The organism is Pseudomonas sp. RGM 3321 (assembly GCF_022836805.1).
In the GTDB taxonomy this organism is placed as follows: Bacteria; Pseudomonadota; Gammaproteobacteria; order Pseudomonadales; family Pseudomonadaceae; genus Aquipseudomonas.
Genome location: NZ_JALHBH010000097.1, coordinates 57,672 through 102,587, shown reverse-complemented (window position 1 = coordinate 102,587; position 44,916 = coordinate 57,672). Strand labels below are relative to the sequence as shown.

At 57.4% G+C, this 44,916-nt stretch carries 19 protein-coding genes and 4 pseudogenes (1 of these 23 cut by a window edge); 4 read left to right on the top strand and 19 right to left on the bottom strand.

Annotated elements, in window-relative coordinates:
- A partial coding sequence (locus RGM3321_RS06910) for a hypothetical protein (protein ID WP_244392258.1) occupies positions 1–379 on the top strand: 379 nt, incomplete at its 5' end.
- A 9-nt stretch (positions 380–388) separates the two neighbouring features.
- On the opposite strand, the gene RGM3321_RS06905 is transcribed toward RGM3321_RS06910, so the two are convergent.
- The 18 genes and pseudogenes from RGM3321_RS06905 to RGM3321_RS06815 all read right to left on the bottom strand — a co-directional run bounded on the left by RGM3321_RS06905 (position 389) and on the right by RGM3321_RS06815 (position 40,866).
- Positions 389–862 (bottom strand): hypothetical protein, encoded by a 474-nt coding sequence (locus tag RGM3321_RS06905; protein ID WP_244392257.1) that lies wholly within the window; start codon positions 860–862, stop codon positions 389–391.
- Positions 863–1,213: 351 nt separating this feature from the next.
- Positions 1,214–1,918: pseudogene (locus RGM3321_RS06900) on the bottom strand (filamentous hemagglutinin family protein); the annotation flags it as partial.
- A 370-nt stretch (positions 1,919–2,288) separates the two neighbouring features.
- A complete protein-coding gene (locus RGM3321_RS06895) occupies positions 2,289–2,537 on the bottom strand; it encodes a hypothetical protein (protein WP_244392256.1) in 249 nt (82 codons plus the stop codon).
- 15 nt (positions 2,538–2,552) lie between these two features.
- The gene (locus RGM3321_RS06890; RefSeq protein ID WP_244392255.1) at positions 2,553–2,792 is read right to left on the bottom strand and encodes a hypothetical protein; all 240 of its coding nucleotides are present in this window, start codon (positions 2,790–2,792) and stop codon (positions 2,553–2,555) included.
- An 88-nt stretch (positions 2,793–2,880) separates the two neighbouring features.
- A complete protein-coding gene (locus RGM3321_RS06885) occupies positions 2,881–3,351 on the bottom strand; it encodes a hypothetical protein (RefSeq protein WP_244392254.1) in 471 nt (156 codons plus the stop codon).
- A complete protein-coding gene (locus tag RGM3321_RS06880; protein WP_244392253.1) occupies positions 3,348–4,949 on the bottom strand; it encodes an adhesin in 1,602 nt (533 codons plus the stop codon). The genes RGM3321_RS06885 and RGM3321_RS06880 overlap by 4 nt, the downstream gene beginning before the upstream one ends.
- Before the next feature lie 221 nt (positions 4,950–5,170).
- Positions 5,171–10,252 (bottom strand): annotated as a pseudogene (locus RGM3321_RS06875) (hemagglutinin repeat-containing protein); the annotation flags it as partial.
- Positions 10,253–10,438: 186 nt separating this feature from the next.
- Positions 10,439–11,074: a hypothetical protein gene (locus tag RGM3321_RS06870; protein WP_239985121.1), complete on the bottom strand. Its 636-nt coding sequence runs from the start codon at positions 11,072–11,074 to the stop codon at positions 10,439–10,441.
- Positions 11,064–14,558 (bottom strand): annotated as a pseudogene (locus RGM3321_RS06860) (DUF637 domain-containing protein); the annotation flags it as partial. The pseudogene RGM3321_RS06860 and the gene RGM3321_RS06870, both read right to left, overlap by 11 nt.
- Positions 14,549–15,160, bottom strand: a pseudogene (locus RGM3321_RS06855) (IS5 family transposase); the annotation flags it as partial. The pseudogenes RGM3321_RS06855 and RGM3321_RS06860, both read right to left, overlap by 10 nt.
- A gap of 65 nt (positions 15,161–15,225) precedes the next feature.
- Positions 15,226–15,582, bottom strand: a complete 357-nt coding sequence (locus tag RGM3321_RS06850; RefSeq protein ID WP_244392252.1) for a hypothetical protein — start codon at positions 15,580–15,582, stop codon at positions 15,226–15,228.
- A 10-nt stretch (positions 15,583–15,592) separates the two neighbouring features.
- The gene (locus tag RGM3321_RS06845) at positions 15,593–30,559 is read right to left on the bottom strand and encodes a filamentous hemagglutinin N-terminal domain-containing protein (RefSeq protein ID WP_244392251.1); all 14,967 of its coding nucleotides are present in this window, start codon (positions 30,557–30,559) and stop codon (positions 15,593–15,595) included.
- Between the two features lie 39 nt (positions 30,560–30,598).
- Positions 30,599–32,308, bottom strand: coding sequence for a ShlB/FhaC/HecB family hemolysin secretion/activation protein (locus RGM3321_RS06840; RefSeq protein ID WP_347880967.1), 1,710 nt, complete (start codon positions 32,306–32,308; stop codon positions 30,599–30,601).
- Between the two features lie 699 nt (positions 32,309–33,007).
- A complete protein-coding gene (locus tag RGM3321_RS06835; RefSeq protein ID WP_244392250.1) occupies positions 33,008–34,249 on the bottom strand; it encodes a M20/M25/M40 family metallo-hydrolase in 1,242 nt (413 codons plus the stop codon).
- A gap of 73 nt (positions 34,250–34,322) precedes the next feature.
- Positions 34,323–37,376 carry an efflux RND transporter permease subunit gene (locus tag RGM3321_RS06830; protein WP_244392249.1) on the bottom strand — a complete coding sequence of 1,018 codons (3,054 nt, stop codon included), beginning with the start codon at positions 37,374–37,376 and terminating at the stop codon, positions 34,323–34,325.
- On the bottom strand, positions 37,373–38,440 hold the full coding sequence (locus tag RGM3321_RS06825) for an efflux RND transporter periplasmic adaptor subunit (protein ID WP_244392248.1): 1,068 nt from the start codon (positions 38,438–38,440) through the stop codon (positions 37,373–37,375). Before RGM3321_RS06825 ends, RGM3321_RS06830 begins: the two co-directional genes overlap by 4 nt.
- Before the next feature lie 82 nt (positions 38,441–38,522).
- Positions 38,523–39,374: a MipA/OmpV family protein gene (locus tag RGM3321_RS06820; RefSeq protein ID WP_244392247.1), complete on the bottom strand. Its 852-nt coding sequence runs from the start codon at positions 39,372–39,374 to the stop codon at positions 38,523–38,525.
- A gap of 19 nt (positions 39,375–39,393) precedes the next feature.
- On the bottom strand, positions 39,394–40,866 hold the full coding sequence (locus tag RGM3321_RS06815; RefSeq protein WP_244392246.1) for an efflux transporter outer membrane subunit: 1,473 nt from the start codon (positions 40,864–40,866) through the stop codon (positions 39,394–39,396).
- Positions 40,867–40,964: 98 nt separating this feature from the next.
- On the opposite strand from RGM3321_RS06815, the gene RGM3321_RS06810 reads away from it, so the two are divergent.
- Positions 40,965–41,654 carry a response regulator gene (locus RGM3321_RS06810; RefSeq protein WP_244392245.1) on the top strand — a complete coding sequence of 230 codons (690 nt, stop codon included), beginning with the start codon at positions 40,965–40,967 and terminating at the stop codon, positions 41,652–41,654.
- A 5-nt stretch (positions 41,655–41,659) separates the two neighbouring features.
- Entirely contained in the window at positions 41,660–42,835 is a 1,176-nt protein-coding gene (locus RGM3321_RS06805; protein ID WP_244392244.1) for an ATP-binding protein, read from the top strand.
- Positions 42,836–42,858: 23 nt separating this feature from the next.
- On the opposite strand, the gene RGM3321_RS06800 is transcribed toward RGM3321_RS06805, so the two are convergent.
- Entirely contained in the window at positions 42,859–44,019 is a 1,161-nt protein-coding gene (locus RGM3321_RS06800) for a SulP family inorganic anion transporter (protein WP_244392243.1), read from the bottom strand.
- 390 nt (positions 44,020–44,409) lie between these two features.
- Here RGM3321_RS06800 and mapR point away from each other — a divergent pair, with 390 nt between their 5' ends.
- Positions 44,410–44,916 carry the 5' portion of a GntR family transcriptional regulator MpaR gene (gene mapR / locus RGM3321_RS06795; protein WP_244392242.1) on the top strand. The gene runs 903 nt beyond the window's last position, so the window shows 507 of its 1,410 coding nt (coding positions 1–507); it begins with the start codon at positions 44,410–44,412; its stop codon lies off the right edge, out of view.

Genomic DNA, 44,916 nt, shown 5'->3' with positions numbered 1-44,916 from the left:
CCACTACAACGGTCGCGCTGAGATCGAATTCCTTACCTTGTGCCTTGCCGGTATCTGGCAGGGAAGTGACATTGAGGTCGCGGCCTACGCGTCCGACCACGTCGTTGCCGCGCAGTGTTGCACCGGCAATGTTGGTGTCCTGGCCGCTGGTGAAACCGAGGTGATTACCGGCGTACAGGTACGCTTCCTGCTGCTGTTTGCCTTCGCGCTCCAGGTCGCCTTTGCCAATGTTGACGCTGGCGTAAACACCGAAACCTCTTGGGCCGATGGCGATCCCGGCCTCACCGCCGGCATTTTTTCGGGTGTTCTCGATGGAGCTATTGTTCTGGGCGGCCTTGCAAACCTTAACAGGCTCTCGCCAACTACACCTGATGCGTAATCATCAAACTTAAGACAATTGATAAAAAGTAACTATCGGCCCATAATCTTGGTCTGTAATTGAAATTTCTACAGAAAATCTTCTTTCTGGAAACTTATCTTTCAGGACAAGCCTCCAAGACAGTGCAAGCACGCTTGCCAATTGTTCAAATATACGGTCATCAATATCACCCGAACATGAATCGAACACATCGTATAAATGAGTGTGATTTAACATTTTCTCTGTTGCTTGAAGATCACCATTAAAGTGCGTCAACCAAGAAACAAAAATATCAGCATCATATTTCCCCTCTAAGAAAACTCCCTCTTGAACAACAACAAAATCAGGAAATAGAAGTTTGCATGACAATAATAAATCCTCAGGATTGCATACATTGCTTATGTATGAGAATTCGTCAACCTTATCTTTATCAACCCACCCATCCTTCCAAGCCTCATATCGCGCCAACCCAACGAAAGGAGAAAGTGTATTAACTTTTATCATGATATCTCATCCAAATTGGCGGGACGTGGTGCGAATTTAGTCGAAGGCGATTGAACTCTAACAGTTCCATCGGGCAATGTATTTCTTCCGTACTCTATTACATGTGGAGTAGGCACATTTGCATGGGCTGCGCCAGTTACATCTACTCGTTTAACGATCAGCCCCTCTGAATCATATACGGCGTAGCTTGTGATATTACCTTGATTATCTGCCTGCAGATACATAGGAAAACCTTGGCATATACGCTGCATCCCTAGGATGCGATTACAATGAACAACGGAGCCATCAGGCTTCTGAAAAAATATAGTTTTTATGCTCTGAGCACTAGGCTTACCCCACGTTCTAGTAGCTGCTGCTGGCGATCACGTTGATGTCGCGACCGGCCTGGGCCGTCAGGTCGCGTCCGGCGCTGACTGTGGAGCTCAGTTGCGTGATGCTGGAGTTGCTGGAGTTCGCACCGCGTGTCTGGCCTTTCTCGGCCTGGGCCGAGTCGATAGCCACATCGCGGCCCGCAGAGCTGCTCAAGTCACGACCGGCCTGCAACACGCTGCCGGTGTTTTTCACGTCACGACCCGCTTGCAGGGACATGTCGTTAGCCGCTTCGATACGTGCCGCGCTGTCAGCGAAGTCCTTACGCCAAGTCGCATCATCCGCAGCACTCTGATGGCTGGTCACCGTGCGCTCGTTAATGACATCGCCGCGCAGGGCGGTCAATGTCACATCACGTCCGGCGATAATGCCCCCCGACTTGTTGATCAGGTCATTACCTGCCAGCAGGTCCAGACGGTTGCCAGCTTCTATCAGGCCGCTGTTGACCAGATCATTTCCAGCAGCAGCCGACAGGTTATTGGCCGCTCGCAAGGTGCCGACGTTGTCGAGATTTTGCCCCGCGATCAGCGAGACGTCGTTACCGGCAATCAATGCACCGGTCGGGCCAAGGCGATTGCCGGCCTGAGCCATATACAGCACCGGCATCAGCACTTTTTCGCCATTCACTTCATGCTCTTCGAGCCAGACGATGTCATGGGTCAGCGCTGCGACTTGTTGTGAGTTCAGCGATACGCCGACCGCCAGATTCAGCTGCTGCTTGCTGGCGATTGCGTTGTTCATCAGGTACTTGAACTGCGCCTCGTTGGACGATGGTTCAGGCCGCGAGATTCCAGATAGGCCAACGCTTCGGGCGATTTCTTGAAATTAGCGTGGTAGAACTCGACCATCGAACGCAGAAGCGCTGCGCTTAGAAATCAGAAGCGCCTGCGGCTGAAGGGAGGTGCCGAGCATGTTTTCCAGTAGCGCGGCGTTACGCAGCTGTTGCACCCGTGCGGGAACGACCAAGACGAGCAGCTAAGGAAGGGAGATTTTGCAGTAAGCAGATAAAACAATACCGTCGCGAGGCCGGTATTGGGAGAATGTAATCACTGTACAGTCAACTTAACTCAATTGATTTCAGCTGCCCCTCTGCATCGCACAAAATAACAACCGTACCGTAAGGGCAATCTAGAGTTATCACTTTATCCTTGTACTCTTCATCAATAACTCCAGATGCCCTTCGAATAGAGCTATCGAATCTAATCTCTAGAAAGTAGCCTTCCCCATTATCTTGATTTGGCAAGGCATCTTTATTACATAGTGCAGACAATATTTTTTGAATTTCCTCAATATGGATTGAAGCCATAAGCCCTCCGCAAACTCAAGGTAACGGGACAAAATCGCCCTTGCCTAACAAATCCTTAACTTGGTTAGGTCTAATTGGACCAACGGAAATAATCTTCACCTCATCTCTTGGCACAGCAATTAGAATCAGCTTTCCTTCAACTTCTTGAATTACATTGATATGCCCTGTCCTTGCGTCCATGAACCGAGTAGCGCTGGGATTATTAGCAAGCTTCTGTAATGCATCGGCATCAAGCTTTCCTGCAAGTTGCCCCATCCGAAGGTCATTGAGCTTACCAAATACGCGGTCGGCAATTGAGAAGTCTTTTGTGGACCCTGAAACCTCGCCTATTCCTTTTGCACCATTAACTCACAGAGACAAGGCGCACCCCCTCACTGATCACTATTTCCTCTGGGATATCATCATAGACAAAAAGCTCATCACCTAAGTTTAAAATGGATAGGCAAAAACCGTTATCAAACGAGAGAACGACACCTACAACTGCATCTTCCGCTAAGGACTGCACAAGCGATGCTGACACTAACCTCCTTCCTACGACATCGGAGAAATAAGGCTCACCAGAGACACAAAAAACATCTTGCCTACCGTATTCACCTAGATCACAGCTTGAGATCGAATTAAAAGAAAAACAGATAGACGCGCCATCAGAACCACCGTAGATTCTCCCAATTTCAGAATTTTCAAATAGAAGACCAACCTCTTGAGGGGCAGAATCCCTTTCGGAAGAAAAAACATGGAATAGAGCATTTACTGACATTAGTGTTTTCCCTAGCGCTGTTAAAAGCCAGGCATTCATAAGCCCAAGAGAATTCATTGCCTGATGCCTCCCTTCAATGCGCTCTGTACAGATGAATTCTGAGTTACCCCATCCTTCAGGATAGTAACGAACGTTCCATCGGGCTTGGTAACAACCACATCATTACCCTTGACTCTGAAAAACACATCACCTCGTGCGCCATTTGCTCCTTGCCCGGCAAAAGTCCCAGGGATTATTTTTTCAGGATTACTCCCAATGTCATGAATTTTGTCGAGTACCATTTTACGATCTGCTGGGTTAGCAGCGTTGCCACCGAAATCTTCAACGTGCTTACCGAGTTTTTTACCTAGCTGATTCGAATTTACTTTAAATGCTGCACCAGCGCCTTTCGCCTCACCACCACCTTTAACAACATCCGCTCCAACACCCCTGTCAGTCCCGGTATAGTTCTTCCAATCCGGGTGATAAGGATCAGCCTTCATCTCGGCTGAGATAGTCCTAGACTTGGCTACAGACTTACCGCTTGCCAGCATACCAGTCAAGATGCCCGCTGTAAGCACTCCGCCACCGATCAGGTAGGCACCGGTGTTGTCATCCTTGTTAATCTTCTCGCCTTCCATGGCGTTGGCAACCTGCTCTCCCAGTACCTCACCGTACTCAGCCAGCCTTTGTCCAATATTCTGACCCAACGGCGTCTCGGAAACTGCGTTGAAAACCGCCAGTTGCACAAGACCTTTAGGCCCCTGCGCCACTGCCACCAACACACTCACAGCCTCCTGCTGATCTGGATGCTCCTGGATGTATTGGTTAATCGAAGCCATTGATCGCAGTGTGTCTTGAGCAGCAGTAAGTTTTTCTGCATCACTCGCATTCACAGGAGTCGCAGGTAACTCGATTGATCCTGGGCTATTAGGCTTGTTGTCCGTCTGAAGTGTCTGATCAAGAGCTCCGACCGATGTCAGGTCGATCCCTGCGAGGCGTGCAATTTCGGCCACAACCTTTTCCTGAAACGCAGGGTCGGCCATCGTATTCATCGCCTGGCTGCGCGTCATCCCACCCTGAAGCAACGAGTCCATGGTGTTTTCAGCAAAATCAGCACCCATCAGACTGGCAGCACCCGCATCCATCTTGCGGCCCAGAGTGCTCTCGATCTTGTTGACAGCACGGGTCAGACCACGGGAAGCCTCTTCATAGTTTTGCCTGGCAGTTTCGTTGTAAGTCAGGAGTTGGTTTGACCACTGCTTGGCAGTGTCTACCGGCTGGCTAACCGCCTCCACCGAACTCTTCGTCACATACACATCAGTCCGGTGCTCGTCATCACGCGTGATCTCGTAAGCCTTGTCGACATCACGATTCAAGCCCGCTGTTGAGTCCTTGCCCGCCGTGTCACTGCGCACCACCACATCGCCCGCACCGACCGTGCCCCGGACGATCTGCTCACGATCCTTGTTGTAGTTCCAGCCCTCGACGCTCCAGCCGTTTTTCTGGTTGTCGCCCTTGCCTACCTGACTTGAGTCCTGCGTAGTGCTGCTGCCAGTGCCGTACGAGCCGCCGACGTTCAGGTAGTAACCGTGCTCCTTGTCCTTGCCCGCGATGTCGCTGTAGCCCAGCGTGTTGGTGTCCAGCTTGAGGTTGCCGCTATCGGAAGCGATCAATGCGCCGTCGAGCTGGGTGTGGTTCTCGGTGCGGATGTCGACCTTGTCTTTGGCCGTGATGCGGGTCTGTTCCTCGATCCAGTTCTTGGAGCCGTTGGTCTGACCGTACCCGACCGAGCCGCTGACGCTGCCGCCAAAGCCACTACAACGGTCGCGCTGAGATCGAATTCCTTACCTTGTGCCTTGCCGGTATCTGGCAGGGAAGTGACATTGAGGTCGCGGCCTACGCGTCCGACCACGTCGTTGCCGCGCAGTGTTGCACCGGCAATGTTGGTGTCCTGGCCGCTGGTGAAACCGAGGTGATTACCGGCGTACAGGTACGCTTCCTGCTGCTGTTTGCCTTCGCGCTCCAGGTCGCCTTTGCCAATGTTGACGCTTGCGTAAACGCCGATGCCTCCCGGACCGATGGCGATACCGGCTTCCCCTCCGCCATTTTTACGGGTGTTCTCGGTGGAGCTGTCGTTCTGGGCTGCCTTGATGTTGAGGGTGTTGCCGGCATTCAGATTGATGTTTCGCTCTGCCTGAGCCTGCGTGCCGATCAGGTTGAGGTCATTGCTGGCCTTGATGGTGACGTCACGACCTGCCTGCAACGTAGTAACGGTCGAGGCCTCCTGACTCTGATCACCTTTGGCGATGCCGCTGCTGCCACCCACGCCAAGTTTGAACCCGCCACTGCTGCTGCCGTGGATACCACTCCAGCTTTTCTGCTCGCTGGTTTCCTGGCTGTAGCTGCCTTTGGCGGCATCAAGCGTGACATCCCGGCCTTTGATGTTGATGTCGCGGCCAGCCTGCAATTGGCCGCCGCTGATCTGAACGTCGTTGCTCGCGGAGATGTTCAGGTTGTTGCCAGCGTCCAGCGTCGAGGCGCGGTTGGTCGTTTCGACCACTTGCTGGCTGGTGCCCTGCTTGCTGTTACCGAACTTTCCATCGCCCGTCGGGCCAGACAGGAACTGCGTGGTGCTGTCTACTGCCTTGAGCGTGCTCGATCCCTTGCTCGTGGCGTCCTCACCCTTGCCTGCGCCGCTGATGGCGTCCTTGGTGCTGCCATAGTTGTGATCAATGCTCGCACTCAGACCATTATGCGAATTTTCGCGCTGTTGCTCGACCGCTTGAGATTCACGCGCAGTATCAATCTTGATATTGCGCCCGGCGGTCAGATTGATGTCATTGAGCTCCTGAAGGTCAGAACCTACCTGATTGATGTCGCGCTTGGCATTGACTGTAAGGTCTTCGCCTGCGCGTACCTGGCTGGCGGCAGCGCTCTGCTGTTCAAGGCGGTTCTTCTCCTTGGTGCGATCAACGCCTGCAAAGAAGGTCACGCCGTTGGCGTTAGAGGACACGCCGATACCCGACTGCCTGTTCTTCTCCCAGTCCTGATTGGACTGGGTGCTCTGAGCGGCAAGAATGTTGACGTCCTGACCCGCGTTCAGACTGACATTCGCGCCTGCGTTGACGCCGCTGCCGACAATGTTGATGTCGCGCTCGGTCTGCAGACTTACATTGCCTGCAGCGTTGATCTGGCTGCCTACACTGGTGCTGCTCTGCGCTTGGCCACCAGCTTCTTTAGCCGACGAGATGGACAGGAATCCGCCAGACACTGAAAGACCGGTTTTCTTCTTGTACTCGTCGCTGTGGCTGGAAGCTTCGTCGTTGGCCGAGAGTAGATTGATGTCGCCGGTTTTATCCACCAGACCGGCTCTGAGGTCCACATCATTGCCTGCATCAATGTTGCTGGCGCGCAGCGTGATGTCCTTGCCTGAAGCCACTACCACATCGTTGCCGGCACTCAGCTCACTGGTGACTTGAGTAGCGCTGGTCTTCAGCTCGCTTTTTCCGCTTTTGGACACGCCAAAAGAGCCGGATTTACTTTTCTGGCTGTAAGCACCCTGCTCATCGACACCCGAGAGTACGGTCACATCATTAGTGGCGCCGAGAATCAGGTCATTACCTGCCGAAAGACGGCTGCCAATGACACTGACATCATGCCCACCGTTGATGCTGATGCTGCCGTCAGCAGCTTTGGTGGTATTGATGGTGAGGTCTTGCCCTGCATTGATGACCGACGCTACGTTGCTGCTGTCGTAGCTTTCCTGCTGTTTGCTGCTACTGCGTCCGAACGAACCTTTGCTCTTTTTGGCATAGAAATACGAGCTTTCGTCCTGAGCTGATGCAATGGTCAAGTCGTGCGCTGCATCAAGCGCAATGTTGCTCCCTGCATTGATGCGGCTGGCGATAATGTCGAGATTCTGCCCAGCCTGCAAAGCCACACTGCCGCCCGCCTTCAGGTCCGCAGACACCTGGCTGACATGGTCTTCCTGCTCGGTCACCTTCTTGCTTTTGCCGTAGGAATGCTGCTCGTCAGCCGCCGAGGACAGGGTCAGGTTTTCCGTCGCGGCCATCGCGATGTCGCGTTTGGCGTCGATGCTGCTGGCGATCACGTTGATGTCGCGGCCTGCCTGGGCCGTCAGGTCGCGACCGGCGCTGACCGTGGAGCTCAGTTGCGTGATGCTGGAGTTGCTGGAGTTCGCACCGCGTGTCTGGCCGTTCTCGGTCTGGGCCGAGTCGATAGCGACGTCACGGCCCGCAGCGATGCTCAAATCACGACCGGCCTGCAACACGCCACCAGTGTTTTTCGCGTCACGACCCGCTTGCAGGGACAAGTCGTTAGCCGCTTCAATACGCGCCGCGCTGTCAGCGAAATCCTTACGCCAGGTCGCATCATCCGCAGCGCTCTGATGGCTGGTCACCGTGCGTTCGTTAATGACATCGCCGCGCAGGGCGGTCAATGTCACATCACGTCCGGCGATAATGCCCCCGGACTTGTTGATCAGGTCGTTACCTGCCAGCAGGTCCAGACGGTTGCCAGCTTCTATCAGGCCGCTGTTGACCAGATCATTTCCAGCAGCAGCCGACAGGTTATTGGCCGCTCGCAAGGTGCCGACGTTGTCGAGGTTTTGCCCCGCGATCAGCGAGACGTCGTTACCCGCGATCAATGCCCCGGTCGGGCCAAGGCGATTGTCGGCCTGAGCCATATACAGCACCGGCACCAGCACTTTCTCACCATTCACTTCATGCTCTTCGAGCCAGACAATGTCGTGGGTCAGCGCTGCGACTTGTTGTGAACTCAGCGATACGCCCACAGCCAGGTTCAACTGTTGCTTGCTGGCGATGGCGTTGTTCATCAGGTACTTGAATTGAGCCTCATTGGAGGTTTGCCCATTGATGAAGGCCTGACCGGTGCGAGCCACGACTGCTTGCTGGACGAGGCGTTGTTCATACAGACCATCGCCCAGACGCTTGGCGCTGACTTCCGGGTCGTAGCCCAGACCTGCAAGCAGGTAATCCGAACTCATGAACTGCTTGAGTTCGGTGAGGACCGGGTTGGTTTCGATCAGGTATTTTTGCGGTTTGGAAACGAAGTTGCTGCTGGGCAGGCCTTCTACTCGGGTAACGGTCTGTGCTTCTGCGGCAGCGACCGGGCTACTAACCGTTGTAGTTACCGGACGACCCTGAGCGTCGGTTACAACCTGGCCGGCATTGTTGATCCGCGTGCCCTGCACCATCCCGATATTCTGGGCCGCTGAACTGCCGGATCCTGTGGCGGTGATAACCGGCATGCCTGTCGAACCTGCATTTTGCACAGGTAGCAAAGCACCACTTCCCTGATTACCCGTCGCGATACCGGTGACACTGTCGACACTGGTGACACCTGCGGAATCAGAGGTATGACCCGGTAGTACAAATCCGCCTATGGATGCGGCACCTGGCGCGCTGGCGTCGAAGGAGGATGCATTGGCGCTAACGCCGGCACCTTGTCGTGTCACCGACGCAAGCTGGCGGGTGGCGTTGGATATCTGTCCGACCGAGCCAATCTGGATGGTGCTTGCCTGTGCGTCTGAAACGATGTGCTCGCGTTGCGCGACGGACACCGCCACGCTGCCCATGGTCCAGCTCTGCGGCAGGCCGACGGGTTGGGCGACAGTGGCTGCGGTGCCCGTCTGGCCGCTCAGACGGAACAGTCCGTTCTGGCCGGTGGGCAGGCTGAAGCCTGGCAGGCTTAACGGGTTGACTTGTTGTTGGGCCAGGTCTGGCGGCAATTGCTGATTGACGGTAATGCGCGTTGAGAATTGGCTGCCCGGAGCGCTGGTGTCAGTGCGCGAACCGCCGCTCACGTAGGTGTAACCCGCCCGTACGACGCTGTTATTGATGTTGTTCTGAGCATTGACGTTGACCGCACCGGCAGCCTGGATAATGGCTGCATAGCTCTGATCACCGCCGCTTAGCCGTGTGACCGTGTAAAGCTCGGGCATGTCGGTTTCGACGATGCGAACGAAGTCGGCCAATGCTGCCTGAAGCCCCGTAAGGCTGGCGTCATAACCACTGCTGCCAAGCCAGTACTTATCAGTGAAGTCCCGAGCGGCTTTGGTCCACATGCTGGCGTTGTCGGTGCGCATGCTGCGGTACACAGTCACCGTTTCTGTATCGCTGGTCTCTACGCCAGTATTGGTCAGGTTGTTAAGCGTAGCGGTGAGATTGCCGCTGGTGGCAATGGTGCTGCTCTGGTTAACCAGATCGCCGCCGTTGATGTTCAGGTTACCGCCAGCGGTGATGCTTGACGCTGCACTGGCCGCGGTTACTTCCAGTTTTTCACGCTGAGTAAGGTCCCAGGTATGGGTTTGCGTGCTAGTTTTGCAATCATTGTTGTAGAACTTACGATTGCACGCCCCCTCTACAATCTTGGCGCTATAAATACCGCCGTTGCTGGTAGTCAGAATCGCACGGATGTTCTGTATCGTGCTCGCCGCCAGGCTCATGCTGCCGTCGCTTTGTATCGACGCCGAACTGTTGACGATACTGTCCGCAAGGGCACCTTGCCCGTTACGGTCAATCGTGAGGTTGCCCAGGCTGTAGATGTTGGCATAGCTGTTGTTCAGCGAACTGACCCGCAGGCTCATGTTGCTGCCACTGAAGATCAGCCCACGGTCATTGACCAGCGAGCCGGTGGTCACGGTCAACGCCTGACCGCTGCCCAGCGTGCCCTGGTTGTTGATACTCCCGGCATTGACGGTCAGATTGGTCGCCGAGGTCAGGCGACCGACATTGCTTAATCGCCCATTCACAGAAACCGAAGTGTCTCCACCGCCAGCAATGGTCGAAGCGGCGTTGAGGTTCACCTGTGCAGCGCTCAGCCCGAGCGTTCCGACGCTGCTAAGACGACCATTGCCCCCATAGGTGCCACCAAGGTTGAGGCTTAGCGAGCCATCACTCGCAATCAGCCCATCATTGTTCCAATTGCCGCCGGTGCGGGTATCGATCAAACCACCGACTGCAGTAGGAGTAGCAGTTACCTATCACCTGCACAGATCCGCACGTACGGAGTTACAGCATACGGCCCCTATTTTATGTTTTGACGCCGAATCGGGCTGTGGGACAAAAGCGTATCGGTGAAGAACAGGGCAAACTGTTCATCCGCCCTAACGACAACCAATTCAGACCAATAGTTTTTTAATAATCTTGGGTAGCGCGATTGCCGTAAACCCTCTCTCATCATCATCAAACTCACCGACACGCTTAAAAACAATACCCTTTTTTTTGCTTACGCAATGAAGACGCTCAAAGTCTTTAGACATCTCACCAGACCATCCCATATCGAGAGCATTCAGAACATCAAATTTTTCGGGCAGCGCGACGATATATGAGCAGCGCTCATCTATAACTACATCTGCAACTGTTTCTATAGACAATTCCGAAAGAAGCACTGCACCAAAAAATTTCAAGCCCCCACCAACTTCGACCATAGCTTCAAGAAACTCATTACTACCAGATATATCAAACCCTCTTGATCTCAAAGCCCCCCATAATCTTTTATATCGAACAATTCGCGTATCTGGCTGCGTCGCTGAATTACCCAAGAACAACCACACATCATAATGAGGAAATTTCCCGACTATCGCTTTATAGATAAAATTCAAAACGAAGGCTAGTGGCTTTTTTACCTCCGTCGAAACAGAATAACTTGCGGCCGATAATACAACTCCGCCAGCGTTAAATTCGCGCGCAATATTAAGCACCTCATTTTCTTTTGAAACATCAAAAGTGCTAGCGATTCGAATATCAGTAGTCATAATGATTCCCAGATTCGTCATTGAAGTGAGAGCCTCGATTTTGTGGATTTCCCACACCAAAATCATGCCCACCCTCGTCGTCTCGAATCCTTATCGTTCGAGTACCTCCACCTGACGCAGGCACCTCAAACTCATAAATTTTTCCGGGCTGAGGATTACCCCTTTTATCCACATTGGATAGGACGCGACTAGGCTGCTGACTTGTCGGTATGCCTGATTGACGCTTGGCTTCATTAAATGCACCATTTCGCCCAGCACCAACCGGACTCATATTTTCTGGAACTGTGACCTTTGCAGCAACTGTACCAGATGTTGCAGGAGTCCGACCCAGCAACGCCATCCCACCAGCAGCCACGAGCTCCGTAATTAAGGTAGCACGTTCTTTTATATCAAGCTGCCGACCCTTCTGAGCATCGAGCCAGCTCGTATCTTTGACCCACTGATCAAGCCCGGCCGTTTCCTCCGGTGTCAACCAGCCTTCCCTCACGTTTTTGGCGTAAGCCATCTGCTTATCAGAAACGAATAGCGCGCCCCAACCATCCACGCCTTGTGAAGGAACAGCAATCGCCCCGGGATTGCCGGTAAGCAAACCAGCCATATCATACGAAACGCTGCGCTTCAGGAAATTGAGCAAGTCCTTGGCGACAGGCTCTGTGAGCGTGACCGCGCTTTTCTGAATGTCCTCGACGCACGCTCGGCTTGTGCAAGCATTGATGGCCGTTGAGCGTTCGCTCGATAGCTTCTCGTAGTCAGCAATGATCGAGCGGATGTTTTGCTCTGAGCACCCGTTCGAAGCCCGACAGCCTTGCAGCTCATTGAGTAACCGCTCCGCTGAAGGGTGGTCAAGATTGTTATACTGCGTACTGTTAGCCGTCACCGCCGCTGCTGCCGATGCGTCCCCGCCCGTTGCGGCAGCAGTCAGCGCACCGATCAACTCCGAGGCAGTCATCAGCTTGCTGACACCTGCCTGATAGGCTTGGGAATCTCTGTCAACGCCTGCTGGCAGAAGCCTTTCAGCCAGATAATCGACAACCATTTCATTCGCGCCGGCGGCCAAGGCACCCGTTCGGAAATCTCCGCCCATGGCCTCGGACATCAAACCGCCAAGCACGGCATGCATGCCGACTTTGGTGAGTTTGCCCTCATCGAACAGAGTGAAATCACCGATCTTGCCTGCGGCAATGGCGCCACCCGTAGCGATTCCCGTACTGACGATGGAAGAGCCAAGGTTATCCTTGAAACTCCCGCCCATGATCGCGGTCTTGACCACCGACTCAGTGATTACCTTAGTCGCAACGGTCTGAACACTCGCAAGGTCCAAGCCCAGATTTTTCGGGTTGATGGTCGGTACGAACCCTGCCATGACGCCCGCCATGGCGTATCCCTTGATGGCGTTGGAAGACGTCACGTCTTTGAACACGGCGCCAAGATCACCCTTGTTGTTGATCGTGCTCGTCACCGCCGTCGTCGCAACGCTGGTTGCTACAGCGCCGCCAATACCAGCGCTTAAACCAAAGCCTGCTGGGCCCATCACCGCCGCCATCAGGATGGCGACAACAATCTGCGCAGCAGGGCCAAGGCCCGAGTTGTCGTACTTGAAGCTTTCGTGGATTTCCTTGACCTGACGCCAGTCGATGTCACCTCGTTTCTCGGCATCCTTGATCCAGGCCAGTTGCGGATCGGCCTTGACCATTGCATCGATGCTCTGGCTTACGCTTTGCTGATCGACCTGTTTCACATCAATGCGCAGACCGTTGACGGCCTGAATGGCAACTTCGCCTTTGGCCACCAGTTCGCTCTGGCGAAAGGTCTCGTCGGTTGTCCCTTTGCCTTTTGTCGAGAACCACGCTGCACTGCTTTTGTTCTTGGTGTGGCTTTCGTCGTGTAGGTCTTTCACGCCCTCGAAATCGATTGCGCCGCCACTGTTGATCAACAGGTCGTTGCCACTGTTCAGTTTGGCAACCTGATAACGCTGGTCGCCGCCACTTGCCAGCGTCAGGTTACCGCCTGTAGTGATTTCACTGCTGATATTGCGCGTGTCGGTCACTTCATCGCGCTTGAAGTTTTTCGCCCCAAAACTCCCCTTCTTCTTTTTGTCATACAGCGAATAATCACTGTCCTGCGCAGCCAGAATGTCCAGGTTCTCACCGGCTACCAGATACGCCTCTTTACCAGCCGTGATGCGGCTGGAGATCACCGCAAGGTTCTGCCCAGCCTGCAAGGCAACGCTGCCGCCTGCATCAAGGTCCGCTGCGATCTGGCTGACGTGGTCTTCCTGGCGGGTCAGCTTTTTGCTTTTCGACAGGGAGTGTTCTTCGTCCGCCGCCGAGCTGATGGTGAGGTTTTCGGTCGCGGCCATGGCGATGTTGCGTTTGGCGTCGATCTGGCTGGCGATGACGGAGATGTCGCGCCCGGCCTGAACGGTCAGGTCGCGACCGGCACTGGCGGTGGAGCCCAGTTGGGTGATGTCGCTGCTGTTGTGTTTGCTGTCCGAGAACAGGCTGTTGGTGACTTCGGTCGGGGCAATGGTGACGTCGCGTCCGGCCTGGATGCTCATGTCGCGGCCGCTTTCCAGCACGCTGCCTTTGTTGATGACATCGCGGCCCGCCGAGATGCTCATGTCGTTGGCGGCTTCGATGCGCGCTGCGCTGTCGGCGAACTCGTTGTGGCGCTGACCGCGCGCACTGTTGTCCATCGAAGTGATGCTGCGCTCGTTGATCACGTCGCCGTTGATGGCGGTCAGTGAGACATCACGCCCTTTGATGATGCCGCCAGCGGTGTTGATCAGGTCGTTACCCGCCAACAAGTCCAGACGGTTGCCAGCCTCTATCAGCCCTGTGTTGACCAGGTTGTTGCCCGCCACTGCCGACAGATTATTGGCTGCACGCAAGGTGCCGACGTTATCGAGGTTTTGCCCGGCAATCAGCGAGACGTCGTTACCCGCAATCAACGCACCGGTCGGGCCAAGGCGATTGTCGGCCTGAGCCAGGTACAGCACCGGCACCAGCACTGTCTCGCCATTCACTTCGTGCTCTTCGAGCCAGACGATGTCGTGGGTCAGTGCAGCAACTTGTTGTGAACTGAGCGATACGCCGACCGCCAGGTTCAGCTGCTGTTTGCTGGCGATGGCGTTGTTCATCAGGTACTTGAACTGGGCCTCATTGGAGGTCTGGCCGTCGATAAACGCCTGGCCGGTTCGGGCCACGACGGCCTGCTGGACAAGGCGTTGCTCATACAAACCATCGCCCAGGCGCTTGGCGCTGACTTCCGGGTCGTAACCCAGACCTGCGAGCAGGTAATCCGAGCTCATGAACTGTTTTAGTTCGGTGAGGACCGGGTTGGTTTCGATCAGGTATTTCTGGGGTTTGGAAACGAATGAGCTGCTGGGCAGGCCTTCTACTCGGGTAACCGTTTGCGCTGCTGCCGAAACAACCGGGGTAATGACACTGGCTTGCGCCACGGTGACGGGCTGATTACTCGTATCACGTCCGCCACATTTGCCGCAGTACCCACCAGGCTATGGACTAAACCCGACTCGGCATCGACGCCGATATGCGCTTTCATGCCGAAGAAATACTGGTTTCCTTTCTTCGTCTGATGCATTTCGGGATCGCGTTTGCCGTCCTTGTTCTTGATCGAGCTCGGCGCATGAATGATCGTCGCATCGACCACCGTACCTTGGCGCAGCATCAAACCTCGATCACCCAGATAGCTATTGATGACCTGCAAAATCCCGCCTGCCAACTCATGCTTTTCCAGCAGGCGCCGGTAATTGAGAATCGTGGTTTCATCGGCGATTCGATCCAGACTCAAGCCTGCGAACTGGCGCAGGATCGTTGTCTCGTAAAGTGCTTCCTCCATCGCCGGATCGCTGTAACCAAACCAGTTCTGCATCAGGTGAATCCGCAGCATCGCCATCAGCGCATAGACCGGACGGCCACCTTCGCCCTTCGGATAATGAGGCTAAATCAGTGCGATCAAGCCTTCCCAGGGTACAACCTGATCCATCTCGATGAGAAAGCGTTCGCGGCGAGTCTGCTTACGTTTACCCGCGTACTCGGCATCGGCGAAGGTCATCTGTTTCATCAGGGAGGCTCGGTGAAGGGTGTTGGGGTATTTTGCCAAATCAGGAAACCTTTTTCAGAGTTTCCTTAAATTAATGCAACAGGACAAATACCAAGGCAAGTAGAGATCACATAAGATTCAAGCCCGTTACACTCAGGGATAACCCTCAATGACTTTCCCCCCTCAAACTTCAACACCAGAATCGCCCCCTCTTCAAGCGAAGCACTTGTCACCTGGCAATTCAGATAATCAAAAAGTAACTCGCTGGTGTTCACATCCTCACCGTGCCCCTGTTGTTTCCGTCCTTGTGTTTCACTTGTAAAGGGACACTGTATTAGCACGGTCGCACCACTCCCGAATATCAAAATTTGCGAGCCAACCCCAACTGTTACACCTGTAAGCACTGTTGAATCCAGCTCTGCCAAATCGGCTTCATTAATCATAAATACACTCTCATCGCTTAGGCGGCACAGTATTTGGCGGCAATGGCACATGTGTATCTCCCCTTGTGCCAGTACCACCGGTTGCTGGGTTTATCGGCTGTCCATTTTTCACAGAAATCCAATAACCATTTTCTAACCCGGGAACTGGGGTCGAACCTGAAGGCATCAATCGAATATAAGTACTTCCAGAAGCACTTGGATCTGTGCCCGGCGGGTAATAAATTGTGCTGCCAGAGGCCCTACCAGGACGGCTTACCCAACCCAATGGAATTACTGGCCCTTGAGGCGGATTGGTGAATGGCTGCAACTTTGGCGGCACCTTCGGCCCCGTACTCGCCACCTCTGTCGCTTTTGCACCTTGCAGATAATCTACAGCCTTTTGCACTCTAGTCAACGCCAGTGCTTCTGCTGGCTGTAGAGCCGCATTTGTAGTTGGCTTGCCCCCCACTGCCGCGCCCGCCATCAACCCAAGTCGCTGATCGACGGAAGCCCAGTCATTGATGACTTGGTTCATGTTTTCTAGCGTGCTCAGCGAGCGCTTCACCAAGAGCTGCTTGTAACCTTCGCAAGCACTCGTAGGACAATTCATGTCCAGGATTGAACCCAGCGAATCCAGAACCCGATCTCTAGTCTCTCTTGCACGCTGGGATCCAGCTATGTCGTCGGCGTACTGAATGTTTGCTTGGCTGTCCTCATCAAACTTACCCTGCTCCCATTTTTCTCTCGCACACTTGTCAGTATCGCAGCCAAGCATTTCTTTTATAAACGCTTCTTTTTCACTGTGCTCAAGGTAATTGAAGGTCGTGGCCTGCTGAGCAACCCAACCGGCGACGGCTTGGTCTTTATCAGTTCCACCCGCGGCGGCCGCAACCGTTAAGCCAACTAGCTGTGAGGTCATTGCCAATAGTTTATCGTGGGATTCCCCTACAAAAATCTTGTCGCCCACCAAATTTACAAATGCCTCATTCGCTCCAGCAGCCAAGGCTCCAGAACGGAAATCACCGCCAGCAAGCTCAGCGATCAATCCGCCAACAAGAGCGTGCGCAGCCAGCTTTGAGGGAAGCCCTGAAAACTCCAATTTTGTTCCCAGCTTGTTGTAGATACCTGCTGACATAGCATCTGCGGCAGAACTGATTGCAGCTTGGGCAAGATTATCCGTCAGGCTTCCCCCATTTATTGTAGTATTTGCTGCAGCGCTGAACCCTCCTTGCGCAAGCGTATAACCTGCATAGTTTGTAAAACCATCGAAACTTCCCAGATCAAAGCCATGAGTTGCTTTCGCTGTGTTTTCTGGAGAAACACCATATGCCGGGTCAAGAATTCCCGCGGCAAACCCAGCCGCCAGCCCACTTACCAAGTAGCCTTTCATGCTTTCAGCAGATGTCACATCTTTCAGCGCTGCGCCAAGGTTGCCTTTATTATTAACTGTGCTTATCACTGCCTGAGAGGTGGCGGACGTTACCCCTGCTACAACTGCAGCGTTTACAGCAGTACCTATCGTTGCAGCCGTTGTCACGGAAATGCCAGCAGCGGTAGCCGCTCCGCTAGCAGCAGAACCTGCAGCCAGCCCTGTAGACGCGAATGTGCCAGCACCCGCCGTCAACACTGTAACGACAATAATGATCGCCAGCATTGCACCCTGGCCCAAGCTTGAGTTGTCGTACTTGAACGAATCATGTACTTCTTTGACCTGCCGCCAATCCACGTCACCGCGCAGCTCTGCCTCCTTGAGCCACGCCAGTTGCGGATCCGCTTTGACCATTGCATCAATGGTCTGGCTAACGCTTTGCTGGTCGATCTGTTTGATATCGATTTTCAAGCCTTGAACAGCGCGGATCGCCACTTCCCCCTTGGCCACCAGTTCGCTCTGGCGCAGGGTTTCGTCGGTGTTGCCCTTGCCTTTACTCGAGTTCCAGGCGAGGTCACTTTTGCTCTTCTCGTGACTTTCCTGATGCAGGTCTTTCACGCCCTCGAACGTAACCGCACCACCGCTCTCAATCGTCAGGTCCTTACCGCTCTCAAGCTTCGCAGCTTGATATTTCTGATCTCCCCCACTCGACAGCAACAAGTCACCACCGGTGGTGATCTCACTGCCGATGTTTTTCACATCAGTGATTTCGTCACGCTTGGTTTTCTTGGCACCGAAGCTGCCTTTCTTCTTCATGTCGTACAGCGAATAATCACTGTCCTGCGCAGCCAGAATGTCCAGGTTCTCACCGGCTACCAGATACGCCTCTTTACCAGCCGTGATGCGGCTGGAGATCACCGCAAGGTTCTGCCCAGCCTGCAAGGCAACGCTGCCGCCTGCATTAAGGTCCGCGGCTATCTGGCTGACGTGGTCTTCCTGGCGGGTCAGTTTTTTGCTTTTCGACAGGGAGTGTTCTTCGTCCGCCGCCGAGCTGATGGTGAGGTTTTCGGTCGCGGCCATGGCAATGTCGCGTTTGGCGTCGATCTGGCTGGCGATGACGGAGATGTCGCGCCCGGCCTGTACGGTCAGGTCGCGACCGGCACTGGCGGTGGAGCCCAGTTGGGTGATGTCGCTGCTGTTGTGTTTGCTGTCCGAGAATAGGCTGTTGGTGACTTCGGTCGGGGCGATGGTGACGTCGCGTCCGGCCTGAATGCTCATGTCGCGGCCGCTTTCCAGCACGCTGCCTTTGTTGATGACGTCGCGACCCGCCGAAATGCTCATATCATTGGCGGCTTCGATGCGCGCGGCGCTGTCGGCGAACTCGTTGTGGCGCTGACCGCGCACGCTGTTGTCCATCGAGGTGACGCTGCGTTCGTTGATCACGTCGCCGTTGATCGCGGTCAGTGAAACATCGCGACCTTTGATGATGCCGCCAGCGGTGTTGATCAGGTCATTGCCCGCGAGCAGATCGAGCCGGTTACCAGCTTCTATCAGGCCGGCGTTGACCAGATTGCTACCGGCAACCGCTGACAGGTTATTGGCCGCACGCAAGGTGCCAACGTTGTCGAGGTTCTGGCCGGCGATCAGTGAGACGTCGTTACCCGCAATCAATGCCCCGGTCGGACCAAGGCGATTGTCGGCCTGTGCCAGATACAACACCGGCACCAGCACTTTCTCGCCATTCACCTCGTGCTCTTCGAGCCAGACGATGTCGTGGGTCAGCGCTGCGACTTGTTGTGAACTCAGCGACACGCCCACAGCCAGGTTCAGTTTCTCTTTGCTGGCGATGGCGTTGTTCATCAGGTACTTGAACTGCGCCTCGTTGGAGGTCTGCCCGTCGATGAACGCCTGACCGGTTCTGGCCACTACTGCCTGCTGAACGAGGCGTTGTTCGTACAAGCCGTCACCCAGACGCTTAGCGCTGACTTCGGGGTCGTAGCCCAGACCTGCAAGCAGGTAATCCGAACTCATGAACTGCTTAAGCTCGGTGAGGACCGGGTTGGTTTCGATCAGGTATTTTTGCGGTTTGGAAACGAAGTTGCTGCTGGGCAGGCCGTCCACTCGGGTAACGGTCTGTGCTGCTGCGGCAGCGACCGGGCTACTAACCGTTGTAGTTACCGGACGACCCTGAGCGTCGGTTACAACCTGGCCGGCATTGTTGATCCGTGTGCCCTGCACCATCCCGATATTCTGGGCCGCCGAACTGCCGGATCCTGTGGCGGTGATAACCGGCATGCCTGTCGAACCTGCATTTTGCACAGGTAGCAAAGCACCACTTCCCTGATTACCCGTCGCGATACCGGTGACACTATCGACGCTGGTTAAACCTGCGGAATCAGAGGTATGACCGGGTAGTACAAATCCGCCTATGGACGCGGCGCTTGGGGTGCTGGCGTCGAAGGAGGATGCATTCGCGCTTACGCCAGCGCTTTGCCGTGTTGTCAGGCCAAGCTGGCGAGTAGCGTTGGATATCTGGCCTACCGAACCGATCTGGATGGTGCTTGCCTGCGCGTCTGAAACGGTATGCTCGCGTTGAGCGACGGATACCGCCGCGCTGCCCATGGTCCAGCTTTGAGGCAGGCCGACGGGTTTAGCGACAGCGGCTGCGGTGCCGGTCTGGCCGCTCAGACGGAACAGTCCGTTCTGGCCGGTGGGCAGGCTGAAGCCTGGCAGGCTTAACGGGTTGACTTGTTGTTGGGCCAGGTCGGGGGGAAGCTGAGCATTGATCCTGATAACTGTGGCGCCAGTGCCGGACGTACGCGTGTCCTGAACCTTGCTGGTGCCTGCGCTGCCTGCATAGTCTTGGTGAATGACACTGTTTTGCAGATCCTGCTTGGCATTAATGGATACATTTCCACCCGCTTGAATGACTGCACTGCGTCCGCCGTTACCGCTGCCATCTTTTGCGACTTCAACGTCACTGATAAGTGCGTAGCTTTCCAAACCAGCAGGCAGTTGCACCAGATTGTTACGATCATATTGAGACTGCGGGCTGGTCCCACCGTAGCCATAACCGGTGAGCGTATTGGTAACTGCCTTTCCGGTCGACTTATCCTTGACCACCACCGTTTTAATCGTGCCACCATCACGCCCTGGCTCACGTGTCGTCACGGATGAGGCAATGCCCAGGCTCAAGCCACCAGCAGCATCAACATAATAAACATAGGGGAAATCAGGATTGTTGCGCTGATTGTAAGCAACTACCTGAGGCATGAATCGGTTTACCGTACCGTCCGTTACCCTACCGGAATTATAGGTACGTGTGCGCTCGATACTGCCACTGACAGCACCCAGGTTTTTGACACTATTGGCCTGAATGTCGATGTTTCCCGTCGCGCTGATGGTGCTTTTGCTGTTGAGGAAATCACCGCCTCTGAAAACGAAATCGCCTCCAGCGGTCAGCAGAGAGGAGGCAGAGGTGTCGTTATCTTGCCCACCTTCGTAAAACTCTCTAGCGATGTAATCAACATTGTAATGATCGCCACTGCAATCATTACAAAGTACGGCGATAAATCCTGAAACCAGCGTGCGACCGACAGCAAACCCTTGAGCGCCGCCTGCGTCAGAGGTACGGTTAGTAAAGCTCCCCGAATTAATGGTGAGGGTCCCGCCGCTTTCTATTGACCCGGATATATTTGAAACATCATTAGCCTGAGCTCCGCCACCGTAGCCTTTTATAAGTAGCGCTCGCTGACTGTAAAGGTCACCATTCTGGTTGGTAAAGCTATTGACATTCAGCGTTGTATCGCCGCCGCTAAACATCAGACCTCGATCATTGATGAGAGACGGCGTTGCAAGCGTCAGGTTTTGCGCGGCGCCCAAGGTTCCGTAGTTGGCAATGCCGCCAGCATTCACGACTAAATCGCCTGCTGAGGTCAGGCGCCCGCTATTTGTAAGTTGGCCACCAATATTGATTTCGCTGTTACCACCACTCGTGATGCTTGAGGCGCCGTTCAGATTCAGTTGCCCGGCGGACAGATACATGCCACCGACACTAGAAGTCCTACCATTACCGGTAAACGTCCCGCCAATACGTATATCTACCCCGCCATCACTCGCAATCAACCCATCATTCGTCCAGTTCCCGCCACTCCCACTGAACGAATTCGACGCCAGCAATTGCCCGCCCGCCGTCTGATTCAAGGTTCCGACATTCACCGTCAATCGCCCGGCCTGAATAACGCTGCTGTTGGTCCAGCTATCAGCACTTAGTGTCAAACCACCGCGGGTGACGATGCTGCCGCCAGCATTGGTCAGGTTGGCCGTAGAAATATCAAACGTGCCATTACCTGTATGCAACAGCGACCCGCCCCCATTCAGAAAGCTGCCCGCATTGAGAATCAGGTCGCTGTTGGCGCTTTCCAGGGTGCCGTTGCGGTTGTCGAACAGGTTGCCGATCTGGAAGTTTGTTGCGCCACCACCGCCCAGCGCGCGCAGTTGCCCGGTCTGGTTGTCCAGACTGGCAGCGGTCACGGCCAGTGTGCTGTCACTTTCAATGATGCCGAAGCGGTTGTTCAGTGCGCCGCTCAGGTTCAGTTCGACCTGGCCGCCGGCGATCTGGCCGTCGTTGTCGCCACTGTTGTCGAAGTTGCCACCGTTGACCCGCACCAGGCCTTTGGCGTAAAGGCCGCCGTTGCGGTTGTCGAAGCCCGGGGTAGTGATCAGCGCTTCGCCGCCGCGCGCGGAGACTCGCCCGCCGTAGTTGTCGAAGCCGCCCAACGCGGTCAGGTTGAGGCGCTGCGCCTGGATGACGCCGCCCTGGCGGTTGGCGTCATAGCCGTTTTTAAGCACGCCACTCACGTTCGCGGTGAACAGACCTTGCAGGCTGGACAGCACTCCGCCCTGACTGTAGAGGTTGGCGCCGCTCAGGTTCAGGTCACCGTTCTGCGCGATGATCCGACCATTCTGGTTGTCGACGGTGCCAGCGACATCGACGCGTAGTGCGCCTGCGCTCTGTACTGTGCCACGCACGTTGGACAGGCTCGCTGCCTGTACTTGTGCATCGGCGCTCTGGCTATAGATCAAGCCATCGGCATCGTTGAGGACACTGCCACCCGCGACGACAGTCAGTGTGTTGTTGGCTGCGATTGTGCCGCGGTTACGGTTGTCCAGTTGCCCGGACGTGTTGAGGGTCATCAGGCTCTGGCTGATCAGTTGCCCGGCCTGGTTGTTGATTGCCGTGCTACGCCGCAACAGCAGGTTACCGCCGCTGGCCAGCTTGCCGCTGGTATTGGTCAGGCTGCCCAGCAGGTCGAGTGTCATCTCGCCCTTGCTGCTCAGATTACCGGCGCTGTTGTCGAGGCTGCTACCTTCGAAGCTGAAACTCTGCTGGGCCGTCAGATTACCGGCCGCGTTGTTCAGGGCATTGGCTTTGATGGTCAGCCCGGCACCACTGTCGATCAGGCCGTTTTGGCTGTTGTTCATCAGGCCGGCGACGGTCAGGGTCTGACCGGTTCCGCTGGACAGGATGCCGCCGCTGTTGTCGAGACTGTCAGCGATAACGCTCAGTGTGTTCTGGCTGACCAACGCACCGTTGCCGCCGTTGAGCAATTCACCGGTCAGGGTTGTAACGAGGTTACCGCTGCGGCTGGACAAGGTGCCGTCGTTGCGGTTGTCGAGGCGGTTACCGGAGACGTTCAGACCCTGCCAGCCAGAGATCAGACCGTTCTGGTTGAGCAGGTTGGTCGCGTTGACCGTCAGCACGTTGCTGCTGATCAGCTTGCCGCTGCTGTTGTCGAGGGTGCGGCCGTCGACTCTGAAACTCTGCGCGCTGGAGACCTCGCCAGACTGGTTATTCAGGTCGCGAATGCGGTTAAGGGTCAGCGAACCGTCTGCCGTGATCAAACCGCCGAGGTTGTTGAGGTCGTTGCCTTGCATGTCGATGGACAGACCGGCATTACCCATCACGCGTCCGCCGTTGAGCGACAGTGCATTGAGTACCAGGGTCATGTCACGTGTGGCCGACACTTCGCCGCCGTTGCCGGAATCCAGACTGCCAGCAGCCAGGTTCAGGGTGCCGGTGCTGTTGACCAGGCCCTTCGCGGTGTTGTTGATCGATGTAGCGTTGAGGACCAGGCTGGTGCCGCCCAACACCTGACCGCTCTGGTTATCGAGGCTGGCCGCGCCTACCTTGAGTGCCTGAGCAGCGTTGATCAGGCCTTTGTCGCGGTTGGTAAGCAGACCGGTAACCGTCAGGTCCAGGTTGTTGCGGCTGGTCAGCGTACCGCCCGTGTTATCGAGGGTATTGGCGGTGGCGTCGACACCGGCTGCGGCGATCATGCCTTTGACGTTGGTCAGCGCACGGGCGATGCGCAGGGTCAGCAATTGGTTGCTGAGCAGTTTGCCGCCGCTGTTATCGAGTTGTTGAGCGTTGACGGTGAACGCCTGAGCGCTGGAGATTTCGCCGTTCTGGTTCAGAACCTCGTTGACGTTTTTCAGCAGCAGTGCGCCTGGCGCGTTGATCAAACCGCCCTGGTTGTCCAGCTGGCCGTTGTTCAGGTCCAGGCTCAAGGAGGTGTTGCTGAACAGGCTACCGCCCTGCTGACTCAGGCGGCTGACACTGGCGGTCAGTGCCTGGCTGCTGCCGATGCTGCCGCCATCGCTGTTGGTCAGTTGTGCGCTCGTCAGGTCCAGACGATCACTGCTGCTGACGCGACCGTTGTGGCTGTTGTCGAAATTCCCGGTCTTGAGGGTCAGCAGGCCTTTGCCGCTGATATTGCCTTTCTGGCTGTTATCAAGACTGGCACTTTTCAGGTCCAGCGCACCATCGGTCAACAGTTTGCCGCCCTGGTTGCTGATTGCTCCGGTGCTGTCGAGGGTCAGGGTTCCGGCGCTGGAAATGCTGCCTGCGGTATTGGTCAGACTGCTGGTCTTAACCGTCAGGACATCTTCGTTGCTGATCAGGCCTTGAGTGTTGTCGAGCGTCGCAGACAGGTCGATACCCAGAGCTTTGAGGGCACTGATCGCGCCACCGGTGTTGTCCAGCGTACTGCCCACCAGCGTCAGACCGGCTTTACTGGAGAGCAGACCATTCGTTCGGTTGGTGATCTGCGCAACGTTCAGCGTCAGGGCTTTCTGCGCCAGCACCTGACCGCTGTCGCTGTTGTTGAGTTGCTGGCCGGTCAGGGTAATCACGTCCTGACTGGACAGTTCACCGCCACGGTTATCGATGTCGGTGACATTGATATCGAGGGCTTGGGTTGCGCCGATGAAACCGTTCTGACGGTTGTCCAGCGCGTCGCCGCGCACGGTCAATGTGCCTTGGGCAAGCATCTGACCGCCCAGTTGCCGAAGGCTGCCGATCTGTGCGTTGAGGTTCTGTTTGCTGGCGATCTGGCCGAGACCATTGTCTGCTGTCGCGGCACTCAGCGTCACATCGCCGTCGCCAATCAGCGTGCCCTTGACGTTGGTCAGGGCGGTATCAACCGTCACCTCCAGGCCTGCGCGGCTGCTGATCAAGCCTTCGGTGTTGTCCAGGCTCTCGCTGCGAGTGTTGAGCGCCGCAGCGGAAATCGTACCTTTGATGTTGCTCAGGGCCTTGTTCACGATCAGTGTCAGGGCCTGACTGCTGAGCAGTTTGCCGCCACTGTTATCGAGACTGTCGGCGTTCAGGGTAAAGGCCTTTGCGCTGGAGATTTCGCCGTTCTGGTTGGCCACGCCGTTGAGATTCTTCAGCAGCAACACGCCGGGGGCGTTGATCAAACCGCCCTGATTGTTCAACTGGCCGTTGTTCAGGTCGAGGCTCAGCGAGGTGTTGCTGAACAGCTCACCACCTTGCTGATCGAGGCTGGTCACGCTGGCCGTCAACGCCAGCGCACTGGCAATACGTCCGGCGTTCTGGTTGATGACTTTACCGGCCGTCAACTGCAGGGTGTCGCTGCTGGTCAGGCGACCGCCCTGGCTGTTGTCGAAGGTGCCGGTGGTGACCTGCGTGGCACCCTTGCCAGCCAGTTTGCCCGCCTGACTGTTGTCCAGGCTGGCGCTGGTCAGTGTCAGCGTTGCGTCGGTAGTAACGGAGCCCGCCTGGTTCTCCAGAGCGCCGGTGGTGGTGACGCTCAAGGCATCGGCACTGGACAGGCTGCCTGCTGCGTTTTGCAACGAAGCGGCATTGACCGTCAACCCCGCTTCGCTGCTGAGCAGACCACCGCTGTTGTCCAGCGCACCGGACACATCAATGCTCATGTCCTTCTGGCTCGCCAGCGTACCGCCTGCGTTATCCAGGCGTGCACCGTCGAGACGCAGGGTGTTACCGAACAACAGGCCTTTATTCAGGTTGATCAAGCGCGCCACGGTCAGTCCAAGCGCCGTGCCCGCCAGGACCTTGCCGCCGTTGCTGTTGTCGAGCGTCTGACCAATGATGTCCACACCGATCTGGCTGGACAGTTCACCGGCCTTGTTGTCGATGTCGGTAACATCGATTTTCAGCGCTTTTGTGGAGCCCACCAGGCCGCCTGCCTGGTTGTCGAGGGTTTTGCCGGTCAGGGTCAGATTGCCCTGCGCAACCAGCTCGCCGCCCTGCTGGGTCAGACTGCCGATATTGGCGACCATGTCTGCCTGACTGGCGATACGACCGCTGCCGTTGAGAGCGCTGTCGACCTGCAACTGCATCAGGCCAGCGGCGTTGAGCAGACCGTTCTGGTTATCCAGACGCGTGCCGACCAGTTCAAGACCGGCATTGCTGTTGATCAGGCCTTTTTGCGTGGTGCTCAGGCCGGTCTGGCTATTGTCGAGGGCATCGACGAACAGCTGCAGGCCTTTCTCGGCACGAATCGAACCGCCACGGTTGTCCACGCTGTCGCTATGCACGATCAACAGGTTCTGCGCGGCAATACGGCCACCGCGGTTGTCCAGCGTCTTGCTTGTCAGGTCCATCAAGCCTTTGGCTTGCAGGCTGCCACCCGCGCGATTGTCCAGTGCGCCGCTCAGTTTCAGAGTCAGTTGGCCATCTGTGACCAGTACACCTGACTGGCGGTTGTCCAGACTCGCGGCACCGATGTCGATACCCTGCCCTGCGCCCAGTGTTCCGGCCTGATTGTCGATGGTTTCAGTGATCACCAGTTTCAGGAACCGGTCAGCCATGACCTGGCCAGCGGCGTTATCGAGGCTCAGCGCATTCAGGGTCGTGTTACCAGCGCTGGTCAGCTCGCCGCTGCGACTCGACAGCTTGCCAGTGACGTTTACCAGCAGGTCGGCATCGCTGCTCAGGCTGCCGCTGTTGTTATTCAGCTCATTGGCCGTCAGATCGATACCGTTGCCGGACACCAGACCGCGCAGGTTGGTCAGCAACTGGTCAACACGCACAATGAGCGCTTTGTCGCTGAGCACCGAGCCCGCGGTGTTGTCCAGCGACGTAGCGGCCAGGGTGAAGCCGTTGGCGCTGGAAATTTCACCGCTGCGGTTGCTGACTGCATTGAGATTTTTCAGCAGCAACTGGCCCGGCGCGGTAATCAGACCGCCGTCGTTGTTCAGCACGCCGTTGCTTAAATCGAGGCTGACATCGCTGTTGCTGTACAGACGGCCATCGTTGGTCTGATTCAGACCGGTGACCACAGCGGTCAGGGCCATGGCGCTGGCGATACGACCGGCGTCACTGTTATTGACCAGCCCGGCATCAAGCTGAAGGGTTCCGGTACTGGTCAGGCGGCCGCCTTGCTGGTTGTCAAAAGCACCGGTGACAAGCTTCACACCCTTGCCGGCGATACGACCGTTCTGGCTGTTGTCGAGACTGCCACTGGTCAGCGTCAGGGTTGCATCACTTAGAATCTGCCCGCCGCGGTTCACCACAGCGCCATCGACCGTCAGGGACGAGGTGCCGGAGCTGGTGACGCTACCGGCGGTATTGCCCAGAGAGGCGGCGCTCAACACCAGCGAGCCATCGCTGCGCAATGTCCCCTGATCGTTGTTGAGGACGCCGGTAACTTTCAGGCCCAGACTGTTTTTGGCGTAGACGCTGCCACCGCCCGTGTTGATCAGTTGCCCGACGTTCAACTGCATACTCTGCTGGCCGGAAACGGCGCCTGCGCTCTGGTTGTTCAGGCTGTCGGCGTTGAGCAGCAACGCACCATTGGCCAGTAAACGGCCCTTGCCACTGTTATCGAACTGGCCGACGGTTGCGGTCAGCTCTCCAAGGCTGGAGAGCTCCGCGTTGCGGTTGTCCAGCGTCGCGGCACTCAGCTCGACACCGGTGGCGGAAATAAGGCCGCGCAGGTTGGTCAGCAACTGGGCGACACGCACGATCAAGGCTTTGTCGCTGATCACCGAACCTTCGGTGTTATCCAGCGTGGTAGCGGCCAGCGTGAAGCCATTGGCACTGGAGATTTCACCGCTCTGGTTGTTGACCACGCTCAGGTTTTTCAGCAGTAAATGGCCCGGCGCGTTGATCAGGCCGCCCTGGTTGGTCAGCACGCCGTTACTCAGGTCCAGGCTGACGTCGCTGTTGCCGTACAACCGGCCATCGTTGGTCTGGTTCAGACCTGTTACTACGGCGGTCAGCGCCATGGCGCTGGCAATACGACCGGCGTCGCTGTTGTTGACCAGACCGGCATTCAACTGGAGTGAGCCGGTACTGGTCAGGCGGCCATCCTGATGGTTGTCGAAAGCGCCAGTGGTGAGGACCACACCATTGCCCGCAATGCGACCACTCTGGCTGTTGTCCAGGCTGCCACTGGAAAGCGTCAGGCCGGCATCGCTGATGATCTGCCCACCCTGGTTGACGACCGCTGCATCGGCTTTCAGCGTGGCAACACCGGCACTGGTGACCCGACCGCCAGTGTTGGCCAGAGAAGCTGCTTTCAGGTCCAGCGTGCCGTCACTGCGCAGTACGCCCTGATTGTTATTCACTGCACCGGTCAGCGTCAGACCCAGCGTGTTTTTTGCATAAACGCTGCCGCCGGAGTTGGTCAGTTGTCCCAGAGTCAACTGGACGCCCTGCTGTCCGGAGACCACGCCGTTCTGGTTATTCAGGTTATCGGCGGTCAGCAGCATTGTGCCGTTGGCCAGAAGACGCCCTTTCGCACTGTTATCGAACTGGTCGATGGTGGCAGTCAGGGTGCTCAGGCTGGAAATTTCCGCGCTGCGGTTGTCCAGCGTTGCAGCACTCAGATTGACGCCATTGGCGGAAATCTTGCCGCGCAGGTTGGTCAGCAACTGATTGATGCGCACAACAAGCGCTTTATCGCTGAGCAGCGAGCCGTCCGTGTTATCCAGCGAGTTGGCAGCCAGTGTAAAACCGTTGGCACTGGAGATTTCACCGCTCTGGTTGTTGACGACATTCAGGTTTTTCAGCAGCAACTGGCCAGGCGCATTGATCAGGCCGCTCTGGTTGCTCAACAGACCATTGCTCAGGTCCAGGCTGACGTCGCTGTTGCTGTAAAGCCGGCCGTCGTTGGTCTGATTCAGGCCGGTGACCACTGCGGTCAACGCCATGGCGCTGGCGATGCGACCGGCGTCGCTGTTGTTGACCAGCCCGGCGTTCAGTTGAAGCGCGCCGGTACTGGTCAGGCGGCCGTCCTGATAGTTGTCGAAAGCGCCAGTGGTAAGCACCACGCCATTGCCGGCAATGCGACCACTCTGGCTGTTATCCAAACTGCCGCTGGAGAGCGTCAGGCCCGCATCGCTCAGAATCTGCCCGCCCCGGTTGGCGACTGCGCCCGTTGTGCTGACCGTTGCCGTACCGGCACTGGTCACGCTGCCACTGTTGTTGCTCAGAGAGGCTGCACGCACATCCAGAGTGCCATCACTGCGCAGTGTGCCTTGGTCATTGTTCAACGCGCCGCTGACGGCCAGGCTCAGACTGTTTTTGCCGTAGAGACTACCGTTGCCAGCATTGGTCAGTTGCCCCAGATTCAGCTGTACACCTTGCTGTCCGGCGACCGAGCCGTTCTGGTTGTTCAGGTGGTCAGAGGTCAGTTGCAGCGCGCCGCTAGCCAGCAGACGGCCTTTTTCGCGGTTATCGAACTGGCCGACGGTCGAGGTCAGGCTGCCGAGGCTGGAGATTTCCGCGCTGCGGTTGTCCACGCTTGCCGCGTTGAGCAGCAGATCGCCATTGGCGCTGATAAGCCCCAGCTGGTTGAGCAACGGCCCGGAAATACGGGCTGATAAGCCGCTGCTGCTGGACAGCTTACCTTGCTGGCTGTTGTCCAGAGAACCGGCGGTAATGGTCATAGCGCCATTGCTGCTGATCAGCCCGCTCTGGCTGTTGAGCACCTGAGACGCGTTGATATCGACAGTGCCGCCCTGGCTCAGAATTCGGCCTGACTGGCGATTGTCGACGGCAGTGGCCACGATGCGTGTGCTGGACTGCCCGTTGAGTGTGGCACCCTGGTTGTTCAGGGTCTGGCTGATAGTGACCTGCAGAGCGCGACTGGCAGTGATGCTGCCGCTGTTGTTGAGCCCGTAGGCAGACAGCGTCACATCGCCCGATGTATTGCGGCTATTGTCGGCATTGACGCCAGCCTCGATCACCGCGGTGTTATTGATCTGGCCGCCTGCGGAAAGTGTCAGTGCATCGCGCGCGGCGACGTTCTGCCGGGTGATGAGATCACCTGCCGTGGTCATGCCCAGTGACGACCCTGCGTAGACCGGGCCGTTGACCTCGGCACTGTTGGCCCTGGCCGTGACAGCGCCGCTTGCTGCGGTCTGCGTCATGCTCAAATGGCCGTTGGCATCAAGCTGGATATCACCGCCACTGGCCGCCAGATCGCCAGCCAGCCTGACACCCACACCCGCCTCGGTGCCCACCAGACGGATCGCGCCGGCATACATGCCGCCCAGCGCCGAGCTGTCGACGGCCAACTCCGGTTTGGCGCTGCCGTCGTCAGGCAAGGCCGTGGGATTCAGCGTCTGCGCGTCGACATCGTTGCGACCGGCAATGATGTTGAGGCGCCTAGCGTGCAGCTCGGCATTGATCTTCGCGCTACGGGTAATGATGTCGAACTGGTCGACGTTGTCTGCGTTCAGCCCCACGCCGTCGATGGATATGCTGCCGCCCTGCACATTGAAACGCTGCAACTGCCCGTTGGCATCCAGCACCGGCTTGCCGGTGGTCAGGGTGACCTGCGGGGTATTGATGAAACCGCAGCCGTTGCAACTGATGCCGTAGGGGTTGGCGACGATGACACGCGCCGCCTGCCCGGCCACTTCCGTGTAGCCCTTGAGCTGGCTGGCGTTGGCCCCGACCACTTCGTTGAGAATGGTGGTAGCGGCCGTGCCGCGCAGGTTGGAGTTGCCAACGATAATTCCGCCCAGTTGGGTGCTCTGGGTCTGGTTCGTGGAGTTGTTGAGGATGACGCCTTGGCTGTCGACGTTGTACTGCTGGAACTGGTTGTGCGACAGGCCGCTGGCATTGGGCGTGGCAATGTTGACGATGGGCACGCCATTACCGGCCTGGCTCAGGCTGGTATTCGGCCCACTGACCACGATACCTTCGGCCTGAACCAGCAGCGGCTGCCAGAACAGGGCATTGGCCAGAATCAGCGCGAGGCCGCGTTTGGGCATTCCCCAAAAAGACTGGCGCTCGATCAGCACGGCGGAAGGCTGACGAGCAAGCAGAGCCAGTTGGTGAACGTCCATGTAAATGACCTCGGAACAGGTAGGTTGAGAACGGCGTTATTAAAGGAAGAAGTCCATACGGAAATAGATCGGTGCTTCGCGCTCGATCACATCAGGACGTTCCAGGGAATGAGCGAAGGTCACTGAGGCCGCAACGTGCTGGCCTCGGGTAAACAGCTCGAACGAATTGCTCGACAAGCGGCCATGCTGGTCGCCGTTGTAACGGTCGTTGCGGATCACGCCCTGGTCGTAACCGGCAGCCGCGCCATATTCGGCGAACACCGGGCGCAGCCAGTCCAGGGTGACCGGGCGAGTCAGGCGCAACTCGTTACGCCAGTAACCACCGCTGTCGCCAGACAGAAACTCATCCTTGTAACCACGCACCGATGCCGATCCGCCCAGGCTGGTGCGTTGCGAGCTGAACAACACATCTTCGCTGCGCTGCCCGGTGGCCAGGCTGGTGAAGCTCAGGTTCTCGCCCCACAGTTGAAAGGGGTGCAGGTAGCTGAGGGTGCCGGTGTATTTGCGATAACGTGCATCGGCTTCACCCGGGCGAGGATCGTGGTTGCCCTGCGCATCCAGTGCACCGATGCCCTGCTGCATGCCCAGGTCGATGTTGATGAACGCCGAACCGACCCGCCGCCCGTGGTTGATACCGAACTGCGCCTCGGTGATGCGATTGCTGCTGACCGCCAGTTTGCTGTCTTCGACGTAGTTGTTGGTGCGCAGGTAGGACAGACCGGCATTGAGCGAGGTCTTGCTAAGCGCGTCGCGATACACGACCCGCTCGGCCTTGAACTGGTGGTTCTGACTGTCGCCATCCTGCTTGAAGTTGATGTTCGAGGCCTGGGCCACCGAGCGGTATTCGCTGGTGTTGTACAGATAGCTGAATGTCCACCAGCCCCAGGGCAAACTGTAGGCAAGCGAGGCATTGCGCGATGCTTTCTGCCGATCGCTGATCGCATCGTGGCCGCCGCGCAGGCTGAACTGATCGGCCAGCCCCAGCGGATTGTCCCATTCAAGCCCGGCGTTCCATTGCTGCTCACCGGTGCTGCGCTGCCCCTCGTTGGTACGCGACAGGTTGGCCCGCCACGGTTTTCGCGGAGTGTTCTTGACCACCACATCGCTGCCGCCGACGACCTGGCCGGGGGTCAGTTCCATCTGCGCCTGATTGGACGGCAGACGGTTGAGCTGATCGACCATCTGCTCGATTTCGCGCAGGTTGACCATCTCGCCCTCCTTGCCGGGAAAGGTCATGGCCAGCTCACGCGCCGACAGACCGCTGGCAGCATCGCCGCGCAGATGCTCCAGCTTGCCTTCAATGACCAGCACTTGCAGGTCGCCTGTAGACAGGTCCTGTTGCGGCAGATAGGCGCGAGTCGTCACCAGGCCTTTTTCAAGGTAATGATCAGTGATGACTTTCAGCAACTCGTTGAGCTGGGCGACGCCAAGACACTTGCCTTGATACGGCGCGATCAGCTCATCACGCTCGGCGGGCGACAGTGAATCAGCGCCCTTGAGCTCTATACGCTGAATGGTGAAGCAGCGGGTGTCAGCAGGCGCGCCTGGTACCGCGGGTGCAGCTTGTTTGCCCGGCAGGTCCTTGAGGTCTTCAAGACGACGGCGTTGCTCTTCGAGCAAGCGGTCCTGACGATCACGAATGAGGTCTTGTTCGCCTGGCAAATTGGCGGGAGGGCTGGCTGCAAGCAAGGGGAACGGCGCGATGGCGAGCATGAGCAGCAGGGCTACTCTGGGAGCATGAGGGTGCACGGTGCGTCCTTGCAGTAGCATATTGATATCAAAAGGTGGGCAATATTAGAACGCCATCATCATGGCGTCAAATATTTGTATCGACCTTGTATCCGATTTGTTGAACTTTTTTTGAAGTTGATTTTGACAGCACCGACCTCTAGCCTGCGCCAAAGGATCGTGTGCTTAGTATTGATAGGCGGCAGCGTATCTTTTCGACATAGCATTAAGGTCATAATTAAATATATGCAGAAATGCTAATCGGCTAGCACACGAAAACCGGCTCGCGCCAAGGCCGCGGACGCACTGATAAAATGGCTATGGTTTAAAGCAAATAGGTGAAAGCATGCTGACCCTCCAAGGCTCTGGAGCCGCAACGACGGTCTTTCTGTATCGCTAAGGTGTGAATAAAGAGGCTGCAGGTTATCGGTCAAACCCTGCAATGTGACGCATGAGTAAACACGGGGATGGGTCATAACAACTAGTTATCGGCAAATACCCGACAATGAACCGCTATTCCAGCCGCCTCCTGTTGTATGCACTATCGGGGGCGCTGCAGTCTTGTATCTGTTTAGAAGCGCGTCATGGACTCTAGAGCCTCCCGCGCCTTGCACTCATCGTTATACACAATCTGACTGCTTATTGTTCCAATGCGGAGCGCGAGGAACGAGAAGCGTGCGAAAAACACTTCTCATTACCCTGCGCGGGAGGCCTTTCGAATCACTGTTGCCCGGACAACTTCATGATCATCCGCGACAGCAGATAGATCCGTGGCGCGACACTGCCCACCTCGGCGTACTCTTCAGGCGTATGGATGTTGCCACCGACGATGCCGAAACCATCCAGCGTCGGCGTTCCTACGCTGGCAGACAAACTTGAATCCGCCGCCCCGCCGCTGCCCTCGATGGTCAGGGTGCGGCCCAGCTCACCGTAGATGCCTTGCGCCATCGCGACCAATGCATCGGACTGCGCGGTTTGCGGCATCGGTGGCAGGCCACGGACCAGGCTGGTCTTGACCTCGGTATCAGGCACCAGCTTGTTGGCCGACACCCTGGCCAGATCCTGCTCGACGCGGTCAAACTCCTCCGGTACGGCAGCACGCACATCGGCCTTGGCGCTGGCCTGATCAGGAATCACGTTGGTGCGGTCTCCCGCCTTGAGCACGGTGAAGTTGATGGTGGTTTTCTTCTCCTCGTCACCCAGCTTGCCGAGTTGCAGGATCTGATGGGCAACTTCGGTCGCGGCGTTACGTCCCAACTCAGGCGCCACGCCTGCATGCGAGGCCTTGCCCTTGACTTCGACCAGCGCGGTTGCCGAGCCTTTGCGCCACACCACCAGACCGTCGGCCGGACGTCCCGGCTCCAGGTTGAGCGTGACGTCATGCTCCTTCGCGGTTTTCTTGATCAGCTCGGTACCGACGCCTGAGCCAGTCTCCTCACTGGCGTCGAGCAGCACCGTGATCTGCGCGTAGTCGGTGAACTTCAGGTTGTGCAGCACCTTCAGCGCATAGATAGCCGCAACGATGCCGCCCTTGTCATCCATCACGCCTGGGCCGTAGGCACGCCCGTCCTTGATATGAAACGGACGCTCGGCCGCGGAGCCTTCCTTGAACACGGTGTCCATGTGCGCCATCAGCAGAATCTTCGCCTTGCCGGTGCCTTTCAGGGTGGCGATGACGTGGTTGCTGGCTTCTGGCGTATTTGGAACGAGCTCGATGGTGGCACCGAGCTTTTTCAGCTCTTCGATCGCGATGTCGCTGACCTTGGTCAGGCCCGGTACATACCCGGAACCCGAGTCGATGTTCACCAGACGCTCCAGCAGCTTCAAGGCTTCGTCCTTGTATTGCTCGGCATCGGCCTGGATCGCCTTGTGCGGTTCGGCCATGGCCGCTGGTGCCAGAGCTGTCAACGCAAGCGCCAAAGCGAGATGAGCGGCCAGTGGCGAGCGGGAGAATGAGCGCATGTTGTTCCGTCCTTGTGTTCGGTTAGTCGAGGTTTTCAGGACCATACCTTAAACAAACACCGGCCGTCATGAGTCAACTCGCGGTACGCCAACGCTCGAACGTGTCAAACAGCAGCCCATACAGAATCGGGATCAAGCCCAGCGTCACCAGTGTGCCCAACGCCAGCCCGCCCATGATCGTGATCGCCATACCCTCCCAGAGCGGGCCGGCAAAAAGCATAAGAGGGACCAAGCCGATGATGCACGTGAGTTTGGTCATCACGATCGGTCGCAACCGCTTGATCGCTGCGTTGACCACCGCCTCACGAACCGACAGCCCGTGCCCGCGCTCAACCTCGATGCGTTCGAGCAATAGCACCGCATTGTTGACAATGATGCCGGCCAGCGACAGCAGCCCGAACGTCGCCATGAAGCCGAACGGGTATCCGGTGAGCACCAGGGCCAATGCCACGCCGATGATCACAAAGGGCACACTGGATATGACGATCAGCAACTTGCGAAACGAATTGAACTGCCACACGAACAACGACAGCATCGCCACCAGTGCGTGCGGCATGTATTGCAGAAGCGCCTGGTTGGCTTCGGCCGAGTCCTCTATTTCACCACCCAGTTCGATGCGATAACCCGCTGGCATATTGAGCGTCGCAATCTGCGGTGCCAGATGTTCAATGATCGAGGTGGCGGTCAACGACGGATTGTGTCCTACCACAGTGATCGCACGCTCCAGATTGCGGCGCTGAATGGTCGATGCCTCGGCCTCGGGTTCGACCGTCGCGATGGCGGACAACATCAGCGGCGCCGCCCCGGAAGCCGGGTAAATCAACGTACTGTCCAGATCATTGGCAGGCGTAATCGTTGTGCCCTGCTCACGAGCCACAATCGCCACAGCCGTTTCACCATCCTGCAGCGATGACACAGACAGCCCGGTGTTCCTCAGTTGCAGAGCTTGCGCGATGTCCTGAGTGGAAACACCGGCATGCAGCGCCTTGTACTGATCGACGACTACGTCATAACGCAGCAGCCGGGTACGCCAGTCATCGCGTACGTCCAGGGTTCCGGGTAACGCCGAAAAGGCTTGCTCGATTTTGCGGGCAATATTTCGCAGCACTTTTTCGTCAGGGCCAATGACCCGGTAGACCGCAATCCCGGCTTCGGTGGTGCCCATGGAAAACCGTTTGGGCTGCGCTTCGACTTCGGGGTGCTGGGTCAGGATGAAGTGCCGGGTTCGCTCAATGACTGCATCGAGGTTGGCACCGTCACGCACGCTGACCGTGAAGTAGGCAATATTCGGCGCGGGCAGAGGCGGATTGAGCCCCAGAACAATTCTCGGCCCGCCATTGGCGACATAGCCAATGCTGTGTTTGACGCCCTGATCGCTGCTCAGCCACTGACTGATATCGCGCACGGCCTGAGACGTAGCACGCGAGCTGCTGCCGGGCTCCAGCACCAACGGAATCTGGAATTGCATGCGGTCGGACTTGGGCAGAAAGTCGTAAGGCACCTGGGTCAGCACGACGATCGCAACCGTCAGCAATCCCAGCATGCTTGCGATGAAGATCAAGGAGTGATTCAGCAGCCTCTCGATGACTTTTCGATAGCCTCGATAGAACACCGATGCATACTCATCGATGTTGTCAGTCGCCCCTGAGACAGCGGGTGCCTTGGCAAAGTAAAAGCACAACAGGGGCGTCACGGTGATGCTGAGCAGCCACGAACTGATCAGCGTGGTGGCGAGCACAATCGCCAGCGAACGCAGGTATTCGTTAGTGCTGGTCTGCCCCAGAAAGAACGGCGAAAACGCCAGCACAATGACCAGTGACGAAGTCAGCAAGGGGATCATCAACGTATGCCCGGCTTCCTCACAGGCCCGCCGTCGGTCCTCCCCGGCGTGCAGACGCCGCTCGATGTCCTCGGCGATGACAATGCCATTGTCCACCAGCAGCCCGAGGGCCAGGATGATCGCGGCAATCGACACCGTCTGCAGTTCTATCCCCAGCGAGCGCATGACCAGCAATGTACTCAGGATGGTCAGTGGCACAATCACCCCAACCACCAGGCCGGTACGCCAGCCCAGAAACAGCATGACCACACACATCACGATAACGACCGTTTCGGCCATGACGTGATACATCTTGTTCATTTCGTGCTGAACCACGCTGGACTGAAACGTCACGATGTGCAGGGTAAAGCCCGCTGGAAGTTGTTGTTCCAGCTCGCCGAGTTTTTTGCGCAGAGCGGCACCGAACGTCTGGACATTGAGTCCGGGCTGCATCGAAACGGCCAGCACCACAGCATCCTGCCCCTGGTAGATCGCTTCGGTTTCCGGCGGGTCGACAGGGCTCACCGATATTCGGGTCAGGTCATGCAACGCTACCATCTGGCCGCCGGGCAACTGCACGGGAAACTGACGAAGCTGATCCAGCGACAGCACCTCGCCGCTGACCGAGAGCGTGGTGCTCTGTTGCCCGATGACCGGGTTGCCTCCCGGCGCGATCAGGTTGCGGTTTTGCAATTGCTGGAGCAACTGTTGCGGCGAAAGCCCGGCTGCCGCTAGTGTCTGGTGATCGAAGTCGAGGTAGATTCGCTCGTCCTGCAGGCCATACAGCTCGACCTGATCGACACCCTTGAGCTCATAAAGCTGATTGCGCAGGCGTTTTATCGGCGCGCGCATCTCGCTCATGGTAAAACCCGGCGCCGTCAACGCAACGGAAGCCACTGCCACGCGACCGAAATCATCGTCCACAAAGGGCCCTTGGGTGCCGGCCGGGAAGACTCCGTTCGTTTCGCTCACCTTCGCCCGGAGTCGTTGCCACAGCAGTCCCAGATCCTTGATGGTGTCATACGCCGTGACTTGCACAATCACCCGGCCTGGCTGGACCGTGGTGACAATGTTCTTGATCTCGGCCAGTTCACGGATACGTTCTTCGAGTGGCCTGGCAAGCAGCTCTTCCGTCCGTTCGGTGGAGAGCCCGGCCAGGGACACGCTGACCAGTGCGTCGCGAACCGTCACCGAAGGTTCTTCCTGCGACGGAAACCCCAAAAAGGTCGCGACACCGGCGAGCAAAACAAGGAAGGCCGCAAACAGGGTCAGGCGGCTCGCGCTCATTGCGCGGTAGGTAAGACTCATTGCGTGCCCCCGGTCAAACGTGTTCCAGGCTGAAACAGAGTGACGGTCTCGCCGTCCTGCAGGAAAGCAGCGCCGGCAGTGACCACTCGCTCCCCGACAGCCAGGCCGCTGGCGATCAACGCCCGGCCATCTTTAACCGTACCCAGCGAAACAGAGCGGATGGCGACTGTTCCGCCTGGCTGGTAAACAAAGACCTCGGCGGCGTTGCTGCCAGTGCCCATCCACAACGCCTGGACCGGGACCGACAAGGGCTGTGTGCCGGTATCGGGATGCATCTGCACCAGCAGCGTGACGCCGCTGGGCAATCTACTGGCAGGCCGCAACACACGAAACACGGCCGTTCTGACCAGCCCGTCATCGGCACGGGTTGAGATGCCTTCAAGTGCCAGATCAAACCCTGAAGTGCCGTCTGCCGTGCTTGAGGCTCTGGCCAGGTCACCAGGTTTGAGCGTTTCGGCAGGCGCCAGCGGAACAGCAGCCACCACCTCCTGCCCGGCAGCGGACTCGATGTCCAGCACCACTTGCCCAGCGGGCAACACGGTGCGCGGCTGTGCATGCCGTGCGACTACTCGCCCGGCAAAGGGTGCGATCAACCGGGTGCGGTCGAGCTCGTGGTGGGCCAGAGCCTGCTCAGCCTGGGCCCGGACCTGCTCGGCCTTGGCCTGTTCACTGGATGCCAGGGCCGACTCGACCACACTCTGGGCGACACTGCCTGCCGCGAGCAGACGCTTCTGACGCTGATAATTAAGCTCACGTTCAACCGCCTGCGCTCTGGCCAGACGCAAGCTGGCCTGCGCCTCTTGCAGACGCAGCTGCGCAGGCTGTCGGTCAATGCTGGCGAGCACCTGATCCTTTTCAACGGTATCGCCAATGTCGACCCGCAGTTCTGTCAGGGTGCCTGCCGATTCAAACGCCAGACTGGCGCGCTCCTGCTGCCGAACGGTGCCGATAAAGCGCACCGTGGTTCCCTCTCCTGCCCGTGCAGCTTCAACCTTGACGGCACGGATGGCCGAGACGCTGGCCGTATGTTTATCGCTGCACCCACTGACCATCAGGGCGATCATTACGATACTGCAAGCGTGTAAAACACATCGCTGTAGATCAGGAAACCCATCGGGATGTAATCGCATGACAGGCTTCATCCCTTCAGAAGGCGTAGTTCAAGGCAATCAAACCGCTGCCTTCGGCATCGGTCTCGACCAGCGGGCTGCCACGGGTCTGATCGGTGTAGTGGGTCACCCCAAGGCTTGCAACGGTTGACCAGTGGGCATCAAAGGTGTGCTGCCAGGCGAGCGCAGCCGAGTACGCGTAAATCCCGCTGTCTGCCGTGAACCTGGAAAAGCCGGTGCGCTGACTCTGGATCGGGCTCACACCGAAGTAGGTCTGGTTGTAACGGCCGTCACCGGCATGCGCATCGATATCCAGCGTCACCGTATCGGTCTGGCTGTGGTAGGCGATGCCCTCAAAACCCAAGCGGTAACGGTTGCCACGCTTTTCACCGGCCACACGCAGTTCGGCCTCGGCACTGGCCGACAACCACGGTGTGAGCTGTTGAGAGATCATGAAGTCGCCAACCGTTGCACCCTTGACGGTGCCCATCCCTCTGAGTTCATTGGAACCAGGGCGGTTTGTACTGTTTTTCTCGGTACGGCCGAAATCGTAGTTGAGCGCTGCGCTGGCCCCGAACCCGGAATCAGACTGCCATTGCAGCCCCACTCCCCGTGCGGTATCCGCAAAAAAGATGCCGCGCTGAACGGTGAGCATCGGCAACACTTGACTGCGGTATTCATCGGCCCCCATGTAGCGTGGCAGCACGGCCATGCCGAGGCCGAAATTGACGTTGAACCTGTCGCCGAGAATGGACTGGCTTTGCGTAGACGCGCTGTCCTGAGCAAAAGCCTGACCGACCAGTGTCATGGCCACTGAGGCGATCAACACGCCTAGCGCAGGCTTGAGCATTGCAGGACGAACGTGAGGACGAACGGTTTCAGGACTCATGGTGATACTCCGGTTTCATTCAGGATTGAGGTGGGGTTGTCGGTTCTGCGCCGCGAAGCACTCGAAACATGTCGATTCGGTTTTGTTGCAGCTCATCGAGTGACTTGCGACCGGCTGCATCGGCTTCGGCGATACGGATGGTGGAGCCCAGCAATGCCGTGCGTTCGGCAGCACCGGCATTGAGCTCGAAGGACAGGCGGCACACTTTTTCCTGCACCAGCGCGACGCGCTCGATCTCGTTGCGAACATGGCCCAGGGCCAGCTGACGACGGGTCAGCACACCGGCCATTTCACGAAACGAGTTCTGAATGGCTTTTTCATACTCGGCGACCGCGATCTGCTGGCGCACATGCGCCAGATCCAGGTTGGCCTGATTACGCCCGCCGTCGAACAACGGCAGGTTCAGTTGCGGGGAGAACAGCCAGGTACCGCTGCCATTGCTGAACAGCGTGCGCAGACTGTCGCTCTGCAGACCTACGCTGGTACTGAGTTTTATGGACGGAAAGAATGCAGCACGGGCGGCACCGATATTGGCGTTGCTGGCCTTGAGTGCTTCTTCGCGCTGACGAATATCAAAACGCTCAAGCAGACGCTGAGACGGCAGATTCGACAGCCAGGCCGGTGTCTCGACCAGCGCGATGGTCAGCGCCGGCGTTTCCGGCGTGGTGGCTGGCAACACTGCCGAGTAGCCGGTGAGCAGCAGCAAAGCCTGGGAAGCGTTCGCGTGATCGCTTAGCGCATCCTGTACCTGCTGCTGTGCAGTCAAGGTTTCAAGGCGCTGCGCCATCAGATCGTCGAGTGAAGTGGCACCCTGGCGCTGCTGCTCTTCGGCCGCCTTTACCAGCATCAGCCGGGCATCATGAACGGCCTGCGCATCCTGCTGCACGGCGGCGGCCAGACGCTCGGCCAGCCAGGCGCGAGCCACTTCCGCAACCAGCGCACTGCGCGCCGCTTGCTGGCCATACGTGCTGGCCAGATAATCATGCTGCGCAGCCTCGGACAGGCTGCGCACGCGCCCAAAAAAATCCAGTTCAAAGTCCGAGACGCCCACCGATGCAATGGAAAGGTGCTGACCATAACGCTCATCGGCAGCCGCATTATCGAAGTGCTGGCGGTTACGCTGGACGCTTGCGGCAATTGTCGGAAAACGATCGGCACGGGTTATGCCGCGCATCGCCCTGGCTTCGTCCACCCTCAGCAGCGCCACGCGAAAATCGCGATTGAACGTCAGGGCTGATTGCAACAGAACCCGCAGTTCACCCTTTGGCGACAGCTCGGCAGCCAGCGCTTCTTCGTCCGCAGTCAGCGCGATGGCAATGGACGCATCACCGGCCGGGACGACAGCAGACAACTGGTCTGCTGGAACCGGCAAGGCCGGGCGCTGATACTCGGGAATCAATGAGCAACCCGAAAAAACCAGGCTCAGCAGCATAGCCAGGTAACAGCATCCGAGGTTGCGGATACGCTTGGACATCGGTGTACTCATCGGCATAGGATCTGTCCGCGACAGTGGGCTCTGGACAGCATCCTGAACGTCGACTTTCAACAAACCGTTCGTGAATTATCAAGATTTGATCAAGAGGCGCGCTCGTGTCAGGAAAACGCATTCTTATCGTTGAAGACGATGCCGACAGTGCCAGCATTCTTGAGGCTTACCTGCGTCGTGACGGCTTCAACGTCGGGCTGGCCGAAAACGGTCAGCGCGGTATCGATATGCACCGTCAGTGGAAACCCGACCTGATTCTGCTGGACGTCATGCTGCCGCTTGTCAGTGGCACGGACGTGCTTTCGGCAGTCCGGCGCTGCAGCGACACGCCGGTGATCATGGTCACCGCCATGGGCGACGAACCGGAAAAGCTCGGCGCATTGCGCTACGGGGCTGACGATTACGTGGTCAAACCCTACAACCCCAAGGAAGTGGTGGCCCGTGTGCACGCGGTGCTGCGCCGCTCCCAGCAGAACGCCAGTAACGAACGCCATTTGCGTTACCAGAACCTGCTGGTGGACCTGGATGCAGTCACCGCCATCATTGAAGGACGAGATGGCACAGACACACTACTCGACCTGACACCCACCGAGTTCAAGATCCTTTCGACCTTGCTGAAAACACCCTCCAAAGCCTTCACCCGCGAAGAATTGCTGGAAATCTGCCTGCCCGACAGCGAGGCGCTGGCCAGGGTTGTCGATGCGCACGTGCACAATCTGCGTCGCAAACTCGAAATTCACGGCGTGGATAATGTGCTGGTGACCGTCCGCTCTGTCGGCTATCGATTCAGGTGAGCCTCATGCAACGCTTTTTCAGACACCGGCAGAAACCTTTATGGCACTGGGTCGGGATGCGCATGAGCATGCTGGCCGTCGGCGCAGTCATCGTGATCGCGTTCTGCATGTGGCTGCACGTCACGGTGTCTGACTGGCTCACATTGCAGGCAATGCCAGTCGATGTGCGCACGGAGTTCATAAGGTTGCAAGCCGAACCTGCCATGGACATGATCAAGCTTCGCGAGTTGTTCTTCGAGTATTACCCGATCGAAAACCTGCTGCCGGGCATCGCCAACAAGGAGTGGTGGGTATTGGCAGCGCTGGTGATGATGGCCATCCCGATCATCATCTTTTTCGGCTTTCTGTTCTCCCGCCCGCTTTCCAGCCAGTTCTCTTCGATTGCCAAGGGCGCGCGTCAGGTCGCTCAGGGTGACTTCAAGACGCGCCTGCCTATGAGCGATAAAGACCCGGACGAGCTACAGGCGCTGGTCAGCGACTTCAACACCATGACCACCCAACTGGGGCGTTACGAACTGGAGGTCAGCGAGTCCAGCGCGATGATCGCCCATGAACTGCGCACGCCACTGAACGCGGCCATGGGGCGTATTCAGGGCATGATCGATGAAGTGTTCCCGCGCGATCTGGCACAACTGGAAATGGTCCACCGCCAACTCAACCAGTTGAACAAACTGGTGAGCGATCTGCACCTTCTCTCACTGGCCAGCGCTGGCCAGTTGACCCTGGACAAGAGGGTATTTTCCCTTGAGAAACTGGTGGCCGAACGCCTGAGCTGGTTTGCCGCACAGCTCGATGAAGCGGGCGTTGTCGTGACGATCGACATCCCCCAACGACTGACCGTCACCGCCGACCGTGACCGGATCGGCCAGGTGGTCAATATTCTCGTCGATAATGCGCTGCGCTACTCGGCGATGGGCGGTGAACTGCTGATTGTCGGCAGGGCCAGCGCACGGAGCATGGAACTGACCGTCTCCGACCGCGGGCCCGGCTTTGGCCCGGAAAACCTTGAACAGGTGTTCGACCGTTTCTGGCGCGCCGAACGTTCGCGGGCGCGCTATTCGGGAGGCAGCGGCCTTGGCCTGTCCATCGCCCGGGCTATTTGCCTCGAGCATGACGGCACTATCGGGGTGCGCAACAGGCCTGGCGGCGGGTCGGTGATCCGCCTGGAAATCCCGGCCTGACCCTGCTGACCCGAACCTGCGGATCAATGCCCCATCAACGAATCGATAGCGTCCGGTTTGTCGTGCACGCCAAACCGGTCCACCAGCGTGGCCGTCGCCCGGTTCATGCCGACAACGTCCACACTGATACCCGCCCTCCTCAGCTTGAGCACCACCTTGTCCAGCGCGGCAACCGCAGTGATGTCCCAGAAATGCGCCTCGCGCAGATCAATGGCGAGTGTTTCGACGTTTTCGCGCAGGTCGAAGGACGCCATGAAGCGCTCGGCAGAAGCGAAAAACACCTGGCCGGTGACGTAATAAGTGCGGTGACTATGCTCAGGGTCTCGGCGCGAAGTGACGTCGAGATAACGGGCGATCTTGCTGGCAAAGAACATCGCGGCCAGCAGGGACCCCACCAACACGCCATAGGCGAGGTTATGGGTGGCTACCACCACGATCACCGTCACGACCAGCACGATGGTTGCGGTCATCATCGACTCAAGCAGGCCCACCACCGCCAGCGCCGCGGAGTACGGCAGGATGATCAACAGCGTGTCGAGATTCAGCGCGACGTCCGGCCACATGAACACCGGCAGACTGTCAGGCATTGCGCCCATATCACCGACAGTTCGTACATCAAGGCCAATGTAAATGGACGTTGCCGTGAGCAGCAGAATGCACACCAACGGCGACGGCAGCAATTTGCCCAGCAATGGCAGGCGCGGGAACAGATAGATAATCGCCAGGCTCGCCGCCGTCATTGCATAAACCGGCCAGGTCGCATGGGTCAGTTCTGGCAGTTGGGCCATGAAAATCAGAATCGCCAGCGCGCTCACAAAGCCGGTCACGACTGATCGTGAAACAAAGCGCATCAGTTCTCCGAGGCGCGAATACCCCGCAACAATCTGTAGTACGCCGCACAGTAACGTGGCGGCCAGCAAATACTGAAGACCATGCTCTTTCACCAGGTTCACCATCAGCAGTGCCATCGCCCCTGTGGCTGCGGAAATCATCGCCGGACGGCCGCCCACGAAAGCGATGACCACACAGATACAGAACGAGGCGTAAAGCCCGACTTTCGGGTCTACCCCCGTGATGATGGAGAACGCGATAGCCTCTGGAATCAGGGCCAGTGCAACGACAAGCCCGGCCAGAACATCGGCCCGGACGCTGGAAAACCACGTAGCTTTGATTTTTTCGAGCATGGAAATACTTGTGTCGAACACCGCAGAGCGCGCATCAGCGAGTGCCGGACGTGCGTGTGCATCGGTTTTCGAATGAGTAATGATTGAGGTGGCGGCGACCGTAAAACGGACACAACGACAGGCGACCGCAGTCAGCGGCAGTCAGGGTGTAGCGAGGGGGCGAAGCGCTAAGGCGGCGTAGGCAGCCAGCTGGAACGGGGCAAAAGTGATTCCTTCGATGGGTCGCAGGACGAACGCATCATAGACCCATCCGTTTGAGGTGTTCAAGACGCAGATGCCTGCCCGACAGCGACACGGCGCAGCTGATATGCGTTTCCCAGGATAATTTTCCCCTGTTTTCAAAGGCGGTTTTCACTCATGATGCAGGCATCATTTGCCCCGATGCCTTCTATGAAACGCTACGAAAAATTCGCCGCCGACATTTCGGAAATGATTCGCAGCGGCGTGTTGCCAGCCGGTGAGAAAGTCCCCTCCGTCAGGGTTGCCAGTCGCACGTATTCGGTGAGCCCCGCCACCGTCTTCAAGGCGTATTACCTGCTGGAAGACAAAGGCCTGATTCAGGCCCGCGCCCGCTCCGGGTATTACGTGCGCGAGCATGCAGCAAATGCGCTGACCGAGCCTGAGCTGGTCAGGCACACCAGCGAAGGCACCGAACTGGGCGTCAGCGACCTGATTTTTTCCGTGCTTGGCTCGCTCAAGAACCCGGACACCGTCCCTTTCGGCTCGGCATTTCCCAGCCCGCACCTTTACCCATTGCCGCGCCTGGCCAAGTCGATGTCTTCAGCGGTGCGGGCGATGACGCCAGCGGGCATTGTCAGCGACATGACCACCGGGAACTCCGAACTGCGCCGCCAGATTGCTCTGCGCTACATGATCAGCGGCGTGCGCCTGCCCGCC

Coding starts and splice junctions, on each gene's coding strand:
- RGM3321_RS06905 (WP_244392257.1), bottom strand. CDS start 862: ATGATAAAAGTTAATACACTTTCTCCTTTCGTTGGGTTGGCGCGATAT.
- RGM3321_RS06895 (WP_244392256.1), bottom strand. CDS start 2,537: ATGGCTTCAATCCATATTGAGGAAATTCAAAAAATATTGTCTGCACTA.
- RGM3321_RS06890 (WP_244392255.1), bottom strand. CDS start 2,792: ATGGGGCAACTTGCAGGAAAGCTTGATGCCGATGCATTACAGAAGCTT.
- RGM3321_RS06885 (WP_244392254.1), bottom strand. CDS start 3,351: ATGAATTCTCTTGGGCTTATGAATGCCTGGCTTTTAACAGCGCTAGGG.
- RGM3321_RS06870 (WP_239985121.1), bottom strand. CDS start 11,074: ATGACTACTGATATTCGAATCGCTAGCACTTTTGATGTTTCAAAAGAA.
- RGM3321_RS06850 (WP_244392252.1), bottom strand. CDS start 15,582: ATGATTAATGAAGCCGATTTGGCAGAGCTGGATTCAACAGTGCTTACA.
- RGM3321_RS06845 (WP_244392251.1), bottom strand. CDS start 30,559: ATGGACGTTCACCAACTGGCTCTGCTTGCTCGTCAGCCTTCCGCCGTG.
- RGM3321_RS06835 (WP_244392250.1), bottom strand. CDS start 34,249: ATGCGCTCATTCTCCCGCTCGCCACTGGCCGCTCATCTCGCTTTGGCG.
- RGM3321_RS06830 (WP_244392249.1), bottom strand. CDS start 37,376: ATGAGTCTTACCTACCGCGCAATGAGCGCGAGCCGCCTGACCCTGTTT.
- RGM3321_RS06825 (WP_244392248.1), bottom strand. CDS start 38,440: ATGATCGCCCTGATGGTCAGTGGGTGCAGCGATAAACATACGGCCAGC.
- RGM3321_RS06820 (WP_244392247.1), bottom strand. CDS start 39,374: ATGAGTCCTGAAACCGTTCGTCCTCACGTTCGTCCTGCAATGCTCAAG.
- RGM3321_RS06815 (WP_244392246.1), bottom strand. CDS start 40,866: ATGCCGATGAGTACACCGATGTCCAAGCGTATCCGCAACCTCGGATGC.
- RGM3321_RS06805 (WP_244392244.1), top strand. CDS start 41,660: ATGCAACGCTTTTTCAGACACCGGCAGAAACCTTTATGGCACTGGGTC.
- RGM3321_RS06800 (WP_244392243.1), bottom strand. CDS start 44,019: ATGCTCGAAAAAATCAAAGCTACGTGGTTTTCCAGCGTCCGGGCCGAT.